Consider the following 57,671-nt stretch of genomic DNA (forward strand, 5'->3'; position numbering starts at 1 on the left):
TATTGGTCCTGCGGCAACACTTGCTCTGTATATGACAGGGGATAGTCTGCATCCGAATCGTCAAGGGGCTGCGGAGCTTGCACGTATTGTGGCTGCGGATCTGAGAAGACAGGGACTGAATGGATTCTGACTTTATTACTTAATCAGTCTGCATAATCAGTGGTTGATATGATCCGTGTATGCAAAATAAAAAAATACCCCCGAGAACATGCCGCGAAAAGGGCGGCTGATCCTCGGGGGTATTTGTTATGCCTAGGCTGGGGATTACTCCATCATATCCTTGGCTTCATGGTTCACTTTTTTTCCTTTTAACAAGGGTTCCAGTTCATCTTGCACGCTCTGCTCCCACAGTGGTACATCTGTGCGATAGGCGGCCCGTCCGTTCAGATGTCCGGCGACCGGAGCCGTGATGAATACAAACAGGATACCTAACAACAAGCGGGCACTGATATAGTTATCGAAATACCAGAAGTAGAAAAATGTAGCGCTTAATACACAGAACACTCCAAGTGTCATACTTTTGGTTGCGGCATGGGCACGCAGATATACATCAGGCAGACGAATAAGTCCGAATGCACTGAGTGCACTGAGTAGTGCACCGAGCAGTACGAGTAGACCTATAGCGGTTTCAGCGGCTACTTTAACGATCTCCATCATTTTTGAATACCGCCCCCCGTTCAATATAACGTGCAAATGCCACTGTACTTAGAAAAGCCAAAATGCCAATCAGCAAGATAATATCCAGATAGGCCTGAGTTTGCAGCATCATCGACAGAACGGCAACGATGGCAATCACATTGATACCGATGGTATCCAGTGCCGTGATCCGGTCAGCCATGGATGGTCCCCGAAGCACCCTGTACAAGCAACCCAGAATGGCTAAGGAGAGAATGAGCAATGAGATGAACAACAGTGAGGATAACATTAACGCGTCACCTCCATAATTGCTTTTTCGAATGTATTTTGGATATCATCTCTCATTTTCTGTTCATCCTTGATATCGAGTGCGTGGATAAACAGTTTACGTTGATTACCCGAGATCTCAAGTGGCAGAGAACCTGGTGTCAATGAGATGAGTAAGCAGAGCAGAGTAACTTCCCAATCCGAGGACAATTGAGTTTTATACGTAAAAATACCGGGCCTTATATCGAGCTTAGGCTTGATAATCTGGCGTATAACCTCAATGCTGGCTCGCACCAGTTCCTTGAACAGCAGTGTAATTAGTTTGAAAATGGCCCAGACTCGCACAATATAGAAGCGCTGGGGGAAGAATCTGCGCATCCCCCCGATGAGAAGCAGTCCGAGCAGGTAACCTATGAGAAAACCAACACCATTCCAGGCGTTGTTCAGAAACATCCATACAAAAGCAATGATAAGATTCAGTACAATCTGAAAGGCCATAGACATCTACTCCTTCAATACGGCATCAATATAAATATTGGGATGCAGTAGAATATCGCCTGCGCGGGAGGTCAATTGGAACATGCCTTCAGCCCCCACACCCATTACGATGATGAATACAAACAGAATTCCGGCAGGAATCAGAAGGCCGTTCACCGCGTAAGGGCGTCTTGTAACCCCGGCAGGCGGTTCGCCCCAGAACGCTTGTATGAAGATACGAAGTACCGAATATAACATCAACAAGCTCGAAAGCACCGCAATGCCGGTAAGACCATACAAGCCTGCCTGCAAGCCTCCTTCAAAGAGAAGCAACTTCCCCGGAAATCCACTAAATGGCGGCAAACCTGCCAAGGCAAGTGCGCTAATGAAGAACATCCAGCCTAGCAGCGGATAGCGATGGATTAGCCCGCCCATGTTATCAAGTTTGGATGTTCCGGCAACAGCGATCAAGGCACCGCCGAGCAGGAAGAGCAATGTTTTGATCAACATATCATGCAGCATATAGAAGAGCAGACCTTCCAGTGCAGGGCGACTGGCCGCGGCCATACCAAAAGCGACAAACCCTACACCTGCGACCACGTTGTAGATGAGAATCTTGTTTACATCGCGGTATGAGATCGCACCAATGACACCCAGGACCATCGTTGCTCCAGCCATCCATCCGATTAGTGCATGGAAGAAATCAGGATCATGATAGAAGATCAGTGTGAATGTTCGCACAATCGCGTACAAGCCAACCTTGGTAAGCAATCCTGCGAACAATGCAGTGACAACAGCAGGTGGTGCCGCATAAGAGCCCGACAGCCAGAAGAACAGGAACAGCCCGGCCTTGATGCTAAATACGATCAGAAAGAGAACAGCAATTAAGGTAATGACTCCGCTCTGTCCCACTTCAGCAATTTTGACGGACAAATCTGCCATGTTCAGTGTGCCAGTTATGGAGTAGAGGAAGCCGATGGAAGCGACAAAAAGAGCTGAAGAAACGATGTTAATCAAGACATATTTGATCGTTTCCCGAAGCTGTCTTTCCGTACCTCCCAATACGATCAGTGCATAGGAAGAGATGAGCATCAGTTCAAAGCTGACAAACAAATTGAACAAATCTCCGGTTAGGAATGAACCGTTAACTCCCGCGATCAGAAAATGAAAGAACGGATAGAAGTGGTGTTCTTCCCGCTCCTTGTTCACACTGCGGAACGCATACAGCAGACACGCCAGTGCAATGATGGAAGCGGCAACGACAAGTAGCGCCGATACCATGTCCGCAACAAGCACAATACCATAGGGAGGTGCCCATCCACCCATATTAAGCGTTAGCACTCCAGTCTGAGCTACCCGCGTAATGAGTATCGTTGAGACCGCTGCTGTAAACAAAAGTCCAATGACACTAATGATCCGCTGGATATTCGTTTTCCGGAAAAATAGCAGAGCCAGAACACCTGTAATCAAAGGCAACAGAATGGGCAGAACGACGAGATTATTCATATGGGCGCCCCCTTACTTCTTCCATATCGTCTGTTCTCAGCTTCAGATAAGAACGATAGGAGAGAACAAAGAAGAACGCAGTGAGTCCGAAATTAATAACAATCGAAGTTAGTATCAAAGCCTGAGGAAGAGGATCGACATAACGTTCAGCCATCTCCCCAAGCAGCGGTGGTGCCCCAGTTTTGAGACGTGACATGGTGATCAAGAGCAGATGCACGCCATGGGTTAGTATGGACATGCCAAGTACGATGCGGAGCAGGCTCCGCGACAAGATTAAAAAGACGGCAACCGCAAACAGAATGCCAACGGCTACACACATCAATATTTCCATATCAGCGATCCTCCCCGATCTGTAGAATGATGGTCATGGTGACACCCAGGACAGCGAGATACACGCCAAGATCAAACAGCATGGCTGTAGCGAGTTCTGTCTCTCCCAGCAAAGGAAGTTCGAAATAGCCGAAGGTTTGACTTAGGAACGGGACTCCGAATATAAATGAACCCGCACCCGTGAGTAAAGCTATACCCAATCCGATTCCTGTTAGCATACGGAAGTCAACCGGTAACGCTTTGCGTATCGTATCTGTACTGAATGCCAGGGCAATCAATACGAGCGCTGCCGCTGTGACCAAGCCGCCGATGAAACCTCCGCCCGGATTGTGGTGACCTGCAAAGAAGAGGTGCATGGCAAACGTCAGTATGATGAACACAACAACCTTGGTGGTCGTTTGCAGCAATACATCATTACTCTGCAAAGGGACAGTATCCCACGAGGATGAGCTGCGTTCCCGGTTACCATACTTTTTCGTATTGTCCGCTTCATCATCCAGAGCAGGTTCGGAATCCTGACCCTCGCCCTTCTTACGGAACTTCAAGCGGGCTCCAAGATCTTTCGCTTCGAGGTTCAGATTAATCATGGAGTAGATAGATAACGAAGCAACGCCAAGCACCATAATCTCCAATAATGTATCGAAGCCACGGAAATCTACCAGCAACACGTTCACGACATTTTTACCACCAGCTGAGTCATAGGCTTCCTGAAGGAAGAAAGTAGAAATGCTGTCCAGTGAGGCTGTTCCGCTTGCGGCCAATGCAACAAAAGTCATCACGATCCCGACCGCAATCGCTACGATCATATTTACCGTGAGATAACTGCGGCTTGATTTGCCACGTTGAAGCTCAGGCAGATGGTAGAAGCATAGCAGGAACAGTGCAACAGATACCGTCTCAACAATCATCTGTGTCAACGCCAGATCTGGCGCCCGGAAGAGTACAAACAGCAGGGTTACAAGGTAACCAACTGCTCCAGTCATAATGACTGCCGATAGTCTGTTCTTGGCAAAAGGAATCGAAACTGCAGCACCGATGAGCGTGACTAGCAGTACCACCTCATAGAATGAGTAAGGTGCATTGCCTTGCAGATTCCAGGTAATATTTTCTCCTGAATGGAAGAAGGCATAGACCAGCAACGCGACCGTGAATGAGAAAATGTAAACGAGATAATTACGAACCGAGCCATTCATATAGGCTTCCGTCCATTTGCGTGCATAATGCTGAAGATTATCCAGCACAACATGGTACATATTGTTAATTGTTAATCCTTGTGGATAATGCTCATAAATATTCCTCCATCGTGGCAACAGCTTGTAGAGAGTGATTCCGAGAATCACAACTCCGATTGTCATGATTAGTTCCGGAGTCCATCCATGCCACAGGGAGAAATGTACATCGAAGCGCTCATTCCCATTCAAGAGGGATGGAAGCACAGCGGCCATTGCCGGTTCAATCAGTGATCCGGCCAGCAGATTCGGGAAGAGTCCGAATACAACGACAAGAACACCTAGAACAACAGGCGGAATGAGCATGCCAGCGGGCGCTTCGTGCAGCTTCTCGGCAGGGATCTCGCTTTGGCTACGACCGAGGAATGTTTTGAACACGATAATAAGCGCATAGATCAGGGTAAACACACTTGCAAGCCAAGCGAATACCGGCAATAGAACACTCCAGGACCCAAGTCCAAAGATTCGTAGATGCGTGACTTCCACCATCGCCTGGAAGAATAACTCCTTGCTCAGGAATCCGTTGAAGGGCGGAATACCCGCCATGGCAAGTGAGCCGATCAATGCCACGGTGAATGTGATTGGCATGAATGAAGCAAGTCCACCGAGCTTCCGTATGTCACGTGTACCCGTTTCATGATCAACAATCCCTACGACCATGAACAGAGCGGCCTTGAAGGTTGCATGATTAAACAGGTGAAGTAGCGCAGCGGTTATTGCCACAGTGTACATCGCAGAGGATTCGCCATATCCGAAGTAGAGAGCAGCAGATCCAACCCCTAAGAGGGACATGATCAGACCAAGTTGAGAGATGGTCGAATAGGCAAGAATCGCTTTGAGATCGTTTTTTTTCACCGCCAGGAATGATCCATAACACAAAGTCAGAAGACCAACGCCAGTAACGAGCCAGAACCAGAGTCCCTGTCCACCGAAGATTGGTGTAAACCGTGCGACAACGTACAGTCCGGCCTTGACCATGGTGGCTGAGTGAAGATAGGCACTCACAGGTGTCGGAGCTTCCATGGCATCCGGCAACCAGATATGGAACGGGAACTGAGCTGACTTGGTGAAAGCTCCAATCAGGATCAAGATAAGTGCGGGTAGAAATAGTGCGCTTTCCTGAAACTGACCCAATCCTGTAATGGTTGCACGAATACTGAATGTTCCTGTAATGAGATACATCATCATGAATCCGGTAAGCATGGCGAAACCGCCAAATACCGTAATCAGGAATGATTTTTGTGCTCCTGAAGTCGAGGCTTTACGTTTGTAATGGAATGCAATCAACAGGAATGACGTAATACTGGTCAATTCCCAGAATCCGTAGAGCACGATCATATTATCAGACAGTACCACGCCCAACATGGCTCCCATGAACATCAACAGATACAGGTAGAAACGGTTCAGCGCTTCTTTCATATCCATGTAGAAGATGGAGTAGAGAACAACGAGGACACCGATTCCGGTGATTAGCAGTGTCAACATGAGGCTCAGACCGTCCAGATACAGATTGAATCCAATGTCCAGTGAAGGGATCCACGGGATATTTCCGGATACGGTATTGCGCTGTGAGACAGCGGGTATGAGACTCGCAAAGTATACAAATAATAGTGCCGGGACAAGGAGAACCGGCCATCCCAAATGTAATTTACGGAAGAAACGATGCAGCATGGCAAGAAGAATGCCAGCGGCAAAAGGCAGAATAACAGCAACATGAAGCAGGCTCAACATTACACCCCCAATGTTTAGTATTTCGATTACTCTCTCTGTGACATACAGGCGCATGATCCTTTGAAGGATATGCTTGCTCTCTATATTCATAACCCAAGTATGTATATACAGAATCGTGTCTATTCTTTGAATGGAAGAAACACGGTGAAGATTTCAGTATAATATTGTATGGGCATGTATAATAAAAAAACACACAAGTTCCGATAAATATGAAAACGATTAGGGCGTGTCTGAAACTCCGAAGAAGCAGATTTTGCCGAATTTTCGTTCCAAGCCAGGAAGTTTTCCGCAGGCGTGCCGGGGCACGTCAAGGGAAAGTGACGCAGCAGGGGGCGAAAAGGCGGTAAAAGATGCACTTCAGCGAGTTTTGAGACACGTCCGAGGTGACATTCCGTGTACTCTTTACAGCATAGTTATGTTGAGAAGCAAGATGGTTTCACCGTGTAATGGAGGAAGTAATGTCATTCAAAATTAGAACTGTGCTTACAGTCATCTTTGCTGTGTTATCCTTGCTGGTTACTCTGACAATTGGGTCTATTTTTAGCCAAAAATCATTTGTTGCTGTAGAGACTGAGATTGGTCACTCGCTTACAGGCACGGCCTCACAGGCTTCGGACAAGCTGGATCGATTCATGTCGGCTCGCGCGGGTGAACTGGACCTGCTGGGCCGAATGGCTTCGTTGGAAGATGAATTCCAACCTGATGAGATTCAGATGCTGCTGGATCAGTTACAAGATAGCTTTCCCTCATTCTCATGGGTTGGATTCATGGACCCGAAGGGAAAAGTGTTAGCTGCTACGGATGGTATCTTGCTTGGGGAAAATTTATCAGAGCGACCTGTGTATCAGGAGGGAATCAAGGGTAAATTCATTGGAGATGTGCATAATGCAGTACTTCTTGCCAAGCTGCTTCCGAATCCAACGGGAGAGCCGTTGCAATTTGTCGATATCAGTTTTCCGCTGAAGGATAACAAAGGAATGATTCAAGGTGTGCTCGCTGCACATTTAAGCTGGGAATGGGCGAAGGAAGTTGAGGAATCCGTACTTGCCCCATTAAAAAGGGAAGAAAAGGACATTGAATTTTTTATCGCTAGCAAAAAGGAACATACAGTGCTGCTCGGGCCGAAGGAATGGATCGGTAAACCGTTAGTATTGCCTGGCATTGAAGAGGCCCAGCTCAACAAAAGCAGTTGGTCCATTGAGAAGTGGCCTGATGGTAATGAATATGTGACAGGGTTTGCCTACAGCCAGGGTCATCTGGATTATCCCGGATTAGGCTGGACCGTAGTCATTCGTCAAGTCAAGTCATCTGCTTTTGCGTCTGTGTTTGACCTGATGTGGTTTAATGTGTGGTCTGGACTCGCCGTTACCGTGCTGTTTGCACTGATTGGCTGGGTTGTCTCACGTCTGATCTCTGCCCCGCTTGTGCGTCTTACCAGAGTAGCCAATCGACTGCGTGCAGGGGAAGAGCTTGAGATTCCTGCGATTAAGGGGATTAAGGAGATTGAAGTGTTGTCCCGTTCGCTTCGGGATATGCTGACCTCTCTTATGAATAAAAACTCAGAGCTGGTCGTGATGCAGAATCTGGCGCATTTTGATCAGTTAACTAGACTGCCGAATCGCACTGCCCTTGAAGTGTATCTGGAGGAGTCTTTGGAGACCGAAAGTGAAAATCACACGCTGACTTTTCTCTATCTGGATCTCGATGGATTCAAACGGGTCAACGATACACTTGGACATCAGACTGGAGATGTGTTGTTACAGAAAGTGGCCCAGCGACTGTCTGCTCTTGGTCAGGTGAAGGGGATAACAGTCCGATTGGGCGGAGATGAATTCCTGATTGTACTTCAGTCTGTTGGAAGTCATCCGAGGGAAGAAGCCATGGCTTATGCAGAAGCCATCATTCAAAGTCTGAACAAGCCGTTTATTATCGAATACGAGCGCATTCGAATTGGATGTAGCATTGGAGGAGCCGAATATCCAACCAACAGCGACAACCCAAGTGAGATTATTCGGATGGCGGACGAAGCTTTGTATGAGTCCAAACGTGCAGGCAAGAACAGAATGACATTTTATTCCGAGTTGAAGCAAGATCGTTAGCGTATAATAACATGAGCTGGGTTATCCCAATCACCTTTGTACGAATGTGCGTATAAACAAGGAGGGGTGAAATGTCTGGAAAATATACATCTGTACCTTATGGTTATGAGCCACCGGCGGCCAGCCGCAAAGGCACACTGACTTTTTATGACTCGTTTGAACATGTGACTGATGAGCAACTCGAGCGCGCCGCTGCAACGGTAGATACCCGTTCATTCATACAGCTTGTGTTGTATCCTTTACACGAGAGCACGTTTAAACGAATGAGCAAGGATTCGATACAGGCATATTACAAAAGAGAAGACCGCCTGCATGATTGGCGGCGGGAACATCCAACTTCACGTATACGTGTGGAGGGGCTTGAGGGCAAGAGAAAGAAATATACACCTGTGGATAGCGCGCTGCGCCATATCACTGCGGAATATCCAGCCCCTCACTTTCTTTATTTGACGATAGAGATGGCGAATATGTTTGCTTCATTTGATTCCTTCAAGGATTGGATCAAAGAGTTGCGTCTCATCATTGACGGATCGTCCGAATACCTGCATCCGATGCTGGAGCAAAATCGTCATCGCTGGGAATGGGCGGAATGAGAACATAGATGTATGAAAAAGATCGGCCTGCTGATCATATTCAGACCCAAAAAAAGTTGTGTTGTACAAACCGGAATTCCGGTGTACAGCACAACTTTTTTATTTATATTTTCTCTGCCAAGGATGAAGTCAGATCAAGTGATGTTACGGTTTTATTTTTACCTGTTCGTTTCGCAGCATACAGACAGGCATCCACTTCCTCGAACAATTTGTCTTTGGTTAGATTAGGGCTGTAGCTTTTGAGACCGATACTCACCGTGATGGAAGCTCCTTCAAGTTCCAGATGGCCCATCAGGGCAATCTTCTGACGAATCTGTTCCACCAAGGCATAAGCCTGCTTGAAAGATTGCTCAAACATCAATAAGGCGAACTCTTCGCCCCCGTACCGTGCTGCAATATCACTTGAGGTAATGGTTTCCTGAATGATCAGGGACACTTTCTCTAGAATAATGTCTCCAACCCGATGACCATACGTATCATTAATGGATTTGAAGTCATCAATATCGATCAGGGCCAGATGCAGACTCATGCCACTATTGGCATACTCAAATGCTTTTTCATAATAATCCTTGAATGAGCTTTGATTATAAAGGTTGGTTAAACCGTCTGTTTTGGACTGTTTGGTCATAATGGCATTTCGCACAATAAGGTCCTGCTTGGCAAGCATGCTGGCCTGAAGATCATCGAGCACCTCAACGCCGCTGGTTACGATAACCTGTGCTACATATGTACCTAGGATTAGAAAAGCAGGAATGGATACCATGTCAAATGAAGACAGGTACAACCGGTAGGCCGGATCGAACAAAACCAGAAAGTAACCAGTCATCTGCATCAGAAAGACAATCCAGACTCTTTTTTTACTGAAGAACAGCACCGAAGCAAAGATGGGCAACAGACAGATTGCTAATATAATCCGAATGTCATAATTGACATGAATAATCGTCCACGCGATAACCGTGCTGGCTATAGACATGGTGTAAAAGGAATATGAACTGAAGCGCCGATCAACCCAGCTTGCGAACAAAATGCATGAACTGCTGACGGCCGTAGGCCAGAAGAGGACATTCATCAAGAAATCTGTAGGTGTGCGATCGTACTCCAGAAACAGGAAACAGCCAATCTGAATGGCGAAATGTGCAATCGTAACAACCCAGTAGGCATGAAGCATTTTTTGAATCCATTTGGAATGTTTGAACTCGTACTCTGTTGGAATGTGACTATTGTGCGTATGGAAACCTTTCATATATCACCGCTGACTGCATCATAATGGTACGACAGAATTACTCTCGTATATGATAATTATAAATCACAATGAACAAAACGCAAATGTATTTAACTGTTATGAGAGAACAAGACTCACAGAAGTTTCGAGTTGTCACAAACTTTTTATGGAGGACAAACAAAACTCAACAATACACTCATAGACTATATACATGGCTCCGTTCCATATGTAGGAAATCATTGATGAAGGGGAGGTGATCTTCATTCCTCTTGTCGTTCGTTCAACCGTTAATGCTACGGGAGCAATTACATTTACAGGAAATACGCTTGGACTGAGTCGTTCGGAAACAGCGGGAGTACCCGGAACACAGGATAGTATTGGAGGTTTTATCACAACCAACACCAGCCTCCAATACGGCACCTATCCACTGGGAACGACAAGCCTGTATCAGAGCAACAGTTCAGCAGCCATTCTAACACTACCTGCTGGAAGTACCGTTCTGTATGCAGAATTGATCTGGGGCGGAAGTTACATTAATGGTACAGTCAACCTGAGTGCTGCCATCAACAATCCGGTTACGTTTATTACACCCGCAGGGACTTCCAGTGTTACCCCTGATCCACTTACCTACAATCAATTCGATCTGGGGGGCGGTGCTGCTGGCTATGTACGTTCCGCCAATGTGACCACACTTGTACAAAATGGGGGAGCAGGTACATATATCACCGGAGCAGTGGTAGGGACTATTGTTATTACAAATGATTCCACGGCCAATCATGCGGGGTGGACACTTGGAGTCATTTATCAGAATCCCAATCTGCCTTTTCGCAACATGTCTTTGCGTGCAGGGGGCGTACTCGTTCAATCCACTTCACCACCTGTTGTTACCACACTGACTGGATTTGCAACGCCCCTTTCCGGTGTATTGGGAGGAAGAATACTGTTCAGTGCACAGGAGGGCGACGCGAACCGGACCGGTGACCAGGCATTATTCGGGCCAACCTCAGCTACATCGGTTGCGTTGTCCGGGCCCAATAATCTAGCTGCGAACTTTTTTGCTTCTCAGATTAACGGAGATACCGGAGCGCTTAATACAACAGGAACGTTTGGGACACGAAATCAGATCAACGGAGCTCCAGGTACGAATATTATCGGTGGACGTCAAGGCTGGGATATTACCAATGTGGATGTTTCAGCAAGACTGATCAATAACCAGTCATCTGCGGTGTTGACATTAACAACCTCGGGGGATGCCTACATTGTCAACGCCAATGCAATTCAAGTTGATATTAATGCACCCAAGATCACATTGGCTAAGGCAACGGTCGCCGCCGGTGCAGTTGCCGGGGATAGTATCCTATATTCGGTTACCGTTACCAATGCAGGCACTGCGAGTGCGGCCAGTGTTGTTTTATCCGATTCACTTCCTGCAGGTCTTACCTTTATTCCTGGCAGTGTCACGGTTGCAGGTGTATCCCGTCCAACACTTGATGTGACGGCAGGCATTCCGCTGGGTTCGTTAACTTTATCCAGCAGTGTTGTTGTAACCTATCGAGCACTCATCGGTCAGGATGCAAGCATCCTGCAACTGGTGAATTCGGCCAATGCAGCCTTTACATTTCAAAGTGTAGCAGGGGGGCCGGTCATTACCGGAGTTATTCCTTCCAACAACTCCACCCTTACGGTTTATTCGCCAAACCTGTCCATTGTGAAATCGGCGAGTACCACCAATGCCACGGTGGGTGACCTAGTAACCTATACACTGCAAGTGAACAACGGAGGGAATGTTGCAGCCAACGTTACATTGAGGGATAACATTCCAAGTGGTAGCTCATATGTAGCAGGCAGCTTTCGTCTGAATGGAAATGTGATTGCTGGCGCCAATCCGGTTACCGGCGTTAATCTGGGGAGCCTCGCGGCAGGAAGTGCCAATACCGTGACTTTTCAGGTACTTGTAACAAGCTTGCCGACACCGCCGACTCTTGTGGATCAGGCGACAGCTTCTTATTCCTTCAATTCACCTGATGGTCGGACGATCACGGGAAACATCGCCTCGAATACCTTAACGATCCCGGTAACATTGCCCAATGTGACCACGGTAAAATCAGCATCCGTTACCGATGTTGCTGTCGGGGAGACCTTCACGTACACCGTAGTTACTACCAACAGTGGTATTCAGGTGATTAACAATGTGGTACTTACAGATGCGCTCCCTACTGGAATAACTTTTGTTCCCGGCAGTGCAACCGTAAGGGGAACTGTTGTACCGTCTGCGAATCCGAGCAGTGGTATCTCTATTGGGACATTGGCGGCCGGAAGTTCTGCGACGGTGACGTTTCAGGTGAATGTGCAGTCTTTGCCTGCTTCAAATTCGTTAGTTAATCGAGCGGTAGTGTCCTATAGCTCTGGTTCGTTCACGGGCATTTCCAACTCCAATTCCATTACAACCCCTGTATACCAAGCTGTTGTTGGTATCAACAAGTCGGCAAGCCAAACCAATGCGACACTGGGGGATCAGATTGCATACACACTTGTGGTCACGAACAGTGGGAATATAGCGACTCAAGTGAATGTGACGGATACGATTCCAGCGGGGCTGACGTTTGTCCCGAATTCGGTAACTGTGAATGGTACTGCACGTCCTGGAACAAGCCCATTAACCGGAATAACACTGGGCAGCCTCCTGCCGGGAGTTGCGGCTACGGTGGTGTTTCGCGCTACACTCACCACACTTCCGACTCCCCCGACACTGGAGAATCAAGGGACAGCAAGTTATACGTACCAGCTTCCAAGTGGAAGGAATCTCTCAGGCAGCAGCTTATCCAATATCGTTCGTATATCTGCATCGGCTCCCAATATTTCTCTTAGTAAAACAGTAAACACACCAGATGCGACAGTTGGAGATGTGCTTACGTATACCGTTGTTGCAACAAACGCAGGAATTAGTGCAGTACAAAATCTGGTGATTTCGGATGCACCATCCGGCTCTGAATTTGTCCCGGGTAGTGTCACGATTAATGGATCTGCTGTTCCCAGCGCAAGCCCCGTTGCGGGAATCGCAGTGGGTTCATTGAATAGCTCAAGCAGCGTAACTGTGACCTATCAGACCCGAGTGAATTCCGTTCCATCTACGGGTTTGGTTAGTAACCAGGCCAATGCAGCATTTACATCAGGCAGTTTTAACGGTGTTTCTTCTTCTATATCAGTAAATACCCCCATATTTCTGCCAGTGATCCAAGTGGTGAAGTCAGCAAGTACAACAAGTTTGACTGTAGGCGATACGTTTAATTACACCATCCAAATTAACAATACAGGTAACATAGCTGCAACGGTTACCTTGACAGATCCCATTCCAGCAGGAGCAGTATTCAGCACAAATAGTGTCATTATTAATGGCGTACCTACACCTGGAGTCAGCCCGGAGTCGGGTATCAGTCTAGGAGAGATTGCTGCGGGCTCAGGTGCAACGGTCACCTTTGTTGCGACGGTTACCAGTTTGCCAGATGCAAGGCAGTTAATTAATCAGGCGGTTGCTTCATTTGCCTACACACTCCCAAGTGGGAGAACGATTGCCGGTTTCTCGTCATCAAACACCATCACTATTCCAGTGTCTCTGCCCAATGTTACGATTGTCAACAGTGACAATGTAGAGTACGGCGTAGTCGGAGATGTCATTCGATACACATCTGTTATTCGTAATAACGGCACAGTAGCCGTTAATAATGTGGTATATGTCAATCCTCTTCCTTTGAATACCCCATTTGTACCCGGAAGTGTCATTGTGAACGGGACTTCGTTCCCGCTCTCCAATCCGACCGCCGGCATTCCAATCGGTACGTTGGCTCCAGGAGCCGAGGTTACCGTAACTTTTGAGGTGACGATTACCATGCCGATTCCTTCGCAGATTAACAATCAGTCGACGGTCAGCTTCACATCCGGTTCATTTTCAGGGTCATCATCGTCCAATACCACTCAGACTCCGGTCATACAACCGCAGATTTCACTTGTCAAAACAGCAAATACCGTAAATGCAACTGTAGGTGATACGGTTGTATACACGGTGACGGTCAGCAATGCTGGCAATCTGGAAGCAAATGTTACTCTCACAGACAACATTCCTTCTGCGACTACTTTTGTACCCAACAGTGTGGTTGTATCCGGTGTGCCAGAGCCGGGAGTAACACCAGGAACAGGTATTCCGGTAGGCATTGTAGCAGCAGGGGCGACGGCTGTTGTCACGTTTGCCGTCGTTGTGGATTCACTTCCATCCCCACAGCAGCTTAGCAACTTTGCTACATCATCCTTTACATTTACACCTCCAGATGGGCGGACGTTGACTGGCTCAGCCACTTCGAATACACTCACGTTCCCGGTCTCGTCACCAAACGTCGCTGTTGTCAAAAGCACAGCTTCCACTGCGGCTACGGTAGGCGATACGGTGACCTATTCCATTCTGGTGACCAACAGCGGAATTGCACCGGTGAACAATATTCAGTTTTCAGACCCGATTCCAGCTGGAGCCTCTTTTGTTACAGGGAGTGTCACAGTGAATGGGGTTGCGCAACCCGGAGCCAATCCGGCAGGTGGGGTACCCCTTGGTACATTGGGGCCCGGAACGTCCGCGACGGTCACATTCAGTATCCGTATCGACGCGATCCCGCCAAGTGATCAGTTGAGCAATCGCTCTACGGTCAGTTTTACCTCAGGTACATTCTCAAGCACAACCTTTTCAAATACCGTGGTCACTCCGGTGTACCAGCCTATTCTTTCAGCGCAAAAAACAGCCAGTACACAAAATGCTACCGTTGGGGATACAGTCAGCTACACGATAACCGTGAACAATCAGGGAAACTTTGGAGCCCAGATTAACCTGACAGATAACCTTCCAGCCGGAACCATCCTTGTTCCAAATAGCGTTATTGTGAACGGTCAACCGCTGCCAGCAGGAAATCCAGCAACGGGCATCCCCGCAGGTAATGTGGCTCCAGGAGCTACCACCACAATTACCTTTTCAGTAGTTGTTGATACGCTGCCAAGTCCGCAACAACTGGTGAATCAGGCTTCGGTAGCTCTATCATATACATTGCCGGATGGGCGGAACATCACGGAGTCTGTTCTATCCAATGTGTTGACCATTACCGTATCGGCACCGGATGTCGATGTCGTCAAATCCACAACTTCAACGGCGGTATCAGTTGGTGATATCGTAACGTATAGCATCGCTGTAACCAATAACGGAATTGCAACGGTCAACAATGTGGTTTTTACGGATGCAGTACCGACAAGTACCGTTCTTGCGCCAACCGGCGTGTTTGTCGATGGTGTTCTGCGCCCTGGTGCCAATCCTTCTACGGGAATAACACTTGGTTCCATCGCACCTGGTGTTACGGTAACCGTTGTATTTAGTGTGCAGGTCACGGCGCTTCCGGCAAGTGCAGTGTTAAACAATCAGTCCACGGTCAGCTTTACATCAGGGGCTTTCTCAGCGACCACATTCTCCAATACGGTTACAACTCCGGTCTTTCAACCTATTCTGGCTGCAGTGAAAACGGGAGATCAGACGATAGCAACGGTAGGCGATACCGTTGTGTACAGCATTGCCATTTCCAATACCGGGAACTATGGGGCATCTGTCACGTTAACGGATACCATTCCGGCAGGAACAGAGTTTGTTCCAAATAGCGTTATTATTAACGGGGCTTCTGCACCAGGTGCAGATCCAGCTTCGGGTATTCCGCTTGGTGTCGTTTCCACAACAACTCTAGTTACCTTCTCCGTTGTGATTGTGACGTTACCTTTGAGCCAGTCCATTACCAATCAGGCTTCTGCGACATTTTCGTATACATTACCTGATGGAAGAACACTTGGAGGCACGATTACGTCCAACGCACTCAACATTCAAGTATCTGCTCCGAACGTGAGTGTAGTTAAGACGGCTTCGGTAGTTGATGCCGTGGTAGGCGACACGATTGTGTATGAAATGGTTGTGACCAATGAAGGAATTGACCCGGTAAACAACATTGTGATCACCGATCCGATTAACCCAGCCACCACATTTGTTACAGGCAGTGTTCTGGTGGACGGCGTCCCACGTGCCTTGGCCAACCCTGCGCTGGGCATAGCTCTTGGTAGTTTGGCGCCTGGAGCATCGATAACGGTATCGTATGCAGTTCGGGTCAATACGCTTCCAACACCACCACAAGTGAGCAGTCAGTCTTCCGTAAGTTTCACATCGGGTGTTTTCTCGGGAGCAGCGTATTCCAATACGGTTGTAACACCGATCTATCAGCCGATTATTGCCGTAACCAAAACAGGGAGCACCTCCAATGCAACCATTGGTGACACCATCACCTATTCTTTTGCCATTAACAATAGCGGGAATCTGGATGCAAGTTTGACATTAACGGACAATATACCGAATGGAGCCGTACTGCTTCCCAACAGTGTTCTGATTGATGGTGTTCCACAGCCAGGTGCCAATCCAGAGACAGGTATCGTTGTGGGTACCATACCGTCCGGAGGTACGGTTATTGTAACGGTTACCCTCGAGGTGACTGTAGATACGTTGCCGCAGGATCAGCAACTGGTTAACCAGGCGGTGGCCAACTATACATTTAGTCCACCCGATGGCCGTCTGTTGACGGGGACCGTATCTTCGAATGTTCTGGTTATCCCGGTATCTGCACCAAATGTTGTTGTTGCCAAAAGTACAAGTGCCATTGATGCTGTTGTCGGTGATGTAATCACCTATACGGTTGTAGTAACCAATAGCGGCATTGAAGTGGTGAATAATGTGGTCATGGTTGACCCGGTACCTGTCGGTACAGTATTTGTGCCAGGAAGTGTTACGGTGGATGGTGTGCCAAGACCAACAGGGAATCCGAATACAGGCATCACGCTTGGTTCGATTGCTGCGGGTGCTTCCGTTACGGTTACATTCAGAGTAGAGGTTGTGGTGATATGAGCCAATCTTCCGGTCCGTTGTCCCACTGGCTAAAGAATCAGTCCCTGGTTCGATTCAGCTCTGGTGCGACTGAACTGGAACAGGTATCCTATTCGAATACGGTTGTAACACCGTGGATCGGCCCCAGGCTTGAAGTCAGAAAAGTCTGCAATGTCACGGAGGCTGCCTTGGGGCAGTCTCTTATCTACCGTGTTGAAATTGTTAACACCGGAAATCTTACGGCCCTAGTGTACCTATTGGATCAGCTATCTGCAGAGACGGCACTGCTTCCCAACAGTGTACTGCGTGATGGTATTCCGTTACCGGGAGCATCACCGGAGAGAGGATTGCCTCCAGCTGAAATCGCGCCCGGAGCCACGTTGCGATACCACTTCCAAGTTGTAATCTTGCGTTTACCTGAGACACTGAAGCTGCTGAATCAGGCACAGGTTAACTATGAGTTTTTGACACCGGAAGGCAGAACGGTTACAGGTATGGAACAATCCAATATCGTGGAGGTCAATCTGGTCTCATCCCGGCTGGAGATCTCCTTTCAGGCGGATCACATCTATACCTTCTCAGGGGATATTGTCATGTACACCGTCATCGTTAGCAATCCGGGTTTTATTGCAGCCACGAATGCCCAAGTAACGATTTCTTTGCCACAGGGTATTGTTTTTATACCTGCAAGTGTCATCGTAGATGAAATGTTTGCGCCACAAGTAACGCCTGATACGGGCATACAACTTGGGGAGATTTTGCCCGGAAGCTCAATTAGGATACAATATCGGGTTCAGGTTATTGGGGGAAGCGATGCAAACGGAATATCAAGTGTAGCTGTACTGGCGTATATCTCGGCAGGACAGCAGGAGACGGTCTACTCCAATCAGGTTACCCTGGAAGTGATACAGCCCCAGGTCTCTGTGGTGAAAAGTGTGCTCCCGGTAACGGCCACATTAGGCGATGTCGTCCAATATAATATTACCGTCTCCAATGCAAGCAGTTATGCGGTGGATGGAACTCTCCTGGATGGACTGCCCACAGGTGTGACATTTGTCGAAGGCAGCCTGCGCTGGAATGGGGTTAAACGTCCCGGAACCAATCTGGCTAAAGGGCTTAATCTGGGGACGTTGACAGCCCGGTCGGTTCTGAATATTCAGTTCGAAGCGAAACTTCCAGATCGAGATGAATCGATGCCTGATGACTACAGGTATGTGAATCATGCTAGCCTGATGTATACATTTCGATTGCCAGATTCACGGTCAGTGCAGCGGATGATTACATCCAATGAAGCTGTGGTCGAATTGAAAGCGCCGATAATTCAGGCTTATGTTCAAGTGACACCCACATTGGTCGAGCAGGGAGGTACCGTCACTTTTCAGGTACGTGTGGGGAATACGGGTAATTTGCCGGCACGTGTACAACTTGGGAGCATTTTACCTGAGGGTGCCAGATGGCTTGGTCAAGCTACGGGTGAGCTCCAATTGAGCATATCAGAGTATTCCACACCACGGGTTCTGCATGTGGGCGTGATTGAGCCTGGAACGGAAAAAAACATCTCGTATGTAGCGAAGTTAGCTTCTGAGAAGGTGGGGACGCTGCAAGGAGACTTGATTGCCAGGTACACGTATGAATGGAATGGACAAAAACGGGCTGGCGAAACCCGATCGAATGAGTACAGCATCATTGTGGAGTATAGAGAAGAATAGGAGGTATCACGGTTAACGGTAACTTGCCTGAGGAATTTGCTCATTCTGGTTGCCATGAGATTACACGAACGTAAATGAATGGTATACTAATTGAATATGAACTCGGCAATCAACCCGTGGAATCGGGACGTCGGAGTAGAGGAGGCAGCCACATTGGCAAAAGCAAAAGTAGCAAAAAGACCTACACGGGATGAGTTTGAACTTGAAGAGTTGGGAAACCAGCTGGTTGAAGCTTTTCGGGAACGTTCGGAAGTACTGTTGACGGTATGGGGCAAAGAAGATCAGGTGCAAGGAGTCATCGTCAAAATGGACTCCCGTACACGACTCGTGCATGTAGAGTATACCGAAGAAGAGTTCACAGCGAAGGTACCTTTTCTGGATATCATGCGTGTGCAATCTCCCCGGTACTGAACGAAAAAAACAGCAATCTGAATAATTAGGGCATCCGCCCTGTCAAAGTCGTTCTTCCTGCATAAGATAACCCATACCTGTTGCAGAGGAGGTACGGTCAATGAGCGAAGTATTAGGTGGAGAAACAAGAGGCTACGGATACGGAGGTTTCACTTCTGTAGGTGCCATTCTGGTTCTGTTCATCCTGTTGGTTATCATCTCCAAAGCGTTCTTGGTATAATTGCATATCTCTAAAGAATGAAAGAAGCTCTGCCATCGCGGCAGAGCTTTTTTGTTCGTTCAGTCCTTGGCGAATTTTGTAGAAAATCGGTGTAAGTCCTGCTTACGTTATGTTAGAATATAACCATCCCTAGAGAAAGAAAGAGGTGTTTTGATTATGAGCCAAACGTTAACAGAATCTTTAAATGAACAGATGAACTTTGAGTTTTATTCCGCTCATGTATATCTGGCTATGGCAGCCTATTGTTCCAGCAAAAGTCTGGATGGATTTGCGAACTTCTTCATCGTGCAAGCGGAAGAAGAGCGATTCCATGGCATGAAAATATACAAATTCCTGAATGATCGTGGACAACGTGCCACACTTGAGGCTTTGCCAGAACCGAAGAATGAATATGCTTCGATGCTGGATGTATTTGAGCATGGTTATGCTCATGAACAGCAAAACACGAAAAAATTCTACAATCTGGCTGACATCGCTCTGAATGAACGTGAACATGCGACGATGTATTTCCTGAAATGGTTCATTGATGAGCAGGTTGAAGAGGAAGCTTTGTTTGACAATATTATTCAGAAGCTGCGCCGCATTGAAAAAGACAGCAATGCCTTCTACATGCTGGATGCCGAGTTTGGCAAACGTTCGTTCACAGCTCCTGCTGAATAAATGCACGTGGGGAGTCGATAAGATTCCAGCGTCAAAACACCATTTACATACAGCATGAGGTAATGATCCTGAAAGCAATGGGGGCAATCCCCTTGCAAGGGATGATGGTTTGATGCCATATGCTGATTGAAGACAAAGAAGCCTGCACTTGTGCAGGTTTTTTTGCATGCAACGATATTTAATGATTGCATAGATTTGCTTGAATTGGAGTAAAGGTCTATCAAAATTCTGAATGTGGGTAATAGAGGATATGTCACAATTGATCTATCCTGACGGGATCTTTTTTTGCGCAAATCTATCAAATTCGTATTAAATTTTAGGTTTATCTGACAAAAGTGTAACTCTACCGTAGCCTTTGGAGCGAGAACAGGAGCCACTATCTTTGATAGTATTAGGATTAATCGCCAAGGGATGAAGGTAGAAAAACATGGACACCCGGGGAAATATAACACACAAGGGAGACTTTTAATTATGCTACATATTCGTAAATCTATCATGGTCACACTTGCTATTTTATTAATCATTCCACTATTATTGCCGCAGTCGGTATCTGCCAAATCAGCTGCATCCAAGGATGGTGCAAGCAAAGCAAATTCCAAAATCATATACCTGACGTTTGATGATGGGCCAACCGCTCATACGGGTCAGTTACTGGATATTCTGGATCAATATCATGCGAAGGCAACGTTTTTCATGCTGGGACCTCAAATGGAGCAATTTCAGAAGGCTACCAAACGTATCGTAGCTGACGGGCATGGATTGGGTCTGCATGGTGTGACTCACGTTCCAGGCAAATTCTATAAATCTGCATATAGCGGATTGAAAGAGATGCAACAGGCCAATGCAAGTCTGAACAAGGTTGCCGGAGTTAAAACAAGTCTCGTGCGGACGCCATACGGTAGTAAACCATACCTCAAGCCGGCGTTCCGTAATGTACTTCTGGGCCAGGGTGGATTCCATCTATGGGATTGGAATGTCGACTCGGAAGATTGGAAATACAAGAAGGATCACCAGAAAGTCTATAACAGTGTAATGAAGCAAATCCACAATGTGCAAAAGAGCGGAACAACACCTGTTGTGCTTATGCACGACCAGGAAGCAACGCTGAAAGTATTACCGCAAGTATTAAAAACATTGAAGGCAGAAGGATATCGTTTTGAAGTATTAAGCAAAAAAGTACAGCCGGTTAACTTCTGGAACGACAAGCGTTAATCTTTTGAATTTTTAGATTGGCTACAACGAAGGAGGTACACATCATGAAGAAACAGCCATTATGGATCACGATTCCAGTAACGACAGCGGTTTTACTTGCTTTGGCAGGATGTGGCGGACCGGATTCAAATACAGCATCATCAGAGAATAGTTCTTCACCAACGACAACAGTGGGGGAGCAGACGGAGACCGGCAGCGGTGGTGCTGATTTCTCTAATGAAAATGAAACAGGAACCAAAGAGAATACGGGCACAACAGATAATGAAGACACATCAGGATCGAAGGCAAATGACAACCAAGTTGCCACTGGTCATTCAGGTGTGAATGATGTGATCAAACAAGTTCGCAACCAGTTGAAGATGAAGGATGCAGCGTTACCCACTTCATTCACATTGGATAAGGGTACATCTTTGGGGGCGGCAATACTGTCCAATACTGTGGATGCATTTAAGGTGAACTTCTACGCTACCAATCAGTCTGTTGCCATTAATGATCAATCTTTAACTGCATCCGACAGTAAGATACCTGTACTGGCTTCCTATGAAGTGAAGACCTATAAGGACCCGGATCAGCCAGAAATATTCCCTGAGACGGACCTGAAAGATATTCCAGCAGATATGGCTGTGGATCTGGGACATGGCATCAAAGGTATGAGTGAAGGTGCCGCAGGCAGTCAATATCTGACTTGGCAAGAAGGTAGATGGACGCTGGAAATTCGTTCGGTATCCGAAGATGAAATGAATAATCCGGGCATAGCGAAGAAAATGGTGGAGTACCTGGAGTCACATACCTTGCCAGTACCCAAAGATAAAGGGTATATCAAGGTTGAATATCCAAGTGGTGGACAGTCTGTTCATGTAACGATCTCATGGCAGGACGGAAACCGAATTCATCAGCTTAAGACCGATCAAGTGCCGTTAGAAGCTCTTGGCATGGTTGTATCTGTGAAACCTTAAGTATTCTACGGTTATCCTGCAATGTAGAAGAAATGAGTTTGGGATTGTTACGATACACCTAAAAAAGCTTGGCCCAGGAAGAAATTGCTGGGCCAAGCTTTTTATTTTGAGCATGTTATCGCAGCTTATGCAGCCGGGGTACATGCTTATTTTTGTTTCAATGGGTTAAAGCGGTGCTTTCATTTGAACCACCCTTTTTCCTTGGAGCGAGTGATGGCCTCAATGCGGTTACTGGCATTTAACTTGTTGAGAATAATGGAGATGTAGTTACGCACCGTGCCCGTTGTGATGAACAGATGCCCGGCGATTTCCTTGGTGTTTTTCCCATCTGCCATGAGGCCTAGTACGGCATTCTCCCGTTCTGTCAGGGGGTTTTCTTCTACATAAGCTTCATCTACCAAGTCGGGAGCGAAGATGCGTCTGCCATTCATAACTTGGCGGATCGATTCGGCAAGTTCTTCAATTGGACTATCTTTGAGCAGGTAACCACGGACACCGCCCTTTAGGGCACGTTCGAAATATCCGGTCCGGGCAAAAGTGGTCAGGATAATGACCTTACAGCTCATTCCTTTGAGTTCTTCTGCAGCTTCAAGGCCGCTTTTCACGGGCATTTCTATATCCATCAGACAGATGTCTGGTGCAAGCTCTTGGACAAGGGCAAGGGCTTCCTGGCCGTTGCTGGCACGTCCGACGACTTCCATATCTTCCTCCAGATTGAGGAGGGAGGACAAGGCGCCGAGCATCATGCGCTGATCTTCCGCGATTACAATTCTAATCATGATTCTGCCTCCTTTATCGGTTTGTGAACGAGTTTAGGAACATGAATAATGATCGCTGTACCCGGGATGTCTGTCGCAGAGCGAATATCCAGACATCCGTTCACAAATTCAAGTCGTTCCTTCATGCCCAAAATTCCTGTTCCGCGCCGATCCTGTTTGCGAGTTCGTTCTATTCCAACACCGTTATCTTGAACGGTTACTACATTATCCGCTAGTGTTTCCTTAATGATGATAGTACAGGTTGTTGCCTGACTGTGTTTGACGACATTCGTGACAGCTTCTTTCAAGCACATACCGAGCACATTTTCATTCAATTGTGACGTATCCTGTAACTTCGGATTACCTTCCAGCACAAATTCAATCGAAGCGGCCTTCAGAATCTGCTCCGCCCGGAACAATTCATCAACCAATTGTGTACCACGCATAGTGGTGACCATTTCCCGGACTTCCTTCAGAGCTGTACTTGCCGTTTGTCTGAGGTCGTTCAATTCAATCTCGGCCTGATCGGGATTATTGCGGAGCAGCCGTCTCGCCAGATCGGTTTTCAGACCGATCAGAGAGAGCTTCTGTCCAAGTGTATCGTGCAGGTCACGAGCGATACGCTGGCGTTCTTCCATTTTTACGAGATCATCAAGTCGCTTGTTCGCATTCTCCAATTGGCCTTCCAAATGTTCAGTTTTGTTTTTGTTATACGTACTGATTGGGAGCAGGATGGAGGCCATTAAGCTGATGAATACAAACGGGAGTTGGCTCACCAACAGAGAACTCTGATTAATGAAACCGTAATTAATGGTTACGAAACTGGCTCCCAGGTTCACCGAGTAGAGGGTGAAGAAACCGGCTTTATTTTTAATATTCCCAATAAAGAAAGCAAGAAACAATGAGAAGTAGGCATAATCATAGGCGATCGTCATCGTAATGGATATGGCAATAAGCATTCCAATCCACATGTACACCTGCCAGCCCTTGGTGATGAAGGCGAGCAGGTAACAGACGAAGAAAACGAGGATAATGATGATGCCGGTTACCATCGTCCATAATTTAGAATATTGCGATATAAAATAGAATGGCAGGATGAAAAAGGCGAGCCATACATAAAGGTTCAACCCTGTTTTTTTATAAAAATTTTGCATCCACTTTTGAATGGAATTCTCCTCCTCAAACTTGTACTCAACTTTAGCATGACTGTAGCATGACTATGGCTTGAACACAAGAAAACGAATCCGACAGAGTTAAGGCTTCTCTGTCAGACCCGCTGGATTGGTTACTCGGATAGGCGGTTGAACATACGGCTTGCGGGATAGCTTTTTGAGCTGTCTGAAGCTAATAAACTGTTTAGAATCTTCATCCCACAGACGGAAGCGCAGGGCAACCAGACTGGAACGTAATGTAATAGTCGTTGCTTTTTGCAAAGGTGGTGTTGCGTTATGTGCTTCTTCCAAGAAATAGTTAGGTACACGTGGGCTCAAGTGATGCACATGGTGAAACCCGATATTACCACTGATCCATTGCAATAATTTTGGCAATTTGTAATAAGAACTGCCTTCAACAGCTGCTTTTACATAACTCCACTCATCTTCATGTTCAAAATACGTCTCTTCGAACTGATGTTGAACGTAGAACAGCCAGATACCAAAGAAACCGGAGAAGAAGAAGATAGGTGCCTGCACCATTACAAAAGCCTGCCATCCGACTAACCAGGACATGAATGCATAGAGCACAACGATCAATACGGTAGTCAGGTGTGTATTGATACGTTCTTTACGTCTAGCACCTTTGCGGTTAAAACGGTAAGCCAACAGAAACACGTAAATGGGTCCGATACAAAACAATACAAACGGGTTACGATAAATCCGATAGAAGAGACGACCCCAAGGAGAAGCTGCTTTATATTCGTCAACCGTCATAACCCAGATATCACCTACACCACGTTTGTCAAGATTACTGCTTGTTGCGTGATGGATAGAATGCTCGTTTTTCCACTGCTGATAGGGTGTCACTGTTAATACACCAGTAATGGTACCGAGAATATCGTTGGCGCGTTTGCTCTTGAAGAATGAACCATGGCAGCAGTCATGGAAAATAATAAAGGTCCGCAGTACAAATCCGGATGCCACCAAGGCAATCGGGAAGGTCAGCCAGTAGGAAACCGATAAGCTAAAGTAAGCTGCAGCCCATAACAAGAAGAGCGGGAGCAATGTATTGATTAACTGACGGATACTTAGTCTGAGATCATTTTTTTCGTAAGGGGTAATTTCTTTTTTTAAGGCCATTTCTTTTGATCTGTTCATAAAATTGTGTCCTCCTTCAATCGTTATAACTGTAATCAGCTACAACTTGGCGTTTCCCGCTAGACTTTCCTGTAGGAAGCGTTTTTATCATTGTAAAACAATCCGAACATGACAGTAAGTCATAAACGTCAGCCTTCTGTAATGATGAATATCAATGATGGACCATGACATTTGTCATGGGTGTATGATACTCAATAGCTCTGCAGAAGACAGAAGAGCAGGTTTTACTAATTCCTTTGCACAAATTACGCAACAATTTGTATTATGTATACAAATTTTGTTGTGAGCATGGTAAAATCTATCCTTGAGTGATTATGACAACTTATGAGACGGGTCGATTAGGTTGATTTCTGATGGATTGGATGGAATGCATAATGAAGAAACGAATTACGGATATCCTATTTATTATGGCAGGTGCATTTCTGTTTGCACTGGCGGTGAACCTGTTTGTCATCCCGAACGATTTGGCTGAAGGCGGCGTCACGGGTATCACGATTATTTTGTATTACCTGTTTGAATGGTCCCCTGGACTGATGAACTTGATCCTGAACGGTATTTTGTTAATTGTGGGATATCGGTTTCTTGATAAAACGACTACGGTATATACGATTATTGCAGTGGTATTCAATTCGTTGTTCCTGCATCTGACGGAGAGTTGGACGATTGCATCGGATGAACTCTGGATCAATACCATTTTTGCCGGATTATTTGCCGGTCTTGGTATCGGCTTGATTGTTAGAGTGGGAGGCACAACGGCGGGGACAGTGATCCTGGCCCGACTTGCCAACAAATATCTGGATTGGAATATCAGTTACGGACTTCTGTTCTTCGATCTGATTGTGGCTTTCTCCTCATACTTCATCATTGGACCACAAGGATTAATGTGTACAATTGTCTTGCTGTTTGTTGGAACCAAAACAATGGAGTTCATTATTGAAGGGCTCAATCCGAAAAAAGCCGTCATGATTATCTCTTCCAAACAGGATGAAATCGCAAAGCAAGTCATTGAGAAGATGGATCGCGGAGTAACCGTCCTGTCCGGTCATGGCTATTACACAAAAAATAAGAAAGAAATTCTATACATTGTGATTAGCAAGCAGGAAGTTTCTATGCTGAAGAAGATTGTACGAGCAGAAGATGAGATTGCTTTTATTACCATTCATGACGTGCGTGATGTGTTCGGTGAAGGATTTATTGAACTCTCTAAAACTTGATGAATATATATATAAGGAAGAAAGGAGTTGCGGTGAAATATCACCGCAACTTTTTTGATAGGTTAATGGTATCCGGTATTAATCTAGTTCAATAAGAAAGAACCCTTCTCCGAAGAGAAGGGCAAAAGAGTATTAGTAATGTCTTCTTTTTTTGACTCCACAATATTCAACAGTGACATGACAGTGTTTTTTACACTTTGTAGGGACATATTTAACTTTGGTAACACAAGTTTTCGTAATTTTTTTGTAAAAACACTTTGGTCTTGGATGATGACATTTATGATGTTTTCTATACATATTAAAACCTCCCTGATCGTGATAAGGTATTCTATGAGCGTGTCACTGTTTCGGAAATGTATAAACGTCTATTATTGTATAATAATTCCTTTATTGGGCTTCTGTGTTACAGGTGGAGGTTGGTTCTTTCTAGTAAAACTTTCTACTAAAAGAGTGCAATGACAAAAAGCTGTACACCTACCAAACACGATGATATATTGAATTTAATCAATTTGTTAATAAACCTAACTAACTAAGCATTTAGCATAATTTCCAAGAGCGTTTTACAATCAGCAAAATATAGATCGAAACGGTGTTATTCGTCTATATTTTGTACCCGAGAGCGACTTTAATCGAATTATGAAAAATGCTAACTATAAAAGGAGGCGATAATATGGCTGGCACACCGCAGTATATCCGCAATCTGAATGAAAATCTCATCATGGATGCCCTCATAACTCAGGGAACCATGTCGAGAGCGGATATCAGCCGTCAGACCGGACTCAGTAAACCAACAGTATCTTTGGCAGTCGAACATCTGATTGACCGTAATCTGGTGAGGGAAATGGGGCCAGCTGACAACGCTCAGGGTCGAAAAGCAACCCTCATTCGTTTCAACGAAACGGCTTATTATGTCTGTGGGATAGATATCGGCGCAACTCGTATTCGGATTGCATTATCCGATCTGAATGGAGAGATCATTGCCTATCGAACATATCCCATGGTTGTTCAAGGAGCTTATGAGCGAGGAGAAGCGACGATGTTGGAGCTTCTTCGAAGCCATATGAACGAACTGCTTGATGAGAATCATCTGAACTGGGATCAGATTCAGTGCATCGGGTTTGGTATACCAGGCGTAGTCCTGCCTGAATCAGGGCGTATCAATCGTATTGTGGACCCGTTAGCGGGTCTGGAAGAAGCTTTCTCTCTAGAATCGTTGTCAGGAGCTTTTCCCTGTGAAGTAATTCTGGAAAATGATGTGAATCTTGCAGCGCTTGGGGAGTATCGGAGTGGTGCAGCAGCAGGATATCCCTTGTTTGTTTTTTTCTCCATCGGTACAGGGACAGGCGCTGGCATCATGGTACATGGCCAACTGCTTCGAGGTTTAGGTGGCTTAACTGGAGAGATCGCGGAGATGCTGGTGGACGATGGCCGACGTCTGGAGGAAGTGCTGTCCGCTGATGGTCTGATGCAACTGGCGAAAGATTATCTAGATCAGCATGATGAACTATTATTGGAGGCTGCTGATTCGGGTGCAGATGATCTTCACAGACACCTGACTCCCGAGAGGTTATTTGAAGCTGCGCGCAGTGGAGAAGTAGAGGCGTTAGACATTCTACAACAATACAGCAAGAAGATTGCTTCAGCTCTGCGTCAGATTAGCGTTGTGCTTGCTCCGGATCTCATTGTGCTTGGCGGAGGTGTAGGAGGGAACGGTGATGTGTTATTGCCTTTACTGAGGCAGATCATCTCTGAGCAATTCCCTGTGCAACCACAGTTAATCTGTTCCAAGCTTGGTGAGCAGGCTGTTGTCACTGGCGCGGTACAGGTAGCCATACAACAAACGATGCTGAACCTTCAGCAGGCCATGGAATAAGAGATTGGATATACAACATGTGAGGAGGGAAAAGGGATGACAGAATCCGTGAAAAACGTAAGTAATAATGATCAGCCCAATCAGAATGGTACGGTTGGAGGTGATCCATCCGGCTGGATTGCAGGTATTGACATTGGAGGCACCAAAACATTAATGCTCTTGTCATCACAACAGGCTGGAAATGAAGTTCATGAACGTATCTTGCCTACGCTTGCCAGTGATCAGCCGGATGAGTTCTTTCGATGGTTATTCGCTGAACTGGAAACATTCTGCCGCGAAGTTGGATGCAGTCTGGATAAACTTAACGGTACAGGCTTGGGATTCCCTGGTGTGATTCTACAAGAGGAGGGAATACTGCGAAATGCTCCCGCTTTTCAGTGGCCTGAGCTAGATATTCGCCCTGTTATTGCGAAGTATTACAGCGGGAATATCATGTTGGATAATGATGTGAATATGGCGGCAATGGGAGAATATGATCAAGGGGCAGCACAGGGACATCAACACTGTGTAATGGTCACGGTTGGAACAGGCATTGGATCTGCTCTTATCCTGAATGGACAGCTCTATAGCGGCCAGAATGGAGCAGCAGGTGAGATTGGGCATTTCATTGCAGGAGACGAAGGGCTTCATACCGGTTACGTTGCGGATGCGGATTCCTTTGGCGTATTTGAGCAAGTGACTTCAGGTACGGGAATTACCGAACAGGCGAGGCGTTATTTTGCTGCTGGAAAGGGAAGTTCCTTATCCCTGATCATGAGTCTGGCAGGAGGGGAAGCGGAACAGATTGAAGCCAGGCATGTATTCAAAGCAGCGGAGTCGGGTGATCTTGCTGCCCTGGAGATTCTGGAACTACCCATGCGTTATATGGCGAGAGGTCTGGCGAATATTACGGCTTTACTCAATCCTTCCATTATAGTGATCGGTGGTGGCGTGGCTGCATCCAACCCATCTTATTATCTAAATGAAGTGCGCACACGCCTCCAACGTTACACTGTTCTGCCTACACTTTTAGCTATAGCTGAACTGGGGAACAAAGCAGGAGCAATCGGGGCATTGGCTGCAATCAAGTCGAGTCTGACACGCACATAAAAATAGAGAATAGGCGAAGCAACTACAGAAATAAAGGATGGAGATCCGGATGAGAAGTAGACATATGAAGGCTTACACAGAGAAAATAAAAGCCGATTCCAAGGATGCAAAACATGTTTTACTCAAATTACAGGGCCTATATCTGTTTATGGGGCTAGCTGGTGGGATGTTTAATCCGTACATTAATCCCATATTGGTAGCACAAGGGTTTTCCAGTAAAGAAACCGGATTTATTATGGCGTTTGGCACACTTGTATCCATTATTCTTCAACCTATATGGGGAATTCTGGTAGATAAGTTTAAAAAGACACGGTTCGTACTGGTGATAAGCCTGCTTGTTCCTGCATCGTTAGCGTATTTCTACAATATTCAAGTGTACTTTATATTAATATTGATTTATACTTTATGCACTATATTCCAAGTGACTCAAATACCCGTTGCTGACTCCTATGCGGTTACAGCCGCGAGAGCCGCGAACACCTCATATGGCATGATCCGACTCTTCGGCAGCATAGGAACGGGAGTTGGGGGATTTGCCGCAGGGATGTATCTCTCCCAGTTTTCCATTCACATGTTATGGCTGCCATTTCTCCTGTTTAACATTCTGAGCGCTATACTGGCAAGTACACTCCCCCGGCAGACGAGTATATCCTCGTCCTCGGTAACCTTCTCCGTAGGTTTGGCAAGATTGCTCCGAAACCGGACATTCCTTCTATTTCTAACAGGTTGTTTCCTAGTTAACCAAACGCTCACTGCGTTTAACTCCTTTTTTGTTATTTCATTTCAGATGGCTGGCGGTTCTGTGACCATGACGGGTACAGCACTGTTGCTGGCGTCGATTACCAATGTTCCATCCATGTTGGCAGCAGCATTCATACTCCGAAAATGGGGGCATGAACGGACGATGCTGCTTGCAGCGGGGGCGTATATGTTACGTTGGGGGATACAATGGCTATGGCCGACGCCTGAGGTCATGATTGGCGTTCAGGTGCTGCATGGGTTATCCTTCGGATTCTTTTATATCGCAGCAGTGGAATATGTGGCATCGGTTACGGGACGGGAAATGCAGGCCACAGGACAAAGTTTATTTAACATGGTGTTTGCTGGCCTGGGCGGAATTGTTGGTAATATGCTTAACGGATATTTACTCGATTCCGGCGGTCCATCACTGATGTATCTGGCTTGCACGATCAGTGCGGCACTAGGATCAGTGATTCTGTACATCGTCAGCAGGCAGGCCAAAGAACAGAGAAGAGCATACTCATTAGAATAGAGATGGAAGGAGTTGGAGCCTATGAAAGTAAATCTGAAGCGGAATTGGCACACCAAGTTGATGTATTCGTATTTTCCTATTTTTCTGCTTACGATTTCCATTCTGATCTTTCTCTCCTTCCTGATTGTCAACGAACTCTCACGTAACGAAACACAAAAAGCCGACATGATCTCCACCCGCTATATCGTGGATACACTGGAGCGATCGCTAAGCGACATTGAACTTCGCTTGCTTGAAGACATTGGTGCGAACAAAACATATAGTCGCTTTCTGGAAGCTGGACAGGGACAATTATCGAGTCAGTTCATCTATGATGCGGCAAGTGGGCTGGGACGTATGCTGGATCAGCAGGATATGATTCAATCCATTTATCTCTATCGTATGTCCGATTCCCAGATTCTTACGCCCAGAGGCATGATGCGTTTGGAAGATTTCGAAGATCGTGCCTATATTGAGCAAGCCTTGAAAGATCGGGAGAACCTCGGTTGGAACCTGCCACGTGATTATAAGGAACGTTCCTTCGACGTACCTTCACAGGTGATTAGCATGAATAAGTGGCTTCCGTTACCGTGGGGCGGGGAAGGTCTGCTTGTCATTACCATCCGCATGTATGCAGTGGAACGGCAGATTGATAACATGACCAATGAAAAGTTATCAGTTCTTCAGGTTCGGGATAAAAGCGACAATCTGATCTATACCGCGCATCAAATGGACCCTTCAGCAGGTGAAATCCTTAATCGTGTGACTGCGGACAAACTTGGTCTGATCTTTGAGAGTGGTATTCAATCCGGACAGCTGTATTCATGGGTATCCCTTGTTTCTTATGTGTGGATCGGTATTGGTTTATTAACGATTGTTGGTGCGGTGGCGGGACTAATCTACATTACTCGCAGAAATACACGCCCCATCCAGCTGATCATGAATCGAATTCAGGCGTTACAGCCACGTGCCGAGGAGAATGAAGCAACTCCATCCGTCAAAGATGAACTGGCACTCATCGACCGTGCGCTGGAACATCTGATTGCTCAAACGGTTGACTATGAGAAACAACATCATGAAAACTTGCTGATTCATCGCAGACAGTTGCTTGTTGATCTGATGGAAGGAGAGCGGATGGATTCGTTCCGTCAGCGACTTCGCCATCTGCAACCGCTAGAGGAACGATTCATGGAACCGAAGAGTGTTGCTGTCCTCATTGCGGAGATGAATGGTGACGATCTCTCGACCAATCAGAATATTCTGAAGATTGCACTTATGAACGTAGTGGAAGAACTTGTGCAGAATGAGACCCAGTTCGGCGGTTGGGCTGAATGGTTTGGGAACCGCAGGCTTATTGTTGTGATTGCATCGGATGAGCAGGAAGGACTGGACCGTGAATTACTTATGGATCTGGCTAAGCAGATGCATATGTGGATTGCGGAAAACTTCCGCCTACGGTTTACGTTCGGGATTGGACGAACCGTATCGGGCTGGGAGGAGATTACTCGTTCCTATGCGAGTGCAGATGCGGGTTTGCAGCATAGACTTACCCTTGGTAAAGATGCCATCGTTCTCAGTGAGCAACTGCCGGATCGTATTGAGCTGCAATCGTACAAGTATTTGCAGATGCTCGCAGACTTTGTCCGTGAATTCAGACTAACCGGTGATGGTTGGCGAACGCAGCTGGATCAGATGTTTGTTGCGTTTAACGAAGATCAGATTACAGATAACGATATTCGCATGTTGCTGCAGGCGTTAATCCAGATGTTGTCCCGTGAATTCGGGGAGCTGTCTGAGCGGTTGCAAAGCCAATTTGCCGAGGAAATCCTGACTCGTCTTCGCAGTGATATCCAGCAGGTGGAGACACTGGAGGGGATTCAAGAGATTTTGCAGGAGTGGCTTAAAGAGGTTTATCGCAATTATGTATCTGTGAATGAAACGAAAAGTCATCGCGCGATGATCAACGAGCTGCGGATATATATTGAAGAGCATTTTGATGATCCGGATCTGTCGCTGAAACATCTGAGTGATCGGTTCCAAATCTCAGGCAAATATGCAAGTTATCTGTTCAAGGAAGAGTTTGAGATGAAGTTTGTTGATTTTCTGGTGAAACTGAGGGTCGAAAAGGCCTGTCGTCTGTTGTCTGCAACCGATATGGCTGTTCAGGATATTGCTCTTCAAGTGGGTTATGCCAATGCCATCTCCTTTGGCAGAGTATTTAAACGGATTATGGGCCTGACACCAGGGGACTACCGCAAGCAGAGTGGAAAACAAGGGGATCAATAACGGAATTGCACGTGTTAGAACATCCGAGTATCGGGTGAAATCCAATGATCTTAGAGATATCAATGAAATCTCCTGTATGAGACAATAAGGTTTTGTCCCTTATCGTCCTTTGCAGGAGATTTTTTGGCTGTTCAACCGCGATCTTAGGCCAGTGTAGCTGGTATATTGTTAAGGAATTTTACGAATGTCCTATACTAGCATTATAACAATTCATAGATTAATAGGGCAGGAGTGAAGATGGTGTACAAACACGGACAGCAAGTGTGGGGATCGGTAGATATCAGTAAACGGGTTACCATTACAGCAAGCAACAACACATTTACATTTCATGTAGATGACTCGTCTTATACGATAACTATACCTGTTGGTACCTACACGACAAGTCAACAAAGGCATGAATCCGAACTTATTCAGGCCATTTCGAAGGCAGGGGCAGCTCAGAACATTCCAGTACGATTTATTTTGGGCGGAATGCATTATGATGAGAAGTATAATGTGTTGATTTTGGAACATACGGACACGACCAACGAACATGTCATCGATCAATTTGCGGGAAATGCCATCGATACGTTGTTTGGTCAAATGAAGTTTAATCTTCCGCCGAGGAATTAGTCGTGGAATCGTTCTACACGTGTTGCTAAACAAGGAGATCACATAAGATGTGGTCTCTTTTTCATTTTTTGAAGAGAGATTTAATGGAAAAAAGATTATTGCAAGATGGGTGATGCCAGATTGTCTATGAGAAACCAAAATGAATACAACACAATATGTTATTATAGTTAACATTAAAGGTGTGAAAATTGCATATTGTCAGGAAATATGTTTATATATCGCGGTATTTAACTTAAAAAACGTGAATTTCACATGTTGAAAATAGTTTATTGTCTAAATATCAGATATTATGTAATGATTAGTGACATTCACAGGTGCAACAAAATGGGATGAACAAAGTGGAGTGGCAATCATGTGAATCCATTCAGAGAGTGTGCGAAAGGGGAAAGGTCAAATGAGATTATTTCAAAGACGTAAGGCACGCAAGGCAAGTTCAATCCTCGCAGTGGTAACAGCATTCACTCTATTATTATCTGCATGTTCGTCAGGAAGCGAATCTACATCTTCCTCTGGAGAGTCGGGTTCGGGGGAAAAAACGACTTTGAAAGTAGAAATCTTCGATCGGGGAAACACACCGGCGGGCTACACCATTTCGGACAGTTATCTGACTCGCTTCATTCAAGAGAAGTTTGGTGATCCAAACAACATCGACGTTCAGTTTGTTCCGGTACCACGCTCGGAGGAAGTACAGAAACTTAACGTTCTGATGGCGAGTGGCTCTGAAGTACCTGATATCGTCTTTACCTACGATTCGGGAACATTCAACCGGTATGCAGAGCAAGGAGGTCTGACCGAACTTACGGATCTGATCAATCAAAGTGGTCCTAACCTGAAGAAGTTCTTGGGAGATGAAACGCTGGCCTACGGTCAATACGATGGACAACAGTTCGCGGTTCCAGGTAAACGTCTTGTACTTGGCAAGTACGCATCCTATGTTCGTCAGGACTGGCTGGATGCACTCGGATTGCCTTCCCCTGAGACAGCTGAGGAGCTGCATACAACACTGAAGGCCTTTAAGGAAAAAGATCCGGGTAAGGTTGGCACAGGACTTATTCCGATGGGGATGTCCATTGCCTCGGCTCAATATGAACCACTGATCTGGTCATTCATTGAACCGCTGACGGAAGAACAGAAGTATACATTAACGCAACAACTGGGTTCCAATGACTATCCAACGTTGTTGCCTGGTTTCAAGGAAGCCCTGAAATATATGAACACACTTTATAATGAAGGATTAATGAGCAAGGATTTTGGACTCGACAAAGACAAGAAAAAGCTGTGGGAAGATGTATCTAACGGCAAAGTTGGATTCTACACCGAGGATGCAGGGGAGATTTATATCTCCGGTACGTACAAAAACCTGCAAACCAATCAACCTGGTGCAGTGATGACACCGATTGATGCATTCAAAAACTCCGAGGGCAAATTCGCCAAACCGGCATATGCACCCAATGCGATGTATGTCATGATCCCGAAATCGAGCAAAAATGCGGAAGCCGCGATGAAGTATCTGGATTGGATGGCTTCGGGCAACAACCTGTTCGATCTGCAATTCGGTGTTGAAAACGAGAACTATGAACTCGTGGATGGAGTTCCACTGATCAAAGATGATGCTTCTTCTGAAATCGCAGGTCGTATCTATAATTCTGGTGACATTGCCATTATCGTCAATGGTAAATACGTTGGAGATGACAAGAAAAATGAAGAGGCTTATGTCGTACAGGTAGAGTCGAAGTATCGGGATGATATGCGCAAGTCGGTAGCGATCTCTAACACGGACACCATTCAACCGGTACGTTTCTCCAAACCGATTGACGCAGAAGCACGTTACGGTAACGGCTTGAAAGACAAGTTTATGGAGTTTTTCGTGAAAACAACCATTTCCAAACCCGCTGATTTTGAAGCTACGTATGACAGCATGATGAAGGACTACATGGCGAGCGGTGGTCAAGCAATCCTGGATGAACGTACAGAAGCTTACAAAGCGATGAAATAAGTAGAGTAGAGATCACATCTAATGTGTATGACAACAAAGAACAGGGATTTCATTAGGGCGATGGCAACATCGCCTTGATGAAGAATCCTGATTGACATGGGGGGAAGGTATATGAAAACAAGCATCTATTTCCGCAGAAACTGGCAACTATATGCGTTGCTCCTACTGCCCATGATCTACTTCATTATTTTCAAGTATGGGCCAATGTATGGCGTGCAGATTGCGTTCAAGGACTTTAACTTCTTTCAAGGGATCGCCGGTAGTGAGTGGATTGGCTTGGATGCATTCAGAGAAGTGTTTCAAAATCAGGGATTCTATACGGCATTACGCAACACGTTAGTGCTTAACATGCTGGATCTACTGGTCTCCTTCCCGGCACCACTTATATTAGCCATCTTATTGTTCGAGCTGAAGAAGGCCTGGTTCAAAAAGTTGGCACAGACTTTACTGTACATTCCTCACTTTATTTCGTGGGTCATTATTGGAGGGATCGTACTTCAGGTATTCGGTACACAATCTGGTTTCATTAACAATATCTTAATGAGCATGGGATTTGATCCATTACCTTTCCTTTCAGACAAAAACTATTGGCTCTTTACGTATCTTGCGGTAGGCGTGTGGCAAAGTGCAGGCTGGGGTACGATTCTGTATCTGGCATCCTTGACAGGGATTAACCGGGAGCTGTATGAAGCGGCAGAAGTAGATGGAGCAAGTCGGTTACGCAGAATCTGGCATATCTCCTTGCCAGGCATCAAAACAACGATTGTTACCTTATTGATCATCAATGTCGGCAACATGATCTCTATCGGCTTCGACCGACCGTTTATTATCGGTAACGTGGCTGTACGTGAATACTCGGATGTGCTCAGCACATTTGTCTATCGTGTCGGTTTACAATCTGGTCAGGTTACGCTCGCAACAGCTGTAGGTTTGTTCCAGGCATTAGTTGGACTTGTCTTCATACTCGGAGCGAACTATACGTCCAAGAAATTAACCGATGAGAGCATTATGTAGTGGATTGATTCACATATGATCTGTAAGGAGTGAGTGAGATGTCTGAAAACACGGCGAATCGAATATTCAACACGGTAAACGTCATTCTTATTATCATTACGATGGTGGTGTGTCTTGCACCATTCATTCATATTATTGCGATCTCCCTCAGTTCCAACCGGGCGATCGGTTCAGGAGAAGTTTCCTTTTTCCCCAAAGAGTTGTCCTTTGAGGCGTATACTAAAGTATTTGCAGATGGATCGATGATTCGTTCCCTGATCTATACGATCTGGCTGACCGTTCTGAGTACGGTGCTAAGCATGGTGATGACCATTGCAGCAGCTTATCCACTGGCGAAGAGCAATCTGAAAGGGCGCAAGTGGTTCATGCTTGTCATTGTGGTGACGATGTTCTTCAGTGGCGGCATTATCCCCGAGTACATTCTGATCAAAAATCTACATTTACTCGATAGCACATGGGGACTTATTCTGCCTGGATTGATTAGTCCGTTTTATATGATTATCCTCATTACCTTCTTCCGAGGTATTCCCGAAAGTCTGGAAGAAGCAGCAGGCATTGATGGAAGCAGCCACTTTGGAACACTTATGCGCATTATTTTGCCACTATCCCTTCCGGTTATGGCGACACTGAGCCTATTCTACGCGGTAGGACGATGGAATGGTTTCCAGGATGCACTCATGTATATTACGAAGCCTGAACTATACCCTTTGCAATTGAAATTGTATCAGATGATTCAGCAAAACCAGATTACAGAATTGATGCAGAACGAAGGTATTGGTGCTGTTCAAGTCCTGCCTGAGAGTCTGAAAGCAGCCAGCGTTATATTCTCCACGTTACCAATCCTGCTTGTGTATCCGTGGTTGCAGCGGTACTTTATCAGTGGCGTAATGGTAGGTGCTGTAAAAGGTTAATAGAGGTTGTTCAAAAAGTTCACTTTTGATTACGAATGATGCCTAGTGGCATCATCAGCATCGAATATGAAATTTAGCCGAAATAGGTTGATGCTTACGAAGTATGTTTCCTTCAGAAACATTGTAGTTGCTCACGTAGTTGTCCTACGCTCCGCAACTCCATTTCTAGCTTAATTCCATCTTCTTGGTACTGAAAACTGATCTTTTTGAACACACACCTATAGTCTCGGGAGGTCCATGACATGACACAACGAATGGTAGAAAAGATGTCGAAAGAGCAACAGTATCTTGTAAATCAGTCCATGTTGATGATGGATAGCTTCTATGACAAGGAAATGGATCTGCTTCGTAGTTTCGAGGAAGAGGATTCATCGCAGCACAGTACACGAGCCAGTGCACATTATGCGCTCGGATTGTTAATTCGAAATGAGCCTGGTGATGTGGAACGCGCGATACGAGTGTTCCACAAGGTGCTCGATGTTCAATATGACGCTCCGGATGAGATCTATCACGGAACCTTCGCGACCCGACCAACTGATGTGCATCCACCAGCGGGTCACTATGCTTGGAAATCTTTTGCGCCAGGCACGGCCTATTTCCTGGAACGCACCTTTGAGAAGGTGTCTGCGCAGTTTATCCATAAACTACAGGAAGAGGGTTCTCTGCTAACAGAGGCAGCAGACCCCAAACAACTGAAACACCTTTTTTATTCGGCAGTGAATCAGGTTCTGCCACCGGTCTGGATCAGTTATGATCCCAACTGGCGCGAGTTTATCGCTTGTGTCTGTGTGGTCGTAACTGCCGAATTTGCCGAACTACTGCCGGAGACACTCATGAAACGGATGGACCATGCGATGGAGTTGGCTGTCCAAGGGTCAATAGAACGCAGGTTATCCGACGTAATTCCCATGAATACGAATATTGAGTTAATGCATATTTTCATTACCCACTACTACGGCCATCGCTTGAACCGGACAGAATGGATTCGGCATTCGGATGAACAGGCGGAGGGATTGATGAAGGAGTTCGAACAATACGACGGCACATTCGCCGAGTTCAACACGACAACGTATTACGGGGTGGATCTGTCCGTGCTTGGCATGTATCGAAAGTATGGACTCACGGAACGTTTGATCGAAATTGGACACCGGATTGAACATGGGCTGTGGAATAACATTGCGCTATATTACAATGCCAACCTGGAGAATCTCTCCGGCCCGTTCTCCCGGGCGTACGACATGGAGATGCGAGAGCATAGTTCGATCGGTGTATTTATCTATCTCTTGCTTGGAGAAGGGTATGAATATCTGGCAGGAATCAACTGTGAGTCAGGCCATGATCCATTGATTGCGCTCCTTGGGGTGGATGTGCCCGCTGAAGCCGTGCCGTATTTCAAGGCTCATCAAAAAGATCGGCTTGTGCAGAAACAATTTATGGAACTGTGTGAGCGTAATGATCCAACGTCCAATCGAAATTTGTGTACAGCCAAAGCCTGGATTGGTGAGGACCGGATGATCGGGGCCATGTCGGGAAGTGTGAATACGAATGGACAGATGCATCCAGCTACGATCCACTGGCAGACAGAGACGGGTGAGCGTTATTATCTCCGCTTGATCCGCCGTGAGGTAGGCGAGGGGTGGAACAGTCATCTGCGCGGAGTAACGTTTGATGCGGATCTCACACCAGATTCGTTAACCATTGATGTGGAGCTGGATACGGCGGAAGAAATCGATGTTTATTTTGAAATCAGAGGGCCATCCCTTCGGCAACAGGACATTACACCAGCGTTATGGCAGTTCCCAGGACTTACGTGTACCGTGAAGGCTGAAGCACCTGAACCATCCGTGTTAATGTACGTGAATCATGCGGAGATCATCTATCGTTATGTGCCTGGGAAGACTGCAAACAGGATGAGATTTGAATTGACCCTCCGTGAAGACAACGGTTAGAGGGATGAATAGGTATATAAGATGAACTGAACATTTACACGAGAACGAAGAGTGCAGAACCGATCTGAAGAAGCGGAGCGTTCGCCTGAAAGCTTTCTGCAAGAAAGCTGCATCGGAAGATGGTACTGCAATTGGAGTGATCTAGTGTAAAGTTTATTGGTTCAACTTATATAGATAGAGATAAATGGAATATGAATGGGCGATAGAATGAGAGACAGGAGGAACCAATGATGTATACGGACAAACAGGAATATTCATTCTCAACATGTTGGAATATCAAACGTCATACGAACGGACAAGGTATGATCGAGGAGATCAAGTCTCTTGGATTCAAACAGGTGGAACTGAATTACAATGTAACGGAAGAGATGCTGCAGACGATAGAACCGATGATTGAACGGGGCGAGATCGGTGTATCCAGTGTGCATAATACATTCCCGCATGTGGCTGATCCCGATTACGGGACGGATTCCGTCCTGCTTGGGTTCGATGATGAACCGCGCCGCAAACGGGCGATTGAGCTGTTACTTCGCTCAGCCGAGTACGCACATCGTTATGGGGCCAAGGCTGTTGTTGTACATCCCGGTGAGGTTCCGTTTGAATACAATATAGATAAAGCGTTGAAAAAGATATACCACGATCAGGGGCCGGATTCACCGGCATATCAATCTTTATGGCAAGAGATGCTGGAGAAACGGGAAGATGGCAGCGCACATTATCTGAGCCGGATTCAGGAGAGTCTGGAAGAGGTATGTAATTTGTCGGAGCAGCGGGGATACGGGGTGAATTTCGGTATTGAGACCCGTTCACGCTGTTATCAGATGCCGACTTTGAACGAAGCAGGAACGATTATTGGACAAATGAAGGGCGCGCCGCTTGGTCTTTGGTACGACATTGGTCACGGCATGATGATGGATCGAATGGGCCTATATGACAATGTACGTGAGGCTAACGCGTTGATTGATCACGTGGTTGGCGTGCATATTCATGAAACTGTAGGGTTGGCAGATCATTGGTGTCCATACATTCATAGCAAAGACATGACCTTTTTTGATTCGTTTTTGGATATTATCGACCGTTCGCCAGTGAAAGTATATGAGCTGAAAGCCGCGTGCACACCGGAAGAAATCGATGAGAGTCATGGAATAATCACGGCTCGTATTGCTGAACGTCAGCGCGGATAGGGAGCACACGCATCAAGCATGAATGCACTTTATAGAAAAGTTAACCAACAGATAGAGCGGTTCAGAACAAACCTCAGGTTGTATTACAGGGTGTTCTGCCGCTCTTTTGTTGTTCTTTTAAACGGGTACATGTTTTTACCGTTTCTCAGGGAGTGTTACGTCACCGAGAATCCCTGCCTGATAGCCTTTGACTACAGCACCAATTCTGGACTTCACACCAAATTTCTGTGTAATAGAGGTTATATGATACTCCACTGTACGTTGACTGATCGCCAGATCCTGTGCAATTTCCTTATTGGTCATCTCCAGTGCAATGCGGTTAAGCACTTCCCGTTCAGTTGCTGTGAGAGACTCCTCCAGATTAGGGGATAACATGGTCTCTGGAATAAGAACATGTCCCAACATACTTTGGTGAATGGCGTTGATAATCTGTCCATACGTTGCTTGTTTCGACAAGTAGGCATGGACGCCCAGATCATAAGCTTTTAACTGGAATTCGTGATAGTTGTATCCGGATAGCAGTATGATTTTAACGGATAACCCGTATTGATCTTTCAATCTTCTCACAACCTCGAATCCGTCAAGCTGGGGCATGCGGATATCCATCACAACAACATCTGGCCGCAGCGCCTCTACTTCGGATAAAAAAAGCAATGGATCGCTGAATGTTTTCATTACCTGTATGCCGGGTTCGCGGTTTAAGCGGTTGTTGAGACCTTCCATGACCAGGGGGTGATCATCAAGTAGTACGACTGTAATGGGTTCGCTCATTGTTCAGTTGCTCCTTTGGTTAAAGGCAAACGGATGTTGATTGAGGTTCCTTTGCCAAGGCTGGAATGTATGGTGAATTCTCCACCGAGATGTTGAATGCTGCTCTGTATGGATATCAAACCGAAGTGCCCTGTTGCAGTATCAAATGTGGTATGAACATTAAACCCCAAGCCGTCATCCTCTACTTGTAGAATCAAGTCAGTATCCCTTGTATGTACCTGAATGGAGCAAAACGACGCCTGTGCATGCTTCATCACATTCATAATGAGTTCGCGGATCGTCCGAAAGACGGTGGACTTCAGAGGTTCGTGCTTCAACTCTTCAGAGAGGGCGTTGTAGTTTAGTTCCATTCTGATGCCACTTTGTATTTGAAGTGTACGGATGAGCCATTGCAACGCTTCCTCGAGATCACTTCGATCCATAATATGAGGGTAGAGATCATCACATAATTGACGTATATCTCTCTGGGAAGCATACAGGCACTCCAGCCAAACAGCCGTTTGATCCTTATGCGTCTCTCCGGTATCGTGTAATTCCTCCAAATCACGAGACAGGAAAATCAGGTTTTGAAGCAGTTGGTCATGAAGGAAATAAGAGGTTTTCATACGCTCTGCCTGTTGGGCTTCCATCATAATATCATTGAACTGCCGATGACGGCGTATCTGGTGTTCATGAAGAGCTGTCTGGTCTACACGGTATTCATATCGCTTCTGCAGATCGGATAAGAGTCTGCCATTGACGAGCATTCGAATTGCTTCCAGCCTGCCTTTATCAATGATATCCTGTTCCTCTGCTGAAAAAAGGGTGCGATTTTCTTTGTGACCAATGCCCAGAAATCCTATCGTCTCCGTAGTGGGCTCACCCGACAGCTCCCAAACCTGTGCCAAATCAACTTTCTGTCGTAAAACTTCAATATCCAACGCCTGGTTATCTATATTCTGAATGGAAGCAAAAACCCCTGTACCTTCCTGAGAATATCTGTGCTTATCATCAATCCATATGACAATTACACCTTCAATATCCAGCATCTTGTGGAACATCTCGGCAAACACGTGAATCATGTCCCGCATGTTTTGCTGCTCAGCCATTCGCACAGTCAACCGAAGTTGCTGGTGTTCCAACCAGTCTTTGTTAAGTTTGTTTTTCTTGCGTGAGCGTGTGAGCATGTACTGATATACCCAAGTGATCAGCAAAAACGAGACAAACAGTAAGCTGATATGAATTAACGAATGTAGGTGAGAGGCGGCCAGAAACAGTAAAAAAACGATTAAAACATATTGTCCATGAATCATCAATCTTGGAATAACCAGTTTGAAGTCAAGCATACTCCGTTGTACAAGTACATAAGTGAACATCCATGATAAAGGCAGAAATCCAATTAATGTGTACTCTACAGGCAATAACGGTTCACCTTGAAGCAGGGTTGGAATAGCAAAACATATGATGAAGGGAATCAGGCTAACAAGTATTCCTGTTAACATGAGCAATAGCTGGTTCTGCTCCTTGCGATTGTAGCTTTTACGATAAACCCATGTCATCCAGATTAAGATCAGAAGGGTTGCACAAAGTATAAAGTTAAGCAGATTGGTTGGACCAGACGGCGCAATAGGAGTACTGACGGTGGTAATGCCTTGGTTGATCTGAACATAGGTCATCATCCACTGCTTGATGTACAAAAATACTAGGCCTGCAGAATAAGCAACTGCAATACCTCTGCTGATAAATAGTAACCACCGGAAACGATGCAGACGGGTACGGAATACAAAAGACACATAAAAAGCAGTTAGACAGTAAGGTAACCATGCCGCACAAAAGGCCAAAATATAATTGGATAAAGGCAACTGGGATGTGTATATCGTCAGTATACATATGGCCATGGACAGGTTAAGGAGGTAGAACAGACGCATCACTCGTGAACCGGGTTGGCTAAACAAGGCATAGGTTCCGGTCAACAATAGCAATAATTCTACTATGGATGAGAAGCCGATGTTGAACCATTCACGTGGTCCAGGCTTCATTGTATGTTGGGATGCCTGACCATGAGAATTCTCAACGCCGATGGTGTAGGCTTCAGTCACTAAGAATACACCTTTTTGATGGAGTAACTGGACTCCTCCTTTGGGTTCCAGCGAGATAACGGTGTCACCTGATCTAATCCCGGATGTATATGCTAAACCTTGTGGATCTACATCATGTACTGCCCAAGAAATGGAGGCATTTGGTGTCAACGAAAGTCCGATATAAGGATTCATAAATGAAGAGATATGGATATACGTGGCTGTCAGTATAAAGCACAACATCGTTACAAACCACACGATATTAAATTTAGTTTTCATGAATCTATGTAATGAGAGTCCTAGTCGCATGGTAAAATCATCCGTTCTTATAAAATGCATCATTGGTAAAATGAAGTGGAAAAACAAGCCATGTAGCAATGACATGGCTTGCCGAGCATCACTCTATGTTAATGTAGCAGAGTGCCTAACATTTTGTACATCAAAACTGATGATTCCTGCCTCAGCATAGGTTGCTTCGATCTATAATCCACAGCACCGGTGCTGGATACAGATACTTCCGGACCGTAGAGACCTAGAGCAACCACAAACTGGACACCTTCTTCAGCCCAACGATCCTGTGAACCGATGAGATCGGCAGTTACGGCAGGTGCGCCAAGGAGTTGTTGTGCCGTTCTCGATATGATCACCGCGGCCTCTTGCCTTGTTATGGCTTGGTCAGGATGGAACAATCCACGAGTATTACCTTGCACAATACCCAGTTCAAGAGCGGTTTGAATGTAGGCGGCGTAGGGACTTGATTGGGTATCTTTAAATTTTGGTGATTGAGCTGAAATGGACATTCCGCTTATGCCCACAACCTGTGTTACAAACTCCCCACGACTAACAGGCTTCTCTGGTTCAAATAGGGATTGATCCTGTGGATACAGGCCAATCTGTGTTAAACGATAGATGTACGGAGCATAGGGATGGTCTTCTGGCACATCTTCATAAGGTTTGGCTTCTGGCAATTTCTCGGACCAGCTATCTGACTTGTTGTAATAGAAATACGTGATTTCACCTGACTGATTTTTTTTGAAACCAGCGAGCTTGCCTTCCTCATCCATGAACAACATGTCCTTAACGGGTGTTAAAGTGTGAGTGCCATAAGCATCTATAACCTGAAGACCTTTCTCTGTTGCTGAAATATCATACAACCATGCAGGCAGGCGGATATCACGATATAGTCCCTCGTAGGAATGGAGTGAAGACTCGGGTACGCTATAATTGACATCTTGGACCTCATTACTCGGATAAAAATGATCCATAAATGCTTGAAAAAGCGCTTCTCGCAGATCTGGTCCATCACTGTTGGAGACGATAAATAGTCCAGTCTTCTCGTTAGGCAACAGCCACAGATTGGAGTGGAATCCGTCCAGATCGCCTGCTTTACTCACGACTTTCCGTCCATGATTATACTGGGAATAGGTGGATTCGAATCCGTAACCTGTTCCAGGTATATCCGGGTGTATGGAGACATCCAGCGTTTGCATTGCTTGGACGGATGACGGTTCTAGTATACGTGCACCCTGGTACGAACCTTGATTGAGCTGCGCAAGCATAAAGTGAGCCATATCCCGTCCAGTAGTAATGAATCCGCCCTCAGGGGAGCTGTCCGGTACATTGGGATATTGCGGAAGTTCTTGTCCTTCAGCGCCATAAGGAATTGCGAGTTTACTCAGCGTGTCTTTGCTTAGTGTAAAATGGCTATCCGACATATCAAGAGGGTTGAATATATGCTGTTGTACATAAGTCTCAAACGGAAGTTTGGACTGTTTCTGAACGATGTAGCCCAAGAGTGCATAACCGTAGTTGTCGTAACGGAAAACTTCTCCTGGATTGCGAACAACGGACGGTTTGTTGTCCTGGATGAATTGCTCAAGCGGATAAGAATGATTCAACTCCCTGGGTGTAGCTGCTGCATCTGTGAAATCAAACCCGCTGGTGTGGGTCATCAGATGTTCCAATGTTAACGCTGTTCCGGTATGGTTGGTCAGATGCAAAGCATCTGTGTATGCGCTGATATCCTGATCAAGCTTTACGTTACCTTGCTCGGTCAATTGCATAATAGCGGTTGCTGTCAGCGTTTTGGAGATGGAGGCTACACGGAATAGAGTGGAGTCGGCGTCGACGGGGATTTGTTTTTCCACATTGGCATAACCATATCCTTTATTCAAAACGATCTGTTGATCGTGAACAACGGTAACTACGGCACCTTTCAGAGCAGACTTCACTTCAGGTTGGGCGAAGAATTGATTGATGAACGATTCAGTTTCCTGAGGACTTACCTGAGGAAGAGGGAGACTGCTCTCTGCCGATAAACTGGTTATTGTGGTGAAACTTAGAGATGTCACCAGGAGGATGTTGGCTACGGCACGTTTCCAATTAGGATTTGATTTGTAGCTGTGTTGTTGTTGTCGAGTTGGACATGTTGCTACGTGAGATTTCATGAAATTCTCCTTTGAGTTGAGATATGTTCGTTCTCTTACATTTAAGTACATCTATAATTTATCAGTTCGAATGTAATGGCGATTCCGTAGTACGCACTTATTACGGCAGGACTACCGCAAACCTTTTTGCGTGATCCCGCAATTGTTGAGGATGAAGAGTGAGTTTTGAATAATCTTGAATATATGAAAAGAGGTATTTGTCATGATGACCCAACGGGGGTCTCGACAAATACCTCTTTTTGTTTCGTCTTTTTATTTTCCATGCAAAGCGACATCGTGCAAAGTAATTGGGAAGTAGATTTTATAAAACTACTCGTACATCCGTCGTTCAAGTTCAGCATAGGCAATCGCAGGATCATCACTGGAATTATCAATATAAGCGACGGATGAAGCAGGGAGGGGCCAGGCTATTTCTTTACGGACGAGAGAAGCTGTGAAGGCATCCCAGTTGGCTAACTTCCATTCATCTAGTGGGGATTGTCTCGCTGTGATCCGTTTGTGATACAATGCTTCATTCTCAAGATAAATATAGGCAACCCTCACATCCGTATCTTTCAGAGAACGTCCAATCCGTGCGAGTTCCTGCTCGATCCAGTCAGGGGTACCGATTTCCTTGGTAAATGGCCCCACAACGATACTATCGATACCCAACTGAACGTTATCCAGAGCAGCATCCATCGTAATGCGATACCCAAGATCACGGCACAGCCGTTTGTATTCAGGCGAATCTCGGTCGGAAGGATCAAGTCCCTGAAGGGTCATGATCGCCTCAGCCGCGGGACGAAGCAAAATATCCATATCAAAGAAAGCCGCTTTATGTTTACGGGAAAGGGCTTTGGCAAGGGTGGTCTTGCCACTTCCGGCCCCGCCGAGAAAGAAAATTAGTTTGCTCATGAATGTAATGCCTCCTTAAATGTATTGAAAAAATAGTATATGTAATTGAAAAATACACGAATATATAGAGTCATCATTAGAGTTCGTGAATGAAAGGACTTGTTTATTTTAACATAAATAAAGAAGCTTGTTGGCTAGACAGAAAAGGAAGGATAAGGTAATATCATACCTAGTTGTTCTATGCATAGGTTTCCGATGTATATGAAAAGAAGAGATTTAAAAATTTATTTTTCGAAATCTAAAAACTCTTGCTAAATGAATTGAAAAGGAAGGAGTGAGTGCGTTGCAGGTTAACAAACAAATGATTAAAGGAAGTACCGAAACATTGATTCTGACCTTGCTTCAGGAACGACCGTTGTACGGATATGAATTAATCAAGGAACTACATCGTCAATCCGAGGGTGTGTTTAATCTGAAAGAGGGCACGTTATATCCTATTTTGCATGCTATGGAGATTGAAGGTTGGGTAGAGTCGTACTGGATGGAGGTTGAAGGTCGTAAACGGAAATATTATTCGATTCGTGACAAGGGCATGGAGGCCTTACAAAGTAAAAAAGCAGAGTGGAATTTGTTCCGTAGAGCTGTGGATCGGGTGCTTGGGGAAGGAGGCCTGACATGACGAATCGACATGAGCGAATTCAGCATTATCTTGATCACATGTGTGTTCAGGTTAAAGCTCGCGAAGTACATAACGACCTGCGTGATGAGTTGGGAAACCACATGGAAGAAATGATTTTGGATAAAGAACAAGAAGGTTATACAGAGGAAGAAGCAATTGAATATGCCATTGAACAAATGGGTGATCCCGCTGTCGTAGGCAAGAGTATGCACCGATTGCATCGTCATCGCATGCATTGGGGGCTGTTAGTTGGACTAATTGGTTTGTCTATAACTAGCCTGTTACTGATATGGATTTTTACGATGAATGTCGCAGATGAAAAGTATCAGTCCTTATATCGGGGGCATGTGGTGTACACCGTTATAGGTGTAATGTTGATGTTGTTCTTTATTTACTTTGATTATCGTAAGTTGAAAAAAGCTGCTTGGTGGATCTATATTCTACTTAATGCCCTTTTGTGGATTAATCCAATGATATCTACGGATTTTTATGGTATGAGCAGATTCCTGATTGCACCACTTGGATTTGTAATAGACCTTACGACTGCTTCAGTATGGATTTTGCCACTTGCCATAGGGGCAATTGTGCAGGAGAAGTTTCATTCAAACTGCAATATGCAATCCATATTGACCTATATTGCTATGGTAGCGTTACCTGTAGTGCTATTGTTTCAAATGTCGGACTGGGTTCGCATGTTTCTGTTTGGCACAATGTCCATTATTTTATTTGGTTGGCTCACGCGAAAATGGCTTTATACAGCCTTAGGTGCTGCTGTAACAGGAAGTATTTTTGTATTGTTATTGTTTTTTGCAGATAAGTACGGCCGCCTAGAGAGGCTTTCCGTCGTTTTGAATCTTCAGGATGACCCTTACGGTGGCTATAGTAACAATTCCATTATTGAAATTATTCAATCAGCCGGCTGGTGGGGTAATGGGATTGATACAACGTTCGACATGTTTAAAATGAGTTATTTAGATTACCCAGGTGTTCTGCTCATTGATGTGTTTGGCTGGTCAGCCGGGATAATATTATTGGTGGGTATCATCTGGTTTGTTGCAAGTATGGTGAAGATGCTTCCTCGCATTCGGGATGATTTCGGTCGAATGATAATTATCAGTATCACATCCATGTTTGCGTTGCAAATCATCTATTCATTGGCGATGACTACCGGCAAGGCTCCAATTCTTAGCATAGTTTTTCCTTTAATAGGATATGGAAATCACCTGCTTTTCGAATATGCCATGGTCGGTTTACTTCTCGGTATTTATCGTCGGAAGGATACCATTTCGACGATAAATGAAAAAATACAGCAGAAGGTGGATGCCGACCCAATGACCAGTTCATAGGTATCCAAAATCATTACCGCATCATGAAATGAAAGTATTATTATGCTCGTTTAACGAGCATTCACGGAAACCAGATATGACGCAGGTTTACCCAGCCCTGGCTGTTGAAAGATAGACCACGCACGGAAGGCAGATAAGCGGTTTCTACCGGTTTTTCGGATAAATGGAACAGTAAATTCTGACCAACCAAAAATTGCTCAATTCGATCTAATTCACAAGTTCGATCCGCAGCGATGGGAGAGGCGACGATGGTTTGTAAGATCTCATGGATCGTTATACGAGCAGAATCTTCCAGATGCTCAGATAACGTAGAGTAGAGATCATACCTTCGCAGTTCTTCGTCCCTGTCCCGAATGAGAGAGAAGAGAATCAGATCAGATTCCAGCCGCAGGTTTCCTTTGAACTGCTCCATCGTAGCAGTACGGACGGTACACGAGAAACCGCACTGCTCCAGTATGGACGCCAGATTTTTAGCATCCCTGCGATATTGTGGAATGGTTGCAATGTGCAAGGAGATGGGACTGGAGGATACGGAACTTATCGATATATCGCTAAATCCCTCCAAGTGGACCTGGACTTTCTTGGTATTCACCGCACTAAAATCAGTCTCCACGACTTCAGAGTCACCTGCATGTCCGTCATCTCTATACATTCCAGCAAGGCATGACTGAAGGTGTGCTCTTACTTCCGGATCGTTTAACGGTCCGGTTTTGTGCGTATTACATGTGAGTAATTTATGAACCATCACACCTGCACTAATCTGTGTCCAGTCTGCACCCTCAGACGAAGACGGATTATGAACAAGATGAAAGAACGGAGTTTCGATATCTTGGCTATCGTCCATTTTTGCCGAGGCACTCCACGGAATTTGCAGGATATCTACCCGGTCCATATGTGCTCTACCTTGAAAATACGATGAAAAGGCTTCAAGTCTGCACAAGTGATCATCCCAGGCGGTGACCTTGAACGGTCCCGTCCCAACAGGTTTTTGCATCCCATGTACATCACCCGAATGCTTCATCTTATGTTCGTTTGTTCCTGGTGAGGGTACAATCGCTGCACGACTTGTTGTCAGGAAGGACAAAAACAATTCATGAGGATCTTTAAGCTGGAAACACACGGTTAAGGAATCGACTGCTTCAATAGATAGAATCTGTTTACTTACATCACGGTACAGTGTCCGGCGATCTGTAGATTGCAGCCGTTCAAACGTATGCACTATATCATGGGCCGTCAACAACTGACCATCGTGAAATGTAATACCTTTTCGCAAATAAAAGATCCAGGTCTTTCGGTCTGCACTGACATCCCAGGTATGAGCGAGACAGGGAAGAATCTCTCCCTTTTCGCCCCGCTGGACCAACCCATCAAAGACATGGCTGGTAACAAAGGATTCAGCTAATAGATTAATGTACAGCGGATCAAGCGCATGAAGCTGTTGGCGCAGGGGCAACCGAAGCGTATCAATCTGCTCATTATTAGTGCCGGCTTCCGTATGATGTCCTGAATATCCAAGCAACCACTGGTTTAGATGATCCTGCATGATTGTTGAACTGGAGAATGCGCTCACCTGCTCGGCAGCTTCCTGCAACTCCCGGCGATTCATGGCCTGCATCATATATTCTGCGGCGATTTGATCAGCCGGAACAAGCAAAGTCAGTGAAGAGCGCCGACCCCGGCCACGCTGGGAAACCCAACGAATCCAGTCATGTGCAACCATCTTTTTGACAATCGTTAACGTATTGCGGTGTGTACAATTTAGCAACTCAGCGAGATCGGCGAGTGTAAGTTCATGTTCTGTATGGTGACCGTAATGACGATGTAACAGCAGATATTGCTGATGTAATTTCAAGTGTTGATTCCCTCCTGGAGGTGAACTCTGACGTATTCCTCTAAAATAAGAAGTTTTGTCGATTTTAATTTCTATTTATATTCCTATTTTATCATCTAGAATATAGCATAGAAAGGTTAATGGAGGTTTTTCCCATGATTGATAAAATAATGGCTTCACCGCAACGCGCTCTAATCACGCTACTGTCTGCATGGATGTTGGCGATCATTCACCAGTATTTATTCTATGGTAATGAGATTGGCGTATCGTATCCTATCTTTGTAATTCTCTTTTATGTGTTCATGTATCTGTTTGCAAGGGATCGCATGAGGTCTTTCAAGTTCATTGATGCTTTTGTAGCGGCTGTAGTGCTATTGTTGTCGCTAACGTTTCTGTTATACGACAATGAACTGCTGTATGTTCTTAATTTTCTGGTCATACCTGGCGTAGTTATCTTACATATGACGTATCTGATGGGCAGAAAACAGAAGCAGTGGTGGGAGATTGGCTTGATTGGTACGGCTATTGACCACTTGCTACCTCAAGCCATACGTCATTGGGGGACTGTTGCTGCTATTGCTGTGAGAGCAGGCGGGCGTGGCATGGGCAAATCCCAGAAAACAGTTGTTTTCAAAGTACTCATTGGTCTTGTGGCGTCCTTGCCTATCCTCATTGTAGTCGTTGCATTACTGTCCTCTGCTGACGGGGTCTTTGATCAGTATTTAGCCGGTTTTCCGGAGTGGCTGAATCAATTGGCTTTTACTCCAGGGATACCAAGAATCATCTGGATTGTCATCGCAGGTGTATTGCTGTTCGGTTATGTATGGGGATTTGTACAGCCAATGCAATATGAGGCAGAGAAGAGAGCGAATGCACATTGGAAAAATGGAGCAGCATCCACGGTTGATAAGCGTGATCACACCTATATATTCTCTCCTGTGGACCCGGCCACTGAAGGTAAGGTTACCAATAAGATTACACCCGAGCCCGAACGCACTCCGGTTCAGCGGGAACCATTCAGATTGGACCCCATCATTGTGGGGACGATGTTGATTGTCATTAACTGTGTGTACGTTTTGTTTGTACTTGTACAGTTTTCGTATCTGTTTGGTGCAGGAGAGGGGCATCTTCCGGTAGATCTGTCTTACGCAGATTATGCGAGAAGTGGATTCGCAGAGTTAATTCTCGTCACAGGTATTAACTTCTTTATTCTTATTGTTGCTTTGCAGTATACCCGTTCGAGTGGCAAAACGGGTTCCATCGTGCATCAGGTACTTCTCTTGATTCTGGTCAGTTGTTCAGCAATTATGTTGTATTCCGCGTTTATGCGCCTGAATCTGTATGAGCAGGCATATGGATATACGTACATCCGCTTCCTGGTACACGCATTCATGATCTTCCTCGCACTCCTGTTGCTGATTGCTGGCCTTCGTATACGCTACACGTCAATACCGCTGATCCGCTGGTATATTGTGCTAGCGCTCACTGCATATGTTGCTGTCAACTATGTGGGCATGGATAAACGGATTGCCGAGCTGAACATAGAACGTTATCATCAGACTGGCAATATTGATGCAACCTATCTGGCAAGTCTGTCGGCAGATGCAGTTCCGTTACTTCGAGAGTTTGCTCAGGAGGAGTATCCGGATCTCAAGAGGGAAATGCTGGAACGTCAAGCCTACCTGGACGTGGATGCATCAGATCGTTCATGGCCTTCTTATAACGTGGCAAGACACCGAGCTGAGCTAGAAATGTCCAAATTGAGAACGGAATAGCTGAATAGTAGTTGTTTTCACGTACGGATTTATGCAAAAGCAATATGTAAGTGTTATAATATAAAAACTAACCTATAAAGGGGGTGAATCCCTTGTTTGAACTGCAGGAGTTATTACCATATTTATTCTCGATTGGACTCATCTTCACCGTCAGTTATGCCTATATTGCCCATCTTCATTGTGGCATGACAGAGTACTGGATGGAAGGTGGCGCCGGTGGTGGACTTGAACCTGTACTTCCCGCCCTGTGTTTGGACAGACAGCACAGACAGGAAGACTGGAGCCGCATGATTAGACGAAGAGAAGCGCCCGATGAAGATGAACCAGATTGTCATTCCTCGTTGAACGATTGGTCAACAAATCAACGAGGAGGATATATATGGAACATAAGACCAACAAGGGATTCACTTTTACTTCGGGCAAGGGACGGATCTATGGCCTGATTGCCATTTTGTTTGCAGTCATGCTGCTTGCCGGATGCAGCAACAACGTGTCGGAGATTACTTCATCGACACCGGGATTTTTTAATCACTACATTGTATTTCCACTGTCGTATCTGATTCAGCATATTGCCACGATATTTAACGGAAGCTACGGGGTCGCGATTATCGTGATTACGCTGGTCATTCGTTTAGCATTGTTGCCCTTGATGATGCGTCAAGCCAAGTCCCAGCAGGGAACACGAGTCATCATGAACGTCATGAAACCCGAGATGGATGCGCTCAAGAAAAAATATGAAGGCAAAAATGATCCTGCTGATAAGCAAAAGCTGTCTCAGGAAACGATGGAGCTATACAAGAAACATAAGTTTAATCCGTTGAACATTGGTTGCTTGCCGATGCTCATTCAGTTGCCTATACTTTCAGGTATTTACACAGCCATCCGACTTACACCGGAGTTGTCCTCCCACTCGTTCTTGTGGTTCAAACTGGGAGCGCCGGACTACGTACTCGCTGTGGTGGTTGCGGTCATATATCTGATTCAAGCTAAGGTATCACAAGCCAACATGGCGCCTGAGCAGCGAAAACAGTTCGCCATCATGGGATATCTCTCCCCATTGATGATGGCATTCTTTTCTCTTACAGCTCCGGCAGCAATGCCGCTCTACTGGACCGTTGGGGGTTCGTTCCTGGTACTACAGACATTATTGTTCCGTAAAATGTACCCGGTGGAACACCCACAGGAACCTGTGGTTGTGGAAGTAAGTAAGAAAAAGAATAAAAAATCCAGCTCCGCCAAACCTTCTCGGAAACCTGCAAAGTCTTAATAAATTTGGTCGCAGGTGACAAGAGAAACATGGTGACTACGTAATCTTGTTAAATACAAAAAACATAATGAAGAAGCCTGATCCATATGGATCAGGCTTCTTTTTATACTCTCAGGTGTTCCTTTTTAGTTTTTTACGAAAGCGGATGGAAAGCATAACGTCCACTGCCTGTTCCCCAATATCACTTAATGATATATACTTACCTGATCAAATGTGATATTGATAATCAATATCAATTATTAAGTGATGTATACATTGGAAAAAGTGAAACGAGGAGTGCGGGTAGATGCAAGAGGAAGAAGCAAGACAGGGATTTACACCAGAGATGATTGATATGATGGCCAGTATCTGGACACGTTCGATCATTACATTAATAGATGTACGCTTTCAGAATGTAGCGTCCCAATACCCGTTGGAGCAATATAAAATACCTAGTAGCATGTTTATCTATGCATATGGGGGAGAAGCGCAAATCCAACTGAATGAAACCACATTTGCAATGGAACGCTTCGGTTTAGTTCACGGCGGGAAGGGGAGCCTGCTCAGTATTACACCTAAAGAGGAAATGGTGAAGACATTTATGGTGTTTTACAGAGCAGAATCACCTCTCTTTTTCAAGAAACATCTGCAACAATTACTGGAGCAAGTGAATCCATTTGTTCAACAGTTTGGTTATACGCCAAGTAATCCTATCTTGCTACGCGATTGGTTCCAACGGATGATGAATGGCTGGAAACGTGGCAAGGCGATGGATCAGCTACAGGCCAAAAGTTTTTTATATCAATTGATTCATGAGGTGTACAGGGATTTGGAGGGTGGTGAGATTCGGTATCTCCAGCCAGATCCAGCCTGTTCTGCCAAGGTATATCTCGATAAACATTACAGGGAGCCGATTATGTTCCAACAAATTGCCGATATGTTTGGGATCAGTGGTGGACAATTGACGCGGTTGTTCAAAAAAAGGGAAGGGATGAACTTACAGGAGTATCTCATTCAGAGAAGGATTGAAGCAGCCTGTCATGATTTGAAACATACAGAAGCGACGGTTAAAGAAATCGCAACGGGAGCTGGTTTCACAGATGAGAAAAACCTGTTCCGCATGTTTAAGAAGCATTACAAGATGACACCAAGTGATTATCGGAAAATAAACGCACTATCCATGCAGGTTGATGGTATTGATAATGATTCTCATCTCCCTTACGATGAGAGGGAACTAGCGAGTCTAGTCAAGACTTATAGAGATGGGGAATCAATGATGTTTGGAACATTAAGAAGTAAAGAAATGATTTTGGCGGCGGCGATAAGCATGATGCTCTTATTGACGGCATGTACGTCGGGGACGCCAGCGAATAATGGGGGAACGGCAAATACAACACCTGCTCAGACACAGCAGGCGACACAACAGGAAGGTTCGGAGACAAAAGCTTCAGAAGCAGTCTCGCAGACCAGAACGATATCCACAGTTAAGGGTGATGTTGAGGTACCTAATAACCCTCAGCGAGTTGTAGTTGATTATTTGGTTGGTGATGTCGTAGCCCTAGGTGTAACTCCTTTAGGTGTGGCTAGAGCTGCACGGGGGGAGACAGAGCCTGTTTATGCTAACCAGATTACAGACTCCATAAAAGTAGCCATGGAGCCGGAAGATATCATGACGCTTGAGCCTGATCTTATCATTTTGGCATGGAGCGATGAGTCGTATGATGATTTATCCAAAATTGCCCCGACCATTTATGTTCCCTATGGTGATATGACTACAGAAGAGCGGATACAATTTATTAGCGATGTTTTGAACAAACAGGAAGAGGCTAAGGATGTTTTGAATGCTTATTCCGGAAAAATCGAAGAAGCAAAGCTAGCCTTTCAGAATGCGGGCCTATCCGATGTAACGATTACGGTTGGAGAATTCAGTGATAAAAGTAACTACATAGCTGGAGCCAAGCATGCCGTTGGCGAGCTTGTTTACGATGAACTTCAATTGCAGGCACCTTCAAAAGTCCAAACGGATATTATCGATGCAGATAAATATTGGGGCGATGTCTCCATGGAAGTATTACCCGCTTACTCTGGGGATTATATGATCTTCTTAGGAGATGGAAACGTTGCTTCTGATAATGCAGTGTGGAATGCCATACCTGCTGTGCAACATGATCGGATCGTAAAGGTAGATTCTTCGCTATCTTGGTCCACCGACGTAATGACTTCCAGTGCATTGATTGATTATATTGTTAGTCAATTGCTGGCATTAGCTAAATAAGAGTTAAAACGAAATTTTAATTGAGCACTCCAAATTTTCAAACATGACCAGTCGAATTTATGGACGTTACTATCCATATTCGTTTGGATTGTCAATAGGTGATGAAAGGGAAACGAGATGAAAAGCAAGCCTGAACAAAAACGCCGTGGGGCGATGAACTTCACCATGTACATGGTAGTAGGGCTTGGATTAACGGTTCTCATGTCGGCGGCATCAATTATGTTTGGTGCTGCTGATATGAGGTTAGCAACGGTATGGGAGGCTATTTTCCGATTTGATCCAATGCTCACTGAACATCAAATTATTCAAACCATGCGTCTTCCGCGTACTGTAGCTGATCTGATCGTTGGGTGCAGCCTTGCGGTATGTGGCGCTATCATGCAGGGGACAACGCGTAATCCGCTGGCCGACTCCGGGCTGATGGGGATTAGCTCTGGCGCAGCATTTGCAATTGCACTATGCCTGGCCTTTCTGCCGGGTTATTCGTATTGGCAGATGATGATGTTCGCTTGTCTGGGAGCAGCGATCGCCACCGGTATGACTTACTTTACCGCGTCATTGGGCAATCGCGGAATGACGCCTCAGCGACTTGTACTGGCAGGTCTGTCTATTTCAATGTTGTTTGGCGCACTCAGTCAGTACTTGGCGATCAATTATAACCTGGGCCGAGCATTGACATTCTGGACAGCAGGTAGTACAGCGGGGGTCAAATGGGGAGAATTGCTGATTATCTCACCGCTCTTTGTTGGTGGTATACTGCTGGCACTGGCGCTGTCCCCTTCCGTTACATTGCTCAGTTTGGGAGATGATGTGGCAAGTGGACTCGGCATTCGTAGCGGACTGGTCAAGATTTTGTCGACAATTATTGTACTTGTGCTGACTGGATTGGCTGTTGTTGTGGTTGGCCCGGTTGGTTTTGTGGGTCTGATTACCCCGCATATTGTGCGATATATGGTAGGTGTCGACTATCGATACATTATTCCGGCAGCGGCTTTATATGGTGCGTTGCTGACCGTATCGGCCGATTTGGCTGGACGTTTGATCAATAAACCGTTCGAAACACCGATTGCCATTATATTTTCTATCATTGGTGTGCCGTATTTTCTCTTCTTGGCTCGAAGACAAAGGAGGGAATATGAATGATCAAGCGGCGTTATACGATGAAACGAGGCATTATCATCAATGTAGTGCTTATGGTGCTCATCCTTGTGTTTGCGATCATTAGCATGAATTCTGGCAAGATGAATCTTTCACCGCTAGAAGTGCTGAACGTTCTCGTGGGAAACGGTACCGATAAGCAAAATCTGATTGTGTTTGATTTTCGTTTGCCTCGAATTGTCCTTTCGATTTTGGTAGGTCTGGGAATGGGAGCGGCCGGGGTCGTGATGCAGAGTTTGCTGCGTAATGACATGGCTAGTCCGGGAACTCTGGGAATTAGTTCGGGATCGGGTTTGTTTGTCCTGTTCTTTGTTGTATTCATTGCATCCACAGGCAAGAGTTCCTTTATTGCTCTGCCTCTGTTGGCTTTTGTTGGCGGACTATTGGCAGCGGGGTTGATCTTCTTATTATCGTATCGCCGCGGACGAGACATCTCACCAATCGGTTTGATCTTGACCGGGGTAGCGCTAGGAAGCGGGTACGGGGCGCTGACAACCTTCTTGACACTCAAGCTGGATGATTCGCAGATGAACTTCATGTTGTATTGGCTGGCGGGGAGCCTATGGGGCGATGATTGGGGTTATATTTCCATACTGACACC

Annotated in this window: 44 protein-coding genes (2 of these 44 only partly in view); 29 read left to right on the forward strand and 15 right to left on the reverse strand. The window is 45.7% G+C overall.

Annotated features, from left to right (window positions below):
- A protein-coding gene (locus MHI55_RS13600; RefSeq protein ID WP_340390598.1) for a GDSL-type esterase/lipase family protein crosses the window boundary here: on the forward strand, positions 1 to 130 show its 3' end. It extends 986 nt beyond the left edge of the window; the window shows 130 of its 1,116 coding nt (coding positions 987-1,116); its start codon lies beyond the left edge, outside the window; its stop codon occupies positions 128 to 130.
- Positions 131 to 264: 134 nt separating this feature from the next.
- Here the strand turns inward: MHI55_RS13600 and mnhG are convergent, their stop codons facing one another.
- The 6 genes from mnhG to MHI55_RS13630 are packed head-to-tail and all read right to left on the reverse strand — an operon-like array spanning position 265 to position 6,173.
- Positions 265 to 657 (reverse strand): monovalent cation/H(+) antiporter subunit G, encoded by a 393-nt coding sequence (gene mnhG / locus MHI55_RS13605; protein ID WP_017688856.1) that lies wholly within the window; start codon positions 655 to 657, stop codon positions 265 to 267.
- Positions 641 to 925 carry a Na(+)/H(+) antiporter subunit F1 gene (locus MHI55_RS13610; RefSeq protein WP_017688855.1) on the reverse strand — a complete coding sequence of 95 codons (285 nt, stop codon included), beginning with the start codon at positions 923 to 925 and terminating at the stop codon, positions 641 to 643. The genes mnhG and MHI55_RS13610 overlap by 17 nt, the downstream gene beginning before the upstream one ends.
- Positions 925 to 1,401: a Na+/H+ antiporter subunit E gene (locus MHI55_RS13615; protein WP_036608718.1), complete on the reverse strand. Its 477-nt coding sequence runs from the start codon at positions 1,399 to 1,401 to the stop codon at positions 925 to 927. Before MHI55_RS13615 ends, MHI55_RS13610 begins: the two co-directional genes overlap by 1 nt.
- 6 nt (positions 1,402 to 1,407) lie before the next feature.
- Positions 1,408 to 2,886 carry a Na+/H+ antiporter subunit D gene (locus MHI55_RS13620; protein ID WP_036608717.1) on the reverse strand — a complete coding sequence of 493 codons (1,479 nt, stop codon included), beginning with the start codon at positions 2,884 to 2,886 and terminating at the stop codon, positions 1,408 to 1,410.
- Entirely contained in the window at positions 2,879 to 3,217 is a 339-nt protein-coding gene (locus tag MHI55_RS13625) for a Na(+)/H(+) antiporter subunit C (protein WP_036608715.1), read from the reverse strand. Before MHI55_RS13625 ends, MHI55_RS13620 begins: the two co-directional genes overlap by 8 nt.
- Position 3,218: 1 nt before the next feature.
- A complete protein-coding gene (locus tag MHI55_RS13630; protein ID WP_340390599.1) occupies positions 3,219 to 6,173 on the reverse strand; it encodes a Na+/H+ antiporter subunit A in 2,955 nt (984 codons plus the stop codon).
- Between the two features lie 461 nt (positions 6,174 to 6,634).
- Here MHI55_RS13630 and MHI55_RS13635 point away from each other — a divergent pair, with 461 nt between their 5' ends.
- The gene (locus MHI55_RS13635; RefSeq protein WP_340390256.1) at positions 6,635 to 8,275 is read left to right on the forward strand and encodes a diguanylate cyclase; all 1,641 of its coding nucleotides are present in this window, start codon (positions 6,635 to 6,637) and stop codon (positions 8,273 to 8,275) included.
- 71 nt (positions 8,276 to 8,346) lie between these two features.
- Positions 8,347 to 8,868, forward strand: coding sequence for a hypothetical protein (locus MHI55_RS13640; protein WP_036608711.1), 522 nt, complete (start codon positions 8,347 to 8,349; stop codon positions 8,866 to 8,868).
- Positions 8,869 to 8,971: 103 nt separating this feature from the next.
- Here the strand turns inward: MHI55_RS13640 and MHI55_RS13645 are convergent, their stop codons facing one another.
- Positions 8,972 to 10,111: a GGDEF domain-containing protein gene (locus MHI55_RS13645; protein WP_047842681.1), complete on the reverse strand. Its 1,140-nt coding sequence runs from the start codon at positions 10,109 to 10,111 to the stop codon at positions 8,972 to 8,974.
- A gap of 232 nt (positions 10,112 to 10,343) precedes the next feature.
- Between MHI55_RS13645 and MHI55_RS13650 the strand changes: the two genes are divergently transcribed.
- The 7 genes from MHI55_RS13650 to MHI55_RS13680 all read left to right on the forward strand — a co-directional run bounded on the left by MHI55_RS13650 (position 10,344) and on the right by MHI55_RS13680 (position 22,201).
- On the forward strand, positions 10,344 to 17,054 hold the full coding sequence (locus tag MHI55_RS13650; RefSeq protein WP_340390258.1) for a hypothetical protein: 6,711 nt from the start codon (positions 10,344 to 10,346) through the stop codon (positions 17,052 to 17,054).
- Positions 17,051 to 18,742 (forward strand): DUF11 domain-containing protein, encoded by a 1,692-nt coding sequence (locus tag MHI55_RS13655; RefSeq protein WP_051449716.1) that lies wholly within the window; start codon positions 17,051 to 17,053, stop codon positions 18,740 to 18,742. The genes MHI55_RS13650 and MHI55_RS13655 overlap by 4 nt, the downstream gene beginning before the upstream one ends.
- 153 nt (positions 18,743 to 18,895) lie before the next feature.
- Positions 18,896 to 19,153: a YolD-like family protein gene (locus MHI55_RS13660; RefSeq protein WP_036608707.1), complete on the forward strand. Its 258-nt coding sequence runs from the start codon at positions 18,896 to 18,898 to the stop codon at positions 19,151 to 19,153.
- A gap of 100 nt (positions 19,154 to 19,253) precedes the next feature.
- Complete coding sequence (locus tag MHI55_RS13665) at positions 19,254 to 19,373, forward strand: hypothetical protein (RefSeq protein ID WP_017688846.1); 120 nt, start codon at positions 19,254 to 19,256, stop codon at positions 19,371 to 19,373.
- 156 nt (positions 19,374 to 19,529) lie between these two features.
- Positions 19,530 to 20,033, forward strand: coding sequence for a ferritin (locus MHI55_RS13670; protein ID WP_036608705.1), 504 nt, complete (start codon positions 19,530 to 19,532; stop codon positions 20,031 to 20,033).
- A gap of 471 nt (positions 20,034 to 20,504) precedes the next feature.
- A complete protein-coding gene (locus MHI55_RS13675) occupies positions 20,505 to 21,245 on the forward strand; it encodes a polysaccharide deacetylase family protein (protein WP_074094795.1) in 741 nt (246 codons plus the stop codon).
- A 44-nt stretch (positions 21,246 to 21,289) separates the two neighbouring features.
- Entirely contained in the window at positions 21,290 to 22,201 is a 912-nt protein-coding gene (locus MHI55_RS13680) for a hypothetical protein (RefSeq protein ID WP_340390260.1), read from the forward strand.
- Between the two features lie 179 nt (positions 22,202 to 22,380).
- Here MHI55_RS13680 and MHI55_RS13685 read toward each other — a convergent pair whose 3' ends face one another.
- The 3 genes from MHI55_RS13685 to MHI55_RS13695 form a co-directional block, all read right to left on the reverse strand.
- Positions 22,381 to 22,980: a response regulator transcription factor gene (locus MHI55_RS13685; RefSeq protein ID WP_036608692.1), complete on the reverse strand. Its 600-nt coding sequence runs from the start codon at positions 22,978 to 22,980 to the stop codon at positions 22,381 to 22,383.
- The gene (locus MHI55_RS13690) at positions 22,977 to 24,113 is read right to left on the reverse strand and encodes a sensor histidine kinase (RefSeq protein WP_207765589.1); all 1,137 of its coding nucleotides are present in this window, start codon (positions 24,111 to 24,113) and stop codon (positions 22,977 to 22,979) included. The genes MHI55_RS13685 and MHI55_RS13690 overlap by 4 nt, the downstream gene beginning before the upstream one ends.
- Before the next feature lie 99 nt (positions 24,114 to 24,212).
- Complete coding sequence (locus MHI55_RS13695; protein WP_340390262.1) at positions 24,213 to 25,271, reverse strand: fatty acid desaturase; 1,059 nt, start codon at positions 25,269 to 25,271, stop codon at positions 24,213 to 24,215.
- 374 nt (positions 25,272 to 25,645) lie between these two features.
- On the opposite strand from MHI55_RS13695, the gene MHI55_RS13700 reads away from it, so the two are divergent.
- The 11 genes from MHI55_RS13700 (at position 25,646) to MHI55_RS13750 (ending at position 40,651) form a co-directional block, all read left to right on the forward strand.
- Entirely contained in the window at positions 25,646 to 26,485 is an 840-nt protein-coding gene (locus tag MHI55_RS13700) for a YitT family protein (protein WP_017688839.1), read from the forward strand.
- Positions 26,486 to 27,155: 670 nt separating this feature from the next.
- The gene (locus MHI55_RS13705; RefSeq protein ID WP_340390264.1) at positions 27,156 to 28,358 is read left to right on the forward strand and encodes an ROK family protein; all 1,203 of its coding nucleotides are present in this window, start codon (positions 27,156 to 27,158) and stop codon (positions 28,356 to 28,358) included.
- 36 nt (positions 28,359 to 28,394) lie between these two features.
- Entirely contained in the window at positions 28,395 to 29,447 is a 1,053-nt protein-coding gene (locus tag MHI55_RS13710) for an ROK family protein (protein WP_340390266.1), read from the forward strand.
- A gap of 49 nt (positions 29,448 to 29,496) precedes the next feature.
- Positions 29,497 to 30,720 carry an MFS transporter gene (locus MHI55_RS13715; protein ID WP_340390267.1) on the forward strand — a complete coding sequence of 408 codons (1,224 nt, stop codon included), beginning with the start codon at positions 29,497 to 29,499 and terminating at the stop codon, positions 30,718 to 30,720.
- A gap of 21 nt (positions 30,721 to 30,741) precedes the next feature.
- Positions 30,742 to 32,985 (forward strand): helix-turn-helix domain-containing protein, encoded by a 2,244-nt coding sequence (locus tag MHI55_RS13720; RefSeq protein ID WP_340390269.1) that lies wholly within the window; start codon positions 30,742 to 30,744, stop codon positions 32,983 to 32,985.
- Positions 32,986 to 33,222: 237 nt separating this feature from the next.
- A complete protein-coding gene (locus MHI55_RS13725) occupies positions 33,223 to 33,597 on the forward strand; it encodes a hypothetical protein (protein WP_340020165.1) in 375 nt (124 codons plus the stop codon).
- Between the two features lie 394 nt (positions 33,598 to 33,991).
- Positions 33,992 to 35,593, forward strand: a complete 1,602-nt coding sequence (locus MHI55_RS13730; protein WP_340390271.1) for an extracellular solute-binding protein — start codon at positions 33,992 to 33,994, stop codon at positions 35,591 to 35,593.
- Between the two features lie 111 nt (positions 35,594 to 35,704).
- The gene (locus MHI55_RS13735) at positions 35,705 to 36,607 is read left to right on the forward strand and encodes an ABC transporter permease subunit (protein WP_017688833.1); all 903 of its coding nucleotides are present in this window, start codon (positions 35,705 to 35,707) and stop codon (positions 36,605 to 36,607) included.
- A 38-nt stretch (positions 36,608 to 36,645) separates the two neighbouring features.
- Positions 36,646 to 37,518, forward strand: coding sequence for a carbohydrate ABC transporter permease (locus MHI55_RS13740; protein ID WP_036608671.1), 873 nt, complete (start codon positions 36,646 to 36,648; stop codon positions 37,516 to 37,518).
- A gap of 242 nt (positions 37,519 to 37,760) precedes the next feature.
- A complete protein-coding gene (locus MHI55_RS13745) occupies positions 37,761 to 39,467 on the forward strand; it encodes a hypothetical protein (protein WP_340390273.1) in 1,707 nt (568 codons plus the stop codon).
- 230 nt (positions 39,468 to 39,697) lie between these two features.
- A complete protein-coding gene (locus MHI55_RS13750; protein WP_340390600.1) occupies positions 39,698 to 40,651 on the forward strand; it encodes a TIM barrel protein in 954 nt (317 codons plus the stop codon).
- Positions 40,652 to 40,786: 135 nt separating this feature from the next.
- On the opposite strand, the gene MHI55_RS13755 is transcribed toward MHI55_RS13750, so the two are convergent.
- From MHI55_RS13755 to MHI55_RS13770, 4 genes are all read right to left on the reverse strand, one after another.
- On the reverse strand, positions 40,787 to 41,422 hold the full coding sequence (locus MHI55_RS13755; RefSeq protein ID WP_339187879.1) for a response regulator transcription factor: 636 nt from the start codon (positions 41,420 to 41,422) through the stop codon (positions 40,787 to 40,789).
- A complete protein-coding gene (locus MHI55_RS13760; RefSeq protein WP_340390275.1) occupies positions 41,419 to 43,758 on the reverse strand; it encodes an ATP-binding protein in 2,340 nt (779 codons plus the stop codon). The genes MHI55_RS13755 and MHI55_RS13760 overlap by 4 nt, the downstream gene beginning before the upstream one ends.
- Positions 43,759 to 43,886: 128 nt before the next feature.
- Entirely contained in the window at positions 43,887 to 45,926 is a 2,040-nt protein-coding gene (locus MHI55_RS13765) for a serine hydrolase (RefSeq protein ID WP_340390277.1), read from the reverse strand.
- A 309-nt stretch (positions 45,927 to 46,235) separates the two neighbouring features.
- On the reverse strand, positions 46,236 to 46,820 hold the full coding sequence (locus MHI55_RS13770) for an AAA family ATPase (protein ID WP_340390279.1): 585 nt from the start codon (positions 46,818 to 46,820) through the stop codon (positions 46,236 to 46,238).
- A 283-nt stretch (positions 46,821 to 47,103) separates the two neighbouring features.
- On the opposite strand from MHI55_RS13770, the gene MHI55_RS13775 reads away from it, so the two are divergent.
- Positions 47,104 to 47,439: a helix-turn-helix transcriptional regulator gene (locus MHI55_RS13775; RefSeq protein ID WP_017688825.1), complete on the forward strand. Its 336-nt coding sequence runs from the start codon at positions 47,104 to 47,106 to the stop codon at positions 47,437 to 47,439.
- Positions 47,436 to 48,785 (forward strand): FtsW/RodA/SpoVE family cell cycle protein, encoded by a 1,350-nt coding sequence (locus MHI55_RS13780; RefSeq protein ID WP_340390281.1) that lies wholly within the window; start codon positions 47,436 to 47,438, stop codon positions 48,783 to 48,785. The genes MHI55_RS13775 and MHI55_RS13780 overlap by 4 nt, the downstream gene beginning before the upstream one ends.
- A gap of 61 nt (positions 48,786 to 48,846) precedes the next feature.
- On the opposite strand, the gene MHI55_RS13785 is transcribed toward MHI55_RS13780, so the two are convergent.
- Positions 48,847 to 50,637, reverse strand: a complete 1,791-nt coding sequence (locus MHI55_RS13785) for an ABC transporter substrate-binding protein (protein ID WP_076249547.1) — start codon at positions 50,635 to 50,637, stop codon at positions 48,847 to 48,849.
- 134 nt (positions 50,638 to 50,771) lie between these two features.
- Here MHI55_RS13785 and MHI55_RS13790 point away from each other — a divergent pair, with 134 nt between their 5' ends.
- The 6 genes from MHI55_RS13790 to MHI55_RS13815 all read left to right on the forward strand — a co-directional run.
- On the forward strand, positions 50,772 to 52,391 hold the full coding sequence (locus MHI55_RS13790) for a DUF4173 domain-containing protein (protein ID WP_076249546.1): 1,620 nt from the start codon (positions 50,772 to 50,774) through the stop codon (positions 52,389 to 52,391).
- Between the two features lie 92 nt (positions 52,392 to 52,483).
- A complete protein-coding gene (locus MHI55_RS13795; RefSeq protein ID WP_235193801.1) occupies positions 52,484 to 52,834 on the forward strand; it encodes a hypothetical protein in 351 nt (116 codons plus the stop codon).
- Positions 52,771 to 53,658, forward strand: coding sequence for a membrane protein insertase YidC (gene yidC, locus MHI55_RS13800; RefSeq protein WP_076249545.1), 888 nt, complete (start codon positions 52,771 to 52,773; stop codon positions 53,656 to 53,658). Before MHI55_RS13795 ends, yidC begins: the two co-directional genes overlap by 64 nt.
- 286 nt (positions 53,659 to 53,944) lie before the next feature.
- On the forward strand, positions 53,945 to 55,912 hold the full coding sequence (locus tag MHI55_RS13805; RefSeq protein WP_076249544.1) for an AraC family transcriptional regulator: 1,968 nt from the start codon (positions 53,945 to 53,947) through the stop codon (positions 55,910 to 55,912).
- Positions 55,913 to 56,029: 117 nt separating this feature from the next.
- Positions 56,030 to 57,055, forward strand: coding sequence for an iron ABC transporter permease (locus MHI55_RS13810; RefSeq protein ID WP_076249543.1), 1,026 nt, complete (start codon positions 56,030 to 56,032; stop codon positions 57,053 to 57,055).
- On the forward strand, positions 57,052 to 57,671 hold the 5' portion of the coding sequence (locus MHI55_RS13815; protein WP_076249542.1) for an iron ABC transporter permease. Its footprint extends 394 nt past the window's final position; only the first 620 of its 1,014 coding nucleotides appear in the window; it begins with the start codon at positions 57,052 to 57,054; its stop codon lies beyond the right edge, outside the window. The genes MHI55_RS13810 and MHI55_RS13815 overlap by 4 nt, the downstream gene beginning before the upstream one ends.

It is taken from the genome of Paenibacillus sp. FSL E2-0151 (assembly GCF_037993015.1).
Taxonomy (GTDB): Bacteria; Bacillota; Bacilli; order Paenibacillales; family Paenibacillaceae; genus Paenibacillus; species Paenibacillus amylolyticus.

What these genes read in the sequence shown, in the direction of transcription:
- mnhG (WP_017688856.1), bottom strand. Translation starts at nt 657, where the DNA reads ATGATGGAGATCGTTAAAGTAGCCGCTGAAACCGCTATAGGTCTACTC.
- MHI55_RS13610 (WP_017688855.1), bottom strand. Translation starts at nt 925, where the DNA reads ATGTTATCCTCACTGTTGTTCATCTCATTGCTCATTCTCTCCTTAGCC.
- MHI55_RS13615 (WP_036608718.1), bottom strand. Translation starts at nt 1,401, where the DNA reads ATGGCCTTTCAGATTGTACTGAATCTTATCATTGCTTTTGTATGGATG.
- MHI55_RS13620 (WP_036608717.1), bottom strand. Translation starts at nt 2,886, where the DNA reads ATGAATAATCTCGTCGTTCTGCCCATTCTGTTGCCTTTGATTACAGGT.
- MHI55_RS13625 (WP_036608715.1), bottom strand. Translation starts at nt 3,217, where the DNA reads ATGGAAATATTGATGTGTGTAGCCGTTGGCATTCTGTTTGCGGTTGCC.
- MHI55_RS13635 (WP_340390256.1), top strand. Translation starts at nt 6,635, where the DNA reads ATGTCATTCAAAATTAGAACTGTGCTTACAGTCATCTTTGCTGTGTTA.
- MHI55_RS13640 (WP_036608711.1), top strand. Translation starts at nt 8,347, where the DNA reads ATGTCTGGAAAATATACATCTGTACCTTATGGTTATGAGCCACCGGCG.
- MHI55_RS13645 (WP_047842681.1), bottom strand. Translation starts at nt 10,111, where the DNA reads ATGAAAGGTTTCCATACGCACAATAGTCACATTCCAACAGAGTACGAG.
- MHI55_RS13655 (WP_051449716.1), top strand. Translation starts at nt 17,051, where the DNA reads ATGAGCCAATCTTCCGGTCCGTTGTCCCACTGGCTAAAGAATCAGTCC.
- MHI55_RS13665 (WP_017688846.1), top strand. Translation starts at nt 19,254, where the DNA reads ATGAGCGAAGTATTAGGTGGAGAAACAAGAGGCTACGGATACGGAGGT.
- MHI55_RS13670 (WP_036608705.1), top strand. Translation starts at nt 19,530, where the DNA reads ATGAGCCAAACGTTAACAGAATCTTTAAATGAACAGATGAACTTTGAG.
- MHI55_RS13675 (WP_074094795.1), top strand. Translation starts at nt 20,505, where the DNA reads ATGCTACATATTCGTAAATCTATCATGGTCACACTTGCTATTTTATTA.
- MHI55_RS13680 (WP_340390260.1), top strand. Translation starts at nt 21,290, where the DNA reads ATGAAGAAACAGCCATTATGGATCACGATTCCAGTAACGACAGCGGTT.
- MHI55_RS13685 (WP_036608692.1), bottom strand. Translation starts at nt 22,980, where the DNA reads ATGATTAGAATTGTAATCGCGGAAGATCAGCGCATGATGCTCGGCGCC.
- MHI55_RS13690 (WP_207765589.1), bottom strand. Translation starts at nt 24,113, where the DNA reads ATGCAAAATTTTTATAAAAAAACAGGGTTGAACCTTTATGTATGGCTC.
- MHI55_RS13695 (WP_340390262.1), bottom strand. Translation starts at nt 25,271, where the DNA reads ATGAACAGATCAAAAGAAATGGCCTTAAAAAAAGAAATTACCCCTTAC.
- MHI55_RS13700 (WP_017688839.1), top strand. Translation starts at nt 25,646, where the DNA reads ATGAAGAAACGAATTACGGATATCCTATTTATTATGGCAGGTGCATTT.
- MHI55_RS13705 (WP_340390264.1), top strand. Translation starts at nt 27,156, where the DNA reads ATGGCTGGCACACCGCAGTATATCCGCAATCTGAATGAAAATCTCATC.
- MHI55_RS13710 (WP_340390266.1), top strand. Translation starts at nt 28,395, where the DNA reads ATGACAGAATCCGTGAAAAACGTAAGTAATAATGATCAGCCCAATCAG.
- MHI55_RS13715 (WP_340390267.1), top strand. Translation starts at nt 29,497, where the DNA reads ATGAGAAGTAGACATATGAAGGCTTACACAGAGAAAATAAAAGCCGAT.
- MHI55_RS13720 (WP_340390269.1), top strand. Translation starts at nt 30,742, where the DNA reads ATGAAAGTAAATCTGAAGCGGAATTGGCACACCAAGTTGATGTATTCG.
- MHI55_RS13725 (WP_340020165.1), top strand. Translation starts at nt 33,223, where the DNA reads ATGGTGTACAAACACGGACAGCAAGTGTGGGGATCGGTAGATATCAGT.
- MHI55_RS13730 (WP_340390271.1), top strand. Translation starts at nt 33,992, where the DNA reads ATGAGATTATTTCAAAGACGTAAGGCACGCAAGGCAAGTTCAATCCTC.
- MHI55_RS13735 (WP_017688833.1), top strand. Translation starts at nt 35,705, where the DNA reads ATGAAAACAAGCATCTATTTCCGCAGAAACTGGCAACTATATGCGTTG.
- MHI55_RS13740 (WP_036608671.1), top strand. Translation starts at nt 36,646, where the DNA reads ATGTCTGAAAACACGGCGAATCGAATATTCAACACGGTAAACGTCATT.
- MHI55_RS13745 (WP_340390273.1), top strand. Translation starts at nt 37,761, where the DNA reads ATGACACAACGAATGGTAGAAAAGATGTCGAAAGAGCAACAGTATCTT.
- MHI55_RS13750 (WP_340390600.1), top strand. Translation starts at nt 39,698, where the DNA reads ATGTATACGGACAAACAGGAATATTCATTCTCAACATGTTGGAATATC.
- MHI55_RS13755 (WP_339187879.1), bottom strand. Translation starts at nt 41,422, where the DNA reads ATGAGCGAACCCATTACAGTCGTACTACTTGATGATCACCCCCTGGTC.
- MHI55_RS13760 (WP_340390275.1), bottom strand. Translation starts at nt 43,758, where the DNA reads ATGAAAACTAAATTTAATATCGTGTGGTTTGTAACGATGTTGTGCTTT.
- MHI55_RS13765 (WP_340390277.1), bottom strand. Translation starts at nt 45,926, where the DNA reads ATGAAATCTCACGTAGCAACATGTCCAACTCGACAACAACAACACAGC.
- MHI55_RS13770 (WP_340390279.1), bottom strand. Translation starts at nt 46,820, where the DNA reads ATGAGCAAACTAATTTTCTTTCTCGGCGGGGCCGGAAGTGGCAAGACC.
- MHI55_RS13780 (WP_340390281.1), top strand. Translation starts at nt 47,436, where the DNA reads ATGACGAATCGACATGAGCGAATTCAGCATTATCTTGATCACATGTGT.
- MHI55_RS13790 (WP_076249546.1), top strand. Translation starts at nt 50,772, where the DNA reads ATGATTGATAAAATAATGGCTTCACCGCAACGCGCTCTAATCACGCTA.
- yidC (WP_076249545.1), top strand. Translation starts at nt 52,771, where the DNA reads ATGGAACATAAGACCAACAAGGGATTCACTTTTACTTCGGGCAAGGGA.
- MHI55_RS13805 (WP_076249544.1), top strand. Translation starts at nt 53,945, where the DNA reads ATGCAAGAGGAAGAAGCAAGACAGGGATTTACACCAGAGATGATTGAT.
- MHI55_RS13810 (WP_076249543.1), top strand. Translation starts at nt 56,030, where the DNA reads ATGAAAAGCAAGCCTGAACAAAAACGCCGTGGGGCGATGAACTTCACC.